The organism is Streptacidiphilus jeojiense, assembly GCF_000719095.1.
Taxonomy (GTDB): domain Bacteria; phylum Actinomycetota; class Actinomycetes; order Streptomycetales; family Streptomycetaceae; genus Streptacidiphilus; species Streptacidiphilus jeojiensis.
In genome coordinates this window covers 113666-168466 of sequence record NZ_JOEH01000017.1, presented here as the reverse complement: position 1 = coordinate 168466, position 54801 = coordinate 113666, and the positions used below count along the sequence as shown (strand labels likewise).

At 71.7% G+C, this 54801-nt stretch carries 62 protein-coding genes and 1 riboswitch (2 of these 63 only partly in view); of the genes, 26 read left to right on the top strand and 36 right to left on the bottom strand.

Annotated elements, in window-relative coordinates:
* Both IF29_RS43815 and IF29_RS0123375 read right to left on the bottom strand, forming a co-directional pair.
* Positions 1-415 carry the start of an ATP-binding SpoIIE family protein phosphatase gene (locus IF29_RS43815; protein ID WP_380523805.1) on the bottom strand. Its footprint begins 1535 nt before the window's first position, so 415 of the gene's 1950 nt are visible here — the first part of the coding sequence; the start codon lies at positions 413-415; the stop codon falls past the left edge of the window.
* Positions 416-746: 331 nt separating this feature from the next.
* Positions 747-2123, bottom strand: coding sequence for an NAD(P)/FAD-dependent oxidoreductase (locus tag IF29_RS0123375; RefSeq protein ID WP_051725789.1), 1377 nt, complete (start codon positions 2121-2123; stop codon positions 747-749).
* A gap of 608 nt (positions 2124-2731) precedes the next feature.
* Between IF29_RS0123375 and IF29_RS0123370 the strand changes: the two genes are divergently transcribed.
* Together IF29_RS0123370 and IF29_RS48590 are read left to right on the top strand one after the other, a co-directional pair.
* Entirely contained in the window at positions 2732-3433 is a 702-nt protein-coding gene (locus IF29_RS0123370; protein WP_037596219.1) for a TetR/AcrR family transcriptional regulator, read from the top strand.
* A gap of 246 nt (positions 3434-3679) precedes the next feature.
* A complete protein-coding gene (locus IF29_RS48590; RefSeq protein ID WP_051725788.1) occupies positions 3680-5644 on the top strand; it encodes a sigma-70 family RNA polymerase sigma factor in 1965 nt (654 codons plus the stop codon).
* Between the two features lie 44 nt (positions 5645-5688).
* Here the strand turns inward: IF29_RS48590 and IF29_RS0123360 are convergent, their stop codons facing one another.
* The 3 genes from IF29_RS0123360 to IF29_RS0123350 are packed head-to-tail and all read right to left on the bottom strand — an operon-like array spanning position 5689 to position 9399.
* Positions 5689-6384 (bottom strand): DsbA family oxidoreductase, encoded by a 696-nt coding sequence (locus tag IF29_RS0123360; RefSeq protein WP_030258266.1) that lies wholly within the window; start codon positions 6382-6384, stop codon positions 5689-5691.
* 22 nt (positions 6385-6406) lie between these two features.
* The gene (locus IF29_RS0123355) at positions 6407-7039 is read right to left on the bottom strand and encodes a universal stress protein (protein ID WP_051725786.1); all 633 of its coding nucleotides are present in this window, start codon (positions 7037-7039) and stop codon (positions 6407-6409) included.
* A gap of 35 nt (positions 7040-7074) precedes the next feature.
* The gene (locus IF29_RS0123350; protein WP_030258262.1) at positions 7075-9399 is read right to left on the bottom strand and encodes an asparagine synthase-related protein; all 2325 of its coding nucleotides are present in this window, start codon (positions 9397-9399) and stop codon (positions 7075-7077) included.
* Between the two features lie 700 nt (positions 9400-10099).
* Between IF29_RS0123350 and IF29_RS0123345 the strand changes: the two genes are divergently transcribed.
* The 6 genes from IF29_RS0123345 (at position 10100) to IF29_RS0123320 (ending at position 17916) form a co-directional block, all read left to right on the top strand.
* Positions 10100-11581 (top strand): NsdA family TPR-like regulatory protein, encoded by a 1482-nt coding sequence (locus tag IF29_RS0123345; RefSeq protein WP_030258261.1) that lies wholly within the window; start codon positions 10100-10102, stop codon positions 11579-11581.
* A gap of 190 nt (positions 11582-11771) precedes the next feature.
* Positions 11772-12989: an L-2-hydroxyglutarate oxidase gene (lhgO, locus tag IF29_RS0123340; RefSeq protein WP_030258259.1), complete on the top strand. Its 1218-nt coding sequence runs from the start codon at positions 11772-11774 to the stop codon at positions 12987-12989.
* Positions 12990-13056: 67 nt separating this feature from the next.
* Positions 13057-13827, top strand: a complete 771-nt coding sequence (gene trmB / locus IF29_RS0123335) for a tRNA (guanosine(46)-N7)-methyltransferase TrmB (RefSeq protein WP_380523813.1) — start codon at positions 13057-13059, stop codon at positions 13825-13827.
* A 78-nt stretch (positions 13828-13905) separates the two neighbouring features.
* Positions 13906-15678 (top strand): PrsW family intramembrane metalloprotease, encoded by a 1773-nt coding sequence (locus IF29_RS0123330; RefSeq protein ID WP_051725784.1) that lies wholly within the window; start codon positions 13906-13908, stop codon positions 15676-15678.
* A gap of 156 nt (positions 15679-15834) precedes the next feature.
* Positions 15835-17520 (top strand): hypothetical protein, encoded by a 1686-nt coding sequence (locus tag IF29_RS0123325; protein WP_051725782.1) that lies wholly within the window; start codon positions 15835-15837, stop codon positions 17518-17520.
* A gap of 93 nt (positions 17521-17613) precedes the next feature.
* Positions 17614-17916: a hypothetical protein gene (locus IF29_RS0123320; RefSeq protein ID WP_030258251.1), complete on the top strand. Its 303-nt coding sequence runs from the start codon at positions 17614-17616 to the stop codon at positions 17914-17916.
* A gap of 150 nt (positions 17917-18066) precedes the next feature.
* Here IF29_RS0123320 and IF29_RS0123315 read toward each other — a convergent pair whose 3' ends face one another.
* The 4 genes from IF29_RS0123315 to IF29_RS0123300 all read right to left on the bottom strand — a co-directional run bounded on the left by IF29_RS0123315 (position 18067) and on the right by IF29_RS0123300 (position 22583).
* Positions 18067-19017, bottom strand: a complete 951-nt coding sequence (locus IF29_RS0123315; RefSeq protein WP_030258247.1) for a M23 family metallopeptidase — start codon at positions 19015-19017, stop codon at positions 18067-18069.
* 12 nt (positions 19018-19029) lie between these two features.
* Positions 19030-19177, bottom strand: a riboswitch (cyclic di-AMP (ydaO/yuaA leader).
* 219 nt (positions 19178-19396) lie between these two features.
* Complete coding sequence (locus IF29_RS43810; RefSeq protein WP_198037537.1) at positions 19397-20008, bottom strand: thioredoxin family protein; 612 nt, start codon at positions 20006-20008, stop codon at positions 19397-19399.
* Between the two features lie 153 nt (positions 20009-20161).
* Positions 20162-21094, bottom strand: coding sequence for an undecaprenyl-diphosphate phosphatase (locus tag IF29_RS0123305; RefSeq protein ID WP_030258241.1), 933 nt, complete (start codon positions 21092-21094; stop codon positions 20162-20164).
* A 157-nt stretch (positions 21095-21251) separates the two neighbouring features.
* Positions 21252-22583, bottom strand: coding sequence for an MFS transporter (locus IF29_RS0123300; protein WP_051725776.1), 1332 nt, complete (start codon positions 22581-22583; stop codon positions 21252-21254).
* A gap of 130 nt (positions 22584-22713) precedes the next feature.
* Between IF29_RS0123300 and IF29_RS0123295 the strand changes: the two genes are divergently transcribed.
* Positions 22714-23283, top strand: a complete 570-nt coding sequence (locus IF29_RS0123295) for a MarR family winged helix-turn-helix transcriptional regulator (protein WP_051725774.1) — start codon at positions 22714-22716, stop codon at positions 23281-23283.
* A gap of 89 nt (positions 23284-23372) precedes the next feature.
* On the opposite strand, the gene IF29_RS0123290 is transcribed toward IF29_RS0123295, so the two are convergent.
* Positions 23373-24341, bottom strand: a complete 969-nt coding sequence (locus tag IF29_RS0123290) for an ABC transporter substrate-binding protein (protein ID WP_030258234.1) — start codon at positions 24339-24341, stop codon at positions 23373-23375.
* A 385-nt stretch (positions 24342-24726) separates the two neighbouring features.
* Here IF29_RS0123290 and IF29_RS47860 point away from each other — a divergent pair, with 385 nt between their 5' ends.
* From IF29_RS47860 to IF29_RS0123270, 4 genes are all read left to right on the top strand, one after another.
* On the top strand, positions 24727-27402 hold the full coding sequence (locus IF29_RS47860) for a HAMP domain-containing sensor histidine kinase (RefSeq protein ID WP_063757578.1): 2676 nt from the start codon (positions 24727-24729) through the stop codon (positions 27400-27402).
* Positions 27399-27854, top strand: coding sequence for a roadblock/LC7 domain-containing protein (locus tag IF29_RS0123280; RefSeq protein ID WP_030258230.1), 456 nt, complete (start codon positions 27399-27401; stop codon positions 27852-27854). The genes IF29_RS47860 and IF29_RS0123280 overlap by 4 nt, the downstream gene beginning before the upstream one ends.
* Before the next feature lie 170 nt (positions 27855-28024).
* Positions 28025-28495, top strand: coding sequence for a DUF742 domain-containing protein (locus tag IF29_RS0123275; protein WP_030258227.1), 471 nt, complete (start codon positions 28025-28027; stop codon positions 28493-28495).
* Between the two features lie 52 nt (positions 28496-28547).
* Positions 28548-29075 carry a GTP-binding protein gene (locus IF29_RS0123270; RefSeq protein ID WP_232242408.1) on the top strand — a complete coding sequence of 176 codons (528 nt, stop codon included), beginning with the start codon at positions 28548-28550 and terminating at the stop codon, positions 29073-29075.
* Between the two features lie 138 nt (positions 29076-29213).
* On the opposite strand, the gene IF29_RS0123265 is transcribed toward IF29_RS0123270, so the two are convergent.
* From IF29_RS0123265 to IF29_RS0123255, 3 genes are read right to left on the bottom strand one after another with little or no spacing between them, the layout of a single operon-like run.
* Entirely contained in the window at positions 29214-29885 is a 672-nt protein-coding gene (locus IF29_RS0123265) for an ABC transporter permease (RefSeq protein WP_030258224.1), read from the bottom strand.
* Entirely contained in the window at positions 29882-30520 is a 639-nt protein-coding gene (locus tag IF29_RS0123260) for an ABC transporter permease (protein ID WP_030258222.1), read from the bottom strand. The genes IF29_RS0123265 and IF29_RS0123260 overlap by 4 nt, the downstream gene beginning before the upstream one ends.
* The gene (locus IF29_RS0123255) at positions 30520-31668 is read right to left on the bottom strand and encodes an ABC transporter ATP-binding protein (protein WP_030258221.1); all 1149 of its coding nucleotides are present in this window, start codon (positions 31666-31668) and stop codon (positions 30520-30522) included. Before IF29_RS0123255 ends, IF29_RS0123260 begins: the two co-directional genes overlap by 1 nt.
* 578 nt (positions 31669-32246) lie before the next feature.
* On the opposite strand from IF29_RS0123255, the gene IF29_RS0123250 reads away from it, so the two are divergent.
* Positions 32247-33866 carry an LCP family protein gene (locus tag IF29_RS0123250; protein WP_232242392.1) on the top strand — a complete coding sequence of 540 codons (1620 nt, stop codon included), beginning with the start codon at positions 32247-32249 and terminating at the stop codon, positions 33864-33866.
* Between the two features lie 101 nt (positions 33867-33967).
* On the opposite strand, the gene IF29_RS0123245 is transcribed toward IF29_RS0123250, so the two are convergent.
* The 17 genes from IF29_RS0123245 to IF29_RS0123165 all read right to left on the bottom strand — a co-directional run bounded on the left by IF29_RS0123245 (position 33968) and on the right by IF29_RS0123165 (position 45743).
* Positions 33968-34537, bottom strand: a complete 570-nt coding sequence (locus tag IF29_RS0123245) for a Clp protease N-terminal domain-containing protein (protein WP_030258216.1) — start codon at positions 34535-34537, stop codon at positions 33968-33970.
* Between the two features lie 2 nt (positions 34538-34539).
* Complete coding sequence (locus IF29_RS0123240) at positions 34540-34779, bottom strand: helix-turn-helix domain-containing protein (protein ID WP_037596263.1); 240 nt, start codon at positions 34777-34779, stop codon at positions 34540-34542.
* A 76-nt stretch (positions 34780-34855) separates the two neighbouring features.
* Positions 34856-35521: a LysE family translocator gene (locus IF29_RS0123235; RefSeq protein WP_030258211.1), complete on the bottom strand. Its 666-nt coding sequence runs from the start codon at positions 35519-35521 to the stop codon at positions 34856-34858.
* A gap of 39 nt (positions 35522-35560) precedes the next feature.
* Positions 35561-36490 carry a phosphotriesterase family protein gene (locus IF29_RS0123230; protein WP_051725797.1) on the bottom strand — a complete coding sequence of 310 codons (930 nt, stop codon included), beginning with the start codon at positions 36488-36490 and terminating at the stop codon, positions 35561-35563.
* Between the two features lie 2 nt (positions 36491-36492).
* Positions 36493-36921, bottom strand: coding sequence for a carboxymuconolactone decarboxylase family protein (locus tag IF29_RS0123225; RefSeq protein WP_084714811.1), 429 nt, complete (start codon positions 36919-36921; stop codon positions 36493-36495).
* Positions 36918-37526, bottom strand: coding sequence for a DUF4865 family protein (locus IF29_RS0123220; RefSeq protein WP_030258203.1), 609 nt, complete (start codon positions 37524-37526; stop codon positions 36918-36920). Before IF29_RS0123220 ends, IF29_RS0123225 begins: the two co-directional genes overlap by 4 nt.
* A gap of 42 nt (positions 37527-37568) precedes the next feature.
* Positions 37569-38135 carry a TetR/AcrR family transcriptional regulator gene (locus tag IF29_RS0123215; protein ID WP_030258200.1) on the bottom strand — a complete coding sequence of 189 codons (567 nt, stop codon included), beginning with the start codon at positions 38133-38135 and terminating at the stop codon, positions 37569-37571.
* Between the two features lie 163 nt (positions 38136-38298).
* Positions 38299-39066, bottom strand: a complete 768-nt coding sequence (locus IF29_RS0123210; protein ID WP_030258197.1) for an anti-sigma factor — start codon at positions 39064-39066, stop codon at positions 38299-38301.
* On the bottom strand, positions 39063-39650 hold the full coding sequence (locus IF29_RS0123205; protein ID WP_030258196.1) for a sigma-70 family RNA polymerase sigma factor: 588 nt from the start codon (positions 39648-39650) through the stop codon (positions 39063-39065). Before IF29_RS0123205 ends, IF29_RS0123210 begins: the two co-directional genes overlap by 4 nt.
* 125 nt (positions 39651-39775) lie before the next feature.
* Positions 39776-40447: a fasciclin domain-containing protein gene (locus IF29_RS0123200; protein ID WP_232242390.1), complete on the bottom strand. Its 672-nt coding sequence runs from the start codon at positions 40445-40447 to the stop codon at positions 39776-39778.
* An 81-nt stretch (positions 40448-40528) separates the two neighbouring features.
* Positions 40529-42169: a molybdopterin-dependent oxidoreductase gene (locus IF29_RS0123195; RefSeq protein ID WP_084714809.1), complete on the bottom strand. Its 1641-nt coding sequence runs from the start codon at positions 42167-42169 to the stop codon at positions 40529-40531.
* Positions 42120-42680: a hypothetical protein gene (locus IF29_RS46220; protein WP_198037536.1), complete on the bottom strand. Its 561-nt coding sequence runs from the start codon at positions 42678-42680 to the stop codon at positions 42120-42122. Before IF29_RS46220 ends, IF29_RS0123195 begins: the two co-directional genes overlap by 50 nt.
* Before the next feature lie 32 nt (positions 42681-42712).
* Entirely contained in the window at positions 42713-43813 is a 1101-nt protein-coding gene (locus IF29_RS0123185) for a molybdopterin-dependent oxidoreductase (protein WP_030258189.1), read from the bottom strand.
* Positions 43814-44035: 222 nt separating this feature from the next.
* The gene (locus IF29_RS0123180) at positions 44036-44362 is read right to left on the bottom strand and encodes an STAS domain-containing protein (RefSeq protein WP_063757577.1); all 327 of its coding nucleotides are present in this window, start codon (positions 44360-44362) and stop codon (positions 44036-44038) included.
* 144 nt (positions 44363-44506) lie between these two features.
* Positions 44507-44704 (bottom strand): hypothetical protein, encoded by a 198-nt coding sequence (locus IF29_RS46215; protein WP_157623891.1) that lies wholly within the window; start codon positions 44702-44704, stop codon positions 44507-44509.
* A 55-nt stretch (positions 44705-44759) separates the two neighbouring features.
* Positions 44760-45131, bottom strand: a complete 372-nt coding sequence (locus IF29_RS0123170; RefSeq protein ID WP_030258185.1) for a VOC family protein — start codon at positions 45129-45131, stop codon at positions 44760-44762.
* 36 nt (positions 45132-45167) lie between these two features.
* Entirely contained in the window at positions 45168-45743 is a 576-nt protein-coding gene (locus IF29_RS0123165; protein ID WP_157623890.1) for a hypothetical protein, read from the bottom strand.
* Between the two features lie 125 nt (positions 45744-45868).
* Here IF29_RS0123165 and IF29_RS0123160 point away from each other — a divergent pair, with 125 nt between their 5' ends.
* Entirely contained in the window at positions 45869-46189 is a 321-nt protein-coding gene (locus tag IF29_RS0123160) for a hypothetical protein (protein ID WP_157623889.1), read from the top strand.
* 60 nt (positions 46190-46249) lie between these two features.
* Here the strand turns inward: IF29_RS0123160 and IF29_RS0123155 are convergent, their stop codons facing one another.
* Complete coding sequence (locus IF29_RS0123155; protein ID WP_030258180.1) at positions 46250-46696, bottom strand: lamin tail domain-containing protein; 447 nt, start codon at positions 46694-46696, stop codon at positions 46250-46252.
* A 289-nt stretch (positions 46697-46985) separates the two neighbouring features.
* Between IF29_RS0123155 and IF29_RS0123150 the strand changes: the two genes are divergently transcribed.
* Entirely contained in the window at positions 46986-47318 is a 333-nt protein-coding gene (locus tag IF29_RS0123150; protein WP_157623888.1) for a hypothetical protein, read from the top strand.
* 55 nt (positions 47319-47373) lie between these two features.
* Here the strand turns inward: IF29_RS0123150 and IF29_RS0123145 are convergent, their stop codons facing one another.
* The 4 genes from IF29_RS0123145 to IF29_RS0123130 all read right to left on the bottom strand — a co-directional run bounded on the left by IF29_RS0123145 (position 47374) and on the right by IF29_RS0123130 (position 48942).
* Positions 47374-47628 carry a hypothetical protein gene (locus IF29_RS0123145; RefSeq protein WP_030258175.1) on the bottom strand — a complete coding sequence of 85 codons (255 nt, stop codon included), beginning with the start codon at positions 47626-47628 and terminating at the stop codon, positions 47374-47376.
* Positions 47629-47774: 146 nt separating this feature from the next.
* Positions 47775-48014, bottom strand: coding sequence for a hypothetical protein (locus tag IF29_RS0123140; RefSeq protein WP_030258173.1), 240 nt, complete (start codon positions 48012-48014; stop codon positions 47775-47777).
* A gap of 207 nt (positions 48015-48221) precedes the next feature.
* A complete protein-coding gene (locus IF29_RS0123135; RefSeq protein WP_030258170.1) occupies positions 48222-48659 on the bottom strand; it encodes a DUF732 domain-containing protein in 438 nt (145 codons plus the stop codon).
* 28 nt (positions 48660-48687) lie between these two features.
* Complete coding sequence (locus IF29_RS0123130; protein ID WP_157623887.1) at positions 48688-48942, bottom strand: hypothetical protein; 255 nt, start codon at positions 48940-48942, stop codon at positions 48688-48690.
* A 110-nt stretch (positions 48943-49052) separates the two neighbouring features.
* Between IF29_RS0123130 and IF29_RS46210 the strand changes: the two genes are divergently transcribed.
* The 4 genes from IF29_RS46210 (at position 49053) to IF29_RS0123100 (ending at position 51310) form a co-directional block, all read left to right on the top strand.
* Complete coding sequence (locus IF29_RS46210) at positions 49053-49538, top strand: hypothetical protein (protein WP_157623886.1); 486 nt, start codon at positions 49053-49055, stop codon at positions 49536-49538.
* Between the two features lie 413 nt (positions 49539-49951).
* Positions 49952-50431 (top strand): hypothetical protein, encoded by a 480-nt coding sequence (locus IF29_RS0123115; RefSeq protein ID WP_051725766.1) that lies wholly within the window; start codon positions 49952-49954, stop codon positions 50429-50431.
* Positions 50432-50599: 168 nt separating this feature from the next.
* Positions 50600-50830 carry a hypothetical protein gene (locus tag IF29_RS46205; RefSeq protein ID WP_157623885.1) on the top strand — a complete coding sequence of 77 codons (231 nt, stop codon included), beginning with the start codon at positions 50600-50602 and terminating at the stop codon, positions 50828-50830.
* A gap of 210 nt (positions 50831-51040) precedes the next feature.
* Positions 51041-51310, top strand: a complete 270-nt coding sequence (locus IF29_RS0123100) for a hypothetical protein (protein ID WP_051725764.1) — start codon at positions 51041-51043, stop codon at positions 51308-51310.
* A 670-nt stretch (positions 51311-51980) separates the two neighbouring features.
* Here the strand turns inward: IF29_RS0123100 and IF29_RS0123095 are convergent.
* Positions 51981-52337, bottom strand: a complete 357-nt coding sequence (locus IF29_RS0123095) for a hypothetical protein (RefSeq protein WP_157623884.1) — start codon at positions 52335-52337, stop codon at positions 51981-51983.
* 177 nt (positions 52338-52514) lie between these two features.
* Between IF29_RS0123095 and IF29_RS0123090 the strand changes: the two genes are divergently transcribed.
* The 6 genes from IF29_RS0123090 to IF29_RS0123065 form a co-directional block, all read left to right on the top strand.
* A complete protein-coding gene (locus IF29_RS0123090) occupies positions 52515-52715 on the top strand; it encodes a hypothetical protein (protein ID WP_030258152.1) in 201 nt (66 codons plus the stop codon).
* A 1-nt stretch (position 52716) separates the two neighbouring features.
* Entirely contained in the window at positions 52717-53244 is a 528-nt protein-coding gene (locus tag IF29_RS0123085; RefSeq protein ID WP_030258148.1) for a DUF6879 family protein, read from the top strand.
* Positions 53241-54083 (top strand): helix-turn-helix domain-containing protein, encoded by an 843-nt coding sequence (locus tag IF29_RS0123080; RefSeq protein ID WP_030258145.1) that lies wholly within the window; start codon positions 53241-53243, stop codon positions 54081-54083. The genes IF29_RS0123085 and IF29_RS0123080 overlap by 4 nt, the downstream gene beginning before the upstream one ends.
* 87 nt (positions 54084-54170) lie before the next feature.
* On the top strand, positions 54171-54410 hold the full coding sequence (locus IF29_RS0123075; RefSeq protein ID WP_157623883.1) for a hypothetical protein: 240 nt from the start codon (positions 54171-54173) through the stop codon (positions 54408-54410).
* Positions 54407-54649 carry a hypothetical protein gene (locus IF29_RS0123070; protein ID WP_030258141.1) on the top strand — a complete coding sequence of 81 codons (243 nt, stop codon included), beginning with the start codon at positions 54407-54409 and terminating at the stop codon, positions 54647-54649. The genes IF29_RS0123075 and IF29_RS0123070 overlap by 4 nt, the downstream gene beginning before the upstream one ends.
* Positions 54650-54677: 28 nt before the next feature.
* A protein-coding gene (locus tag IF29_RS0123065; protein WP_030258139.1) for a hypothetical protein crosses the window boundary here: on the top strand, positions 54678-54801 show its 5' portion. Its footprint extends 68 nt past the window's final position; only the first 124 of its 192 coding nucleotides appear in the window; the start codon lies at positions 54678-54680; the stop codon falls past the right edge of the window.

The window sequence follows — 54801 nt, the reverse complement described above, 5'->3', positions numbered from 1 at the left end:
CCAGCTCGGGCATCACCTGGTGGGCCGGGACTCCGGTGGGCCGATGACCGAAGACATCGGTGTAAGCACGGTTGAGGTAGCCGATGCGGTGACCCGGGCCGTAGCTGACCGCCACCAGGGCCGGCAGGTGAGCCAGCACGTCGTGGACGGTGGGCTGGTCGTAACTGCTGTCGGAGGCCGCTCGGGGGGCGGTGACTCCGGCGGTGCTGCCGGCACTCCCCCCGGCCGCGCCGGCCACGGCACCCGTCCCGGTCCCGGTCCCGGTATCGAACATCCCACCGCCCGCACCAGTCCCCTTCGCGGGCGCGGGCAGCGAGGCACGGACGTCCGCGCCGCCGGCGAGATCCCCGACGGGCCCGTGGTCGAGCTCCTCGTCCTTGAAGTCGCTGAAGGCGTTCGGCTGCTCGACGGGCACGTCACCGGGTTGCGTCTTCTGGGTCCGGGGCGACAGTGCGGACCGTCGCTGTACTCCAGGGAGCCGGGAGCTCCAGCGCGTGAGGTTCACGGGACCCTTCTGTCCGAGTGAGGGAGAGCTGGCTGTCCGGCGGTGGGGGCACGGGACGTCCGGACCAGTGTGGCCGATGTCCCGCGCAAGCAACATCAGGGACGGTCACTCTCAGGAGATACCCATCCTGTGCATCGTGGGGAGGCCTCCCCTGCTTCCTCCCCATCCACCTGACGTCTCTTCACAGCGGAGAGCCCCGATCCGCCCGTCAGTCCTCGGTCACTCCTCCGTCAGCCCTCCGTCAATCCTGGTCGAGTTCCATCAAGGTCTCGAAGCCGGCCCGCGGCTGCTCCAGTGCGCCCATCGACACGATCTCGCGTTTCAGCAGTCCGGCCAGGGTCCAGTCGGCCAGTACCCGGGCCTTGCGGTCCAGCGTCGGCATCCGCCGCAGGTGCACCGCGCGGTGCAGGAGCCAGGCGGTACGGCCGTGCAGCGCGCGGCCGCGCAGCTGGGCCACGCCCTTGTGCAGGCCCAGTGAGGTGAGCGAGCCCTTGGACTCGTAGCGGTACTCCACGGCCCGCTCGCCGCGCAGCTGCGCCACCACGTTGTCGGCCAGCACCCTGGCCTGCCGTACCGCGTGCTGGGCGGTGGCCGCGCAGCACTCCCCGGGCCTGGTCAGGTCCGGTACCGCCGCACCGTCGCCGGCCGCCCAGACGTCCGTGGTGCCGAGTACCCGCAGGGTGGCGTCGCAGCGCAGCCGTCCCTGCGCGTCGCAGGCCAGTCCGGTCTCCCTGAGCACCGGATGGGCCCGGACCCCGGCCGTCCAGACCAGGGTGCGGGCGGCGAACTGGCTGCCGTCGGAGAGCGCGACGACGCCGTCGTGCACCGATTCGAGCCGGGTGCCGACCCTGACCTCGATATTGCGTCCGCGCAGTTCGGCGGTGGTGCGCAGGCCGACGTCGGGCTCGGTCTCGGGGAGGATGCGGTCGCCCGCCTCCACCAGCACCCAGTGCAGGTCGTCGGGTTGGATGCCGGGGTAGTGGCGGGCGGCGTAGCGGGCCATGTCCTCCAGCTCGGCGATGGCGCCGGTGCCGGCGTAGCCGCCGCCGACGAAGACGAAGGTCAGCGCTGCCTCGCGGAGTGCGGCGTCCCGGGTGGAGGAGGCCAGGTCGAGCTGGGTGAGCACGTGGTTGCGCAGCGACACGGCCTCCTGGACGCTGCCGAAACCGATGCCGTGCTCGGCCAGCCCCGGGACCGGCAGGATCCGTGGCACCGCTCCCGGGGCCAGGACCAGCAGGTCGTAGTCGAGTTGGAGGTCCCGCTCGGTCTGCTGCTGCACCGGTGGCGGGACGGTCACGGTGGCCCGGTGGGTCGCCGGGCTGAGGGCGCTGAGCCGTCCGAGCACCACCTGCACCCGCGGCAGTATCCGGCGGAGCGGGACGACCACATGGCGGGGATCGACGGCGCCCGCGGCCGCCTCGGCCAGCAGCGGTTGGTACGTCATGTACGACTTCGGGTCGACGAGGGTCAGTTCGGCCTCGTCCGGGCGCAGCCGCTGCTGCAGCCGCAGTGCGGCGTACAGGCCGACATGGCCGCCGCCGACGAGCAGGATCCGGACCGGGGTGGGGGCGGATACCGGGGTGGGGGTAGACGCGGATGGAGGTGGTGGGGTGGTCACCGGCGTCACTCAGTCTCGACTCGTAGTTTCCGGCCGCTGGTGACTGGCCACCTGCGGCCGCCCGACAGTTGTTGCAACAGGACCGCCGCGACAGCGGACCGTCGCGGCACCGGCATCGGGGTCGCTCCCCGCGTGGTTGGAGTACCGGTCCATTCCGCACCCTCGACGGCGTCTTGTACATAGCCCGTACCTGAACTGGTGGGGCCGGTGCGGCGAACGACATGAGGAGAACGGCCGTAAATGTCCGCTCGATCATCCACGTTTCGACGCAGATGTCCTACGCCCTGACGCAGATTCTCGGTGCTCCGGGGTGCGCCGCGCGCACCCGAGTCTTGGGAAGGCCCCTGTTCGGCCTGATCTGCTCTCAACTATGGTCGGGGTGTCTGCGAATCCGTACTCGGTTCGCTACATCGTGTGCGCGTTGGGGGGCACCGCATCGGACGTGGTGCCCACGGGGGAGGACGAAAGTCATGGTTCAGCGGGAACATGCGCTTCCGCATGTGGGGGAACGGTCCATACCGGATCCGCGAAACGGGCGTCCGACGGCGTCCCTGTCGGCATCGGCATCGGTCTCAGGAACGCCGTCAGGTTCGCCTTCCGGGGCGACGGTGACCGGCTCGGGTTCCACTGGTGGTGGCGGCGGTGGCGGCCGGCTGCGGGTCGACGCACGGCGCAATCTGGAGAGCGTGCTGCGCGCTGCGCGCGAGGTGTTCGGCGAACTCGGCTACGGGGCGCCGATGGAGGAGGTCGCCCGGCGTGCCGGGGTCGGCGTCGGCACCGTCTACCGGCGCTTCCCGAGCAAGGAGGTCCTGGTCAGGAGGATCGCCTCGGAGGAGGTGGCCTGGCTGACCGCGCAGGCCTGGGAGTCGCTGAACGGCGACCCGCAGCCCTGGGACGCACTGGCCGGCTATCTCTCCCGGGCCGTGGCCACGGGCGCCGGACGGCTGCTGCCGCCGGAGGCCTTCCGCTACGCGGAGCGGATGGACCAGGTCCCGGCGCAGCGGACGGCGGGTCAGGTGCCCCCGCTCGAGATCGCGGCCCCGCCGCCCCCGCCGGGTGACGGCGCCGGCGACGCGGATCCGGCCCGACTGCTGGAGCTGCTCGGACAGTTGGTCGAACGGGCCAGGAGCGCGGGCGAGTTGCGCAGCGGGGTGCGGGTCACCGATGTGGTGCTGGTGCTGACCGCCTCGGTGCCGTCGTACACCGAGCCCAGCGGGGACGGCGCCGGCGTCGACGGGTCACCGGTGGCGCAGGGGTCCTCGGCCCGACTGCTCCGGATCCTGCTGGACGGCCTGCGGTCCGACGGCTGACGGGTAGTCGGCTGATGGATGGTCGGCTGACGGAAGGTCGGCTGACGGAAGGTCGGCTGACGGGTGGTCGGTGCACGAATGACAGGTCGCGACAGGCCGGATCGGGCGGTCACCTTAGTGCGCCGCTTCGACAGTCGCTCAGGTTTTCAGTTTTCCGCTCCCCGGACGGGTGGTCGGGTGCTGAAGACCGGACCTGCACCGGCTCGGCATGGGAATCTTTGACCGTGGAACGACACGGGGACTGCCATGCGCGCTGACGGCCAGGACGAGTCGGGGGAGGGTTCCGGCATCGGCTCCAGCGAACCACTGGAGCCCTCGCCCCAGGTTCCGGCCCAGGGCGGCCGGCACCGCGCCGACGACGCCGAGCCCGGGGCCGCCGCGGTCCCGGGGCCGGCCACGGTGCCGCCCCCGGGCGGACCGGTCGACGAGGAGCCGCTGCCCGTCTCCGACGCCGAACTCACCGCTGCGGTACGGGCTGGCGACGACGCGGCCTACGAGGAGCTGTACCGGCGGCACGCCGACGCGGTGCGCCGCTACGCCCGCACCTGCTGCCGGGACACCTTCACCGCCGAGGACCTGGCCGGCGAGGTGTTCGCCCGCACGCTGCAGGCGTTGCGCGCCGGCAAGGGCCCCGAGATCGCCGTCCGCGCCTATCTGCTGACCGCGGTCCGCAACATCGCCGCGGGCTGGAGCCGCAGCGACCGGCGCGAGCAGCTGGTGGACGACTTCACCCTGTTCGCCGCCACCTCGGCGGCCGTCGCCGACGTCAGCGTCGTCGACCCCGGCGCGGACGCCTGGGCCATGGCCGGGATCGACCACTCACTGGTGGTACGGGCGTTCAGCAGGCTGGAGCCGGACGACCAGATGGTGCTCTGGCACACCGCCGTCGAACGCGAACCACCGCGGCAGGTCGCCGAGTTGATGGGCAAGAGCGCCAACGCCACGGCGGTTCAGGCGAGCCGCGCCCGGGACCGGCTCGCCACCGAGTTCCTGCAGGCGCACATCTCCGACACCCAGGAGACCGCCTGCGAGGACTACGCACGGAGGCTGGGCGCGTTCGCGCGCGGCTCGCTGGGGAAGCGGGCGGCCGGTGACGTGCGCGGGCACATGAAGGAGTGCGACCGCTGCTCGGCCGCCTACCTGGAGCTGGTGGACCTCAACCACAGCCTCCGCGAGCTGCTGCCGACCGGCGCGCTGGTGTGGTGGGTCAGCTCGGGCTACTTCACCGCGCTCGCTGCGGGCGCGGCCGGGGCCGCCGGGGTCGCGGCCGGGGTCGGCACCGGGGCGACCGCCGGTGCGGGAGCGACCGCCGGTGCCGGAGCGACTGCGGGTGCGGCCGGCGCAGCCGGTGCGGGTGCCGGGGGCAGCGGGGGTGCCGCCGGCGGGGCCGCGGCCGAGGGGCTGGGGGTGCCCGCCAAGGCCGGGATCGCGGCACTGGTGACGGTGGTGGCGGTGGCCGGGGTGGTGTTCGCGCTCACCGGCAACGACACCAAGCCCAAGCCGCCGCAGGCGGCCAAGCCCTCGGCGGTGAAGGTGGTCCCCAGGCCACCGGCCCTGCCCGCGCCCCGTCCGAAGCCGACCCCGTCCCCGGCGGTCGTCGCGCCGCCGGTGCCGCCGGTGCCGAAACCCACGCCGAAGCCGGCGGCCCGTCCGACGCCGCGTCCGGTTCCGGTGGTGAAGCTGTCACCGAAGCCCCGGCCGACGCCGAAGCCGACCCCCAAGCCGTCGCCGCGGCCCACCCCGACCCCGACTCCCCCGGTGGTCGCCCCCGCGGACTACTACGTGGACGCCCTCCCCTACGGCGGGATCGGCGCCGCCGACGGTCCCAGCGTGGCCCCCGACGCGTCCAGCTGGCTCTGGCAGCGCAGCAACGGGGTTCGGGTCGGCGGCACGTCGTACAGCCGTGGGATCACCGTGCACTCGCCGTCGTCGGTGACCATCGACCTCAACCGCAGTTGCACCGAGTTCTCGGCCGACGCCGGGATCGACGACATGACGCTGGGGCTGGGCGCGGTGCGCTTCTCGGTGCTGGACGCGACCACGGGACGTCAGTTGTGGAGCTCCGGAGTGGTCCGGGGCGGTCAGCCGGCGGTCCCGGTCGGCGTGCCGCTGCGCGGCGTCACCGCGATCCGGCTGGTCACCGAGCCGGCCGCCTGGTCGATCATCGCCAATGTCGCCGACTGGGCGGACGCGCGGTTCACCTGCCACTGAGGCACCCGCGCCCGCCCGGCCGGGCGGATCGGACGGCAGTCGGTTCAGACGGCGCAGCTGTCGTCGTCGCAGCTCCCGGCAGCCCCGGCTCCGTCACTCGCCGTCGCCGTGCTCGCGGTGGTGGCGGCGGCCTGCTCCAGGGCGCGCAGGAAGGTGGAGGTCTCCTGGGCACCCTGGACCGCCCACTTCTCGTCGATGACGAAGGTGGGGACGGAGCTGATGCCGAGGGCGCGGGCGTGCTCGATCTCATCCCGGACCTCCTCGCTCCCCTCGCCGGAGGCGAGGAAGCCGGCCACCCGGTCCCGGTCCAGCCCGGCCGCCACGGCGACCGCCGTCAGCGCGGTGTGGTCGCCGACGTCGACGCCGTCGCTGAAGTGGGCCGCGAGCAGCTTCTCCTTGAGGGCGTGCTGCACCGGGAGGCCGTACTCGGTGGCGGCGAGCCACAGCAGCCGGTGCCCGTCGAAGGTGTTGACGTGCAGGGCCGCGTCGAAGTCGTAGCTGATGCCGTCGGCAGCGCCGAGGGCGGCGACCCGGTCGTCCATGGCCCGCGACTGTGGCCCGTAGCGCTCGGCGAGCCAGGCCCGGTGCGGGGTGGCCTCGGCCGGGGCGTCGGGGACCAGCTGGTAGGGGCGGTAGACCACCTCGACGGGCTGGTTGAAGGCGCTGAGGGCGCGCTCGAAGCGGCGCTTGCCGATGTAGCACCAGGGGCAGGCTATGTCGCTGTAGATCTCGATCTTCATGGCTTCCCTCTTGTCTGCGTCGTCAGGAGTCGGAACCGGTATCGGTCTGCCCGTATTCCTCGGCCGTCTCCCCGGGGACCAGGAGCACCGGGCAGGCGGAGTGGTGGATCACGGCCGTGGCGACGGAGCCCAGCAGCAGCCGTTCGAAGCCCCCGTTGCCGCGGGCTCCCACGACCAGGGTGCGCTGCCCCGCGGTGGCCCTGAGCAGGGTTTCGACCGCGTCGCCGAGGACGACGTGCACGGTCACGGACGGCATCGGCGGGTGGTTGGCGCGGACCGCGGCGAGGGCGCGCAGGGCGACCTGGCCCATACTCTCCAGCAGCCGGTCGACGCTGTCCTCGGCGAGGTCGGCCATCCCCGGCGGGTAGCCGGCCGGGGCCGGGTCGACGGCGGCGAGGACGTACAGCGGCAGGTCGTGGGCGACGGCTTCGGTGAAGGCACGGTCCAGGGCCCACAGCGAGCCGTCCGAGCCGTCGAGTCCGACCAGGATGCCGGGCGGACCGGACGGCAGCTCGTGGACCACCGGTACGGCGCCGGTGGCCGGGGCCGCGGCGGTGCGGTGGTGCACCGGGCCGGGCGCCCCGGCGTGCAGGGTGACGGCCCGGATCGGGCCGGTGCGGGCGGGGCCGCTACGGGTCGGGCTGGTGCGGGGCATGTCCTTCATGCTTGCGCCTGGGCGGCGGGGCGGGGCTACGGCACGCCGATCGGGTCCAGGCCGCCGATGGCCCGGCGTTCGGCCAGCGGCATCCCGGTCCAGCAGGAGCCCTGACGGGCGTGCAGGCGGCGCAGCCAGAGCTCGGTGGAGACGACCGCAGCCAGTCCGTCCAGCGGCACCGGCCGGTCCCGGGCGGCGTTGTGCAGCGCCTTGCGGAAGGCCCGGGCGTCGAGCAGGCCGAGGTCGGCGAGCAGCGGGGCGGCGAAGATCCGGTCCAGGGCGTGCAGCGCCCGGCGCAGGCCCTCGCGGACGCTGTCGGCGGCGGAGTAGGGGTCCGGCGGCGTGCTGCCCCAGTCGGGTACCGACTCGGCCCCCGCCCCGGCGAGCACGCTGCGCAGGATGGCGTGCCGGGAGCCGGGCTGGACCCGCGCCGAGGGCGGCACCAGGCCGCAGGCGCGGACCACCTGGTTGTCCAGGTACGGAGCGTGCAACCGCTGTCCGTGCGCCTCCTCGGCGAGTTGGGTGAGCACCCGGAACTCGCCGGCCTGACGGTGCAGTGCCAGGCGTGCACGACGTGCGCCGGGGCGCTCGTCGGGGGCGGTGCGCCGGGTGGCCAGCCGCAGCCGCACCGAGACCGCGGAGAGGGCGTCGTCGGTCAGCCAGCGGGCCGCCGGGCCGGGGTCGCACCAGCTGAGGGACTGGATGGAGGCGGCCCCCGCCGTTCCTGGGAGCGCGATATGACGGGACATCAGCTGGGCGGCGGCGTCCTCCAGACCGTCCGCGTAGCTGGTGCGGGCCAGCCGGCGGGCCGCGCGCAGCACCCCGACCGGGGTGCCGAAGGCCCCGTGCACCGGGTGGTCGGTGCTGTCGGCCCGGGCCAGCGCGGTGATCGGCCGCAGCAGCGGCAGCCTGCGGTGTTCCAGCAGCAGGTCGGCCAGCCGGGCCGGATGGCCGTCCAGGACCTGGCGGCCGCCGTGGCCGCCCAGGTGGTCGGTGCCGGCCTCGACCAGCCGGCGGCGGTTGCGTGCGCCGGCGACCAGGGCGGCACCGGGTTCGTCGGTCAGCGGCCCGGCCAGGTCGGGGTCGAGCAGGTCCGCGTAGGGGAGCGCCTCGGGACCGCCGGCGATCAGCAGGTGCTCCAGCCGGGGGTGGTCGCCGGCCAGGGATCTGATCCGGACCAGCTCCGCGGTGCGGGCCGGGTCCGAGCCGGGGTCGGCCGAGGCGTCGTCGGTGTAGGTGACCGCGAGCAGCGGGGCGTCCGCGGTGGCCGCCGTGGCGCCGCCCCTGGCCCAGGAGCCGCGCACGGCGCCGCTGCGGGCCGGGGTGGGCAGCGTGGTCGGCGGACCGTGGTGCAGGGTGCGGTAGCTGCGCGGGTCGCCCCAGCGCTCGTCGACGCTGCGGCGGGTCGCCGGGACCGGCTCCTGCTCCTGGCCCGCGGGGACCGCGAGGCGTCCGGCGGCCGCGGCCCGGAGCGACTCGGACAGCGGCGGCACCGGGCGCCGGGCGCCGGGAGTGGGTATGGCGGCGGCCAGCAGGGTGACCACGGTGGAGGCGCTGCCGCCGGAGAGGTCGGTGCTGACCCGGGGCGGCCGGTCGGAGTCGCCGCGGACCCGGCAGCGGACGGCCTCCAGCAGGCTGCGGGTGACCTCCCCGGTGGCCGCGGCCTCGGTGATCTCGGTGCTGCCGCCGACGGCGGGCAGCTGCGGCTCGTACCCCTGCAGCTGCGGGCGGCCGGAGCGGATGCTGAGCGCGCGCGCCGGCGGTACCCGCCGCACGCCGGCGAACGGGCTGCCGCCGTCCACCGCCTCCGGGGCGTCCGGGACGGCCAGTCGGGCGGCCAGGTACAGCGGGTCCACCGGTGCGCCGACCAGGTCGGCCAGCGGCAGCGCCGCGGTGGCGTAGGCGGTGCCGCCGCACCACTGGGTGTGGAACAGCGGGCGGACCCCGGCCAGGTCACCGATCAGCGTGGTCCTGGTGCCCTGCTGGAGCACCACCACGTAGCTGCCGGGCCAGGCGGTGAGATGGCGCAGCGCGCCCCCGCTGGCGGTCAGCAGCGCGGTGCGCAGCGCCGCGTCCCCGGCGCCGCAGTGGCCGACGACCGCGAGCCGGGCCACCGCGCCGTCGGCGGCGGCCGGGTCGTCGGGGTCCTCGGGCAGGTCGGGGAAGCCGGTGCGGACCGTGTCGTCCGGGCGCAGCTGCCGGTGCACCGCGATGGTGCGGATCTCCTCGGGGCGCCAGTCGCCCACAGCCCAGAGCGGATCGGGGCCGCCCCAGAGCAACTGCCCGCCGAGCGGGCGCAGTCCGCGCAGGCCGGGGTCGGTCACGGCGGACGCGCCGTTCCACCCCACCAACCACCGCATCGACGCCTCGCCTCCGTGGGCCCCGGACGGACGGCAGCGGACCTGCTGTCGTACCGTCAGCAACCGTTCAGAGACATGGTGCCATCAGGACGGCTCGACTTCGCCGGGCTGGACGCGATCGATTGTGGCCGTGAGCGGAAAAAGGGCGCGGAGAATCCCGTCGGAACGCGGACAGCGACGGCCGAAGCCCGGACGTCTGCCGACCGATTGCGGTCAGTTCCGGGCATTCGGGGCGGCTCCCCGGGATGCCCCGGGACGGTGCCGTGGACAGGGGTCGACGGGAACCGCATCCGGGCCGCTCCCTCCCCGACCCGGACGCGGCCTGTTCCCCGTGCCCGTTCCCCCGGTTCCGCTCGGGGGGTGTCCGCACACCCCCCGAGTCGGCCGGCCACCGCGCGGGGAGTGCGGCGGCGTCCCCCGACCTGCCCTCCTCGACCGCAGGCCGACCCACACCGGCCATCGAAGCCCGGTCGACCGGGGCCGGGGAGGGGGCACGGGAGGGCGCACGGCCACACTCGGCGGGTGCATGGCGCCCTCGCTGCGGCGCAGCGGCGGACCCGGCCCGGGCGCGGCTGCGACCGCGCGGCAGTCCCAAGGGGGGAGAGCGGTATCCCGCCATACGGAACGGAACCTCTTAACCGTGGGAACGCGGGGAACTACTCTGGGTAGAACGCTGACCGGCGGGGAGGTGGCACAGGGCATGACCACCACAGGGCGAGGGCCCAACGACAAGCTCGGCACGCTCCTGGCGCTCGCCGGCATCAGCAACGCCGGGCTCGCCCGCCGGGTCAACGACCTGGGCGCGCAACGGGGTCTGACCTTCCGTTATGACAAGACCTCGGTGGCGCGCTGGGTCGGCAAGGGCATGGTGCCGCAGGGCGCGGTGCCGCAGTTGATCGCCTCCGCGATCGGCGGAAAGCTGGGACGCACCGTCCCACTGGACGAGATCGGCCTGGGCAGCACCGATCCGGCGCCGGAGATCGGCCTCGCCTTCCCCCGCGAGGTGCCCGAGGCGGTACGGCACGTGACGGCCCTGTGGGGTCTCGACTCCGGTCCACCGCAGGGGAGTTCGGGAACCTCCGGCGGCGTCCGGCGGGGCTGGTGGGACAACCTGGCGGGCACCTTCTCGGTGACCGCGTACGCCACCCCGGTCTCGCGCTGGCTGATCACCCCGGTCGACGGCTCGGTCGCCAGGGACGCCTCGGCGCTGGAACTCTCCGACGAGGCGCTGCGGGTGCGGGCGGTGGTGGGCGACGGACACTCGTACCGGGTCGGCCATGCGGACGCGGCCAAGCTGCGGCAGGCGGCCGAGGAGGCCCGGCGCTGGGACTCCCGCTACGGCGGCGGGGACTGGCGCTCGTCCATGGTCCCCGAGTGCCTGCGGCAGGACGCGGCACCGCTGCTGCTCGGCTCCTACAGCGACGAGGTGGGCCGGGCGCTGTTCGGCGCGACCGCCGAACTCACCAGGCTGGCCGGGTGGATGGCCTTCGACACCGGCCAGCACGAGGCCGCCCAGCGCTACTACATCCAGGCGCTGCGACTGGCCAGGGCGGCGGCGGACGTGCCCTTCGGCGGCTATGTTCTGGCGTCGATGAGCCTGCAGGCCACCTACCGGGGCGCGGCCGAGGAGGGGGTGGACCTCGCCCAAGCCGCCATCGAACGCAACCGCGGCCTGGCCACCACCAGGACCATGAGCTTCTTCCACCTGGTGGAGGCCCGCGCGCACGCCCGCGCGGGCAGCGCGCACGCCTGCGCGGCGGCGCTCAGCGCGGCGGAGGCCTGGCTGGAGCGGTCCCGTCCCGGCGACGACGACCCGGCCTGGATCGACTTCTTCTCCCACGACCGCCTCGCCGCGGACGCCGCCGAGTGCTACCGGGACCTGGGGGTCCCGCTGAAGGTGCGTCAGTTCACTGCGCAGGCGCTGGCGCGCCCGACCGAGGAGTACGTGCGCTCGCACGGCCTGCGGCTGGTGGTCTCGGCGCTGGCCGAGCTGGACGACGGCGATCTGGACGCGGCGGTGGCGGCGGGGACCAGGGCGGTGGAGGTGGCCGGGCGGATCTCCTCGCAGCGGACCAGGGAGTACGTCCAGGAGATGCTGAAGCGGCTGGAGCACTTCAAGACCGAGCGGGCGGCGGTCGAACTCGCGGAGCGGGCTCGGTTGGTGCTGGCAGCCCCGGCGTGAGGTCCGGCTGGAGGGTGCGGCGTGTGCATGGTTTGTCGCGCAGTTCCCCGCGCCCCTAGGGGGCTGCAACTGGGCCAGTTGCACTTGCTAGGGGCGCGGGGAACTGCGCGACCAGCCAGCTACGGTCCGCAGCCGAAAATCCCCCCGGAGGCCACCGCACCCTCCCGCACTGTCGTACCCACGTGGGAGTATGCCCCGCGTGGACACGACCTGTGGGTACGACTGCGACGTGGTGGTGATCGGCGGCGGGATCGTCGGTCTGTCGACGGCGTATGCGATCAGCCTGGCCGCACCGGGGACCTCGGTGATCGTGCTGGAGAAGGAGCCCGCCGTGGCCGGGCACCAGACCGGGCACAACAGCGGCGTGGTGCACAGCGGCCTCTACTACAAGCCCGGCAGCCTCAAGGCCCGCTTCGCCGTCGAGGGCGCCCGGGAGATGGCGGACTTCTGCCGGGAGCACGGGCTGCCCTACCGGTCCACCGGGAAGCTCGTGGTCGCCACCGGCAGCGAGGAGCTGCCCCGGCTGCACGCGCTGGCGCAGCGTGGTCGCGAGCACGGCCTCAGCGTGCGCGAGCTCGGCGCGGCCGGCATCGCCGAGTTCGAACCGCAGGTCAGCGGGGTGGCCGCGCTGCACATCGGGGACACCGGGATCTGCGACTACCCGGCGGTCGCGCGGGCGTACGCCAAGCTCTCCGGCGCGCAGGTGCGCACCGGCGGCGCTGTCGTCTCGATCGCGCGCCGGGCGGACGGGGTCACCGTCGGCACCACCCTCGCCGAGGTGCGGGCCCGGGTGCTGGTCAACTGCGCCGGGCTGCACAGCGACCGGATCGCCAGGATGGCCGGGGACGAGCCCGGGGTGCGGATCATCCCGTTCCGCGGCGAGTACTTCGAGCTGTCCGACCGGGCCGCGCAGCTGGTGCACGGACTGGTGTACCCGGTCCCCGACCCGGCCTTCCCCTTCCTCGGCGTCCACCTCACCCGCGACCTGCACGGCGGCGTGCATGTCGGCCCCAACGCGGTGCCGGCCACGGCCAGGGAGGGCTACAGCTGGAGCCGGGTCAGTCCGCGCGAGTTCGCCGGGACGCTGGCCTGGCCCGGTGCCTGGCGGCTGGCCGCCAAGCACTGGCGGGCCGAGGCGGTGGAGGTACGGCGCTCGCTGTCGCACCGCGCCTTCACCCGGGACGTCCAGCGGCTGCTCCCGGCCATCGCCGGCGCCGACCTGATCCCGGCCCCGGCCGGGGTGCGCGCCCAGGCGGTCGGCCGCGACGGCACCCTGCTCGACGACTTCGCCTTCGCCGAGGCCCCGCGCACCGTCCATGTGCTCAACGCGCCCTCCCCCGCGGCCACCGCCTCGCTCCCGATCGGCCGCGAGATCGCCGGCCGGGCGCTGGCGCAGCTGGCCGGCTGAGCGCCGGTCGACCGCCGGTCGAACGCCGGCCGGGCCCGATGGCCGCGCCGTTAGACTGGACCCCACTGTGACCAGCCATCCCGCATCCCCCGCTGCCCTCCCCGACGACGTCGTCCCGACCCAGCTCGGTGCGCCGGTCCCCGACGACCTGCACCGCGAGCGGCGGATCCGCAGCTTCCACCCGCGCAAGGGGCGGATGAGCGACGCCCAGCGCGCGGCGCTGGCCAGGCTGTGGGAGCGCTACGGCCTCCGGGTGGACGGCAGGAGCCGGATCGACCTGGGCGAGCTGTTCGGGGATCCGGAGCTCCCGGTGCTGCTGGAGATCGGCTTCGGGATGGGCGACGCCACCGCGACCATGGCCGCCGCCGATCCCGGCACCGGCATTCTCGCGGTGGACGTGCACACCCCGGGCCACGGGAACCTGCTGCGCCGGATCGAGTCCGACGGCCTGGCCAACGTCCGGCTGGCCGAGGGCGACGCGGTGGTCCTGCTCCGCGACCAGCTGGCGCCGGCCTCGCTGGCCGGGCTGCGGATCTACTTCCCCGACCCCTGGCCCAAGGCCCGGCACCACAAGCGGCGGCTGCTGCAGCCCGAGTTCCTGGAGCTGGCGCTGTCCAGGCTGCGCAGCGGTGCGACCGTGCACTGCGCCACCGACTGGGAGCCGTACGCCGAGCAGATGCTGGAGGTGCTGAGCGCCTCGCCCGAGCTGGAGAACCCGTACGCCGGGAGTGACGGGGGGTACGCACCGCGACCCGAGTGGCGCCCGGTGACGAAGTTCGAGCGGCAGGGCCTGGACAAGGGCCATGTCGTGCACGATCTGGTCTTCCGCCGCCGCTGAGGGAGTGCCCGGGGGAGTGTCCGAGGGAGTACCGGCAACGCCTTACGGGAGGCTTATCCGCCCCGCTAAGGTCGTACGGTGAGCAGCCCGCAGCCGGAACCGACCGCGACCGCCGACACAGCCGCGCCCCGGCCCCCGTTCGCGGAGGCCGCCTCCGTGCTGCAGCCCCCGACCGCCCAACCCCAGGCCGCCCAACCCCAGGCCGCCGCGCAGACCCCGCCGGTGCCGCAGGCGGAGGGGCAGCCGCAGTTCCAGCTGACCGGCAGCTTCCGCTACAAGGCGCGCCGCAATCCGTTCGACAGCAAGGCGCTGCGGCTCACCGCGCTGATCGTGCTGCTGGCGCTCTGCGGGGTGGCCATCCTGGCCCTGGTGCAGCGGCAGACCGGCACCTCCGGGCTGCTGATCGGGGTGTGCCTGGCCGTGCTGCCGGTGCCGCTGGTGCTGGGGGCGTTCTACTGGCTGGACCGGCTGGAGCCCAAGCCGCTGCGCAATCTGCTGTTCTGCTTCGCCTGGGGCTCCTGCGCCGCGACGCTGGTCGCCATCCTGGCCAACACCTGGGCGACCTCGCTGCTGATCAGTCATCAGATCGGCAGCGGCGAGACGCTGGGCGCCAGCCTGGTGGCACCGCTGGTGGAGGAGTCGGCCAAGGGCTCCGCGATCCTGCTGCTGTTCCTGTTCCGCCGCCGCGACTTCGGCGGCATCGTCGACGGCGTGGTCTACGCGGGGTTCACCGCGACCGGCTTCGCCTTCACCGAGAACATCCTCTACATCGGACGCTCGGTGCTGGACGGCGACAAGGACGGCGCCGGCTTCGCCCAGACCGTGGTCACCTTCATCCTGCGCGAGGTGATGTCGCCGTTCGCGCACCCGCTGTTCACCTCGATGACCGGGGTGGGCTTCGGGCTGGCCGCGGTGTCCCGCAAGCGCTGGGCGAAGGTGTCGGCGCCGATCGGCGGCTGGGTCTGCGCGATGTTCATGCACGGGACCTGGAACGGCTCCTCGGTGCTGGGCCCGCTGGGCTTCATCGGCGTGTACTTCCTGTTCATGGTGCCGGTGTTCTGCCTGATGGTCTGGCTGGTGGTGTGGTCGCGCCGGAACGAACTGCGGGCGCTGGAGCGGCAGCTGCCGGTGTACGCGGCGGCGGGCTGGATCGCGCAGCAGGTGCCGCTGGTGCTGTCGACGATGCGGACCCGGAAGCAGGCCCGGGAGCTGGCGAAGTTCACCCAGGGTCCGGTCGGCGACAAGGCGATGCGGGAGTACGTGGGCTTCGCCACGGCGCTGGCGTTCCTGCGGCAGCGCGCCGAGCGCGGGCTGGCCGGGCCGGACTTCGTGGAGCGCGAGCAGGAGCTGCTGCACCACCTGTGGGAGCGCAGGGAGCGGGTCGCGGAGATATTCACCCGGGTCGGCGCGCAGGAGTGGTACCGCCGCAATCCGCAGGCCAGGGGCTTCGGCGGGTTCCCGGGTGCGCCGGGGATGCCCCCCGGGGTGTTCGGGGTGCCGCGCGCGTTCGGCGCGCCCGGCGGCTACCCCGCGCCCGGCTACGCGGCGGCCCCGGCGCCGGCCGCCTACCTGCCGGCCCAGCCGGGCCCCGGCTACGGCGGGTACGCGCCGCACGTACCGGGCGCCGGCTACGGCTACCCAGGGCCGGCGCAGCCGCAGCCCTGGCCGCAGCCCCCGGCCTACGGCTACGGCTACCCGCAGCCGCGCCCCTACCCGCAGCCGTATCCCCAGCCGTACCCGCAGCCCTACCCCCAGGCCCAGCCCCCGGCCCAGCAGCAACCGCAGCCGACCCCGCAACCGCAGTCCGCGCAGGTCACCGATGCCCCCACCACCGTGGAGCCCCCCGGCTGACCCTGCCGTCCACCGGCGCGCACACACGGCGCGCGCACCATTCGTTCACGCCCTTGGCTGATCGCACCGGAACCATCGGGGGTCCCTCCCGCGTTGGACCTTCTGACCCCGCATGCAGCGTGCGGAGACGCCGACACAGCGTCAGGAGGCCCGCGGATGACAGATGGCATCTACCGCATGGCCGTGACCAGTGGCCACAGCCACCGCGACACGGTCACCCTCGCGGGACAGCAGGTCAGACACTGGCTGAAGGCCCAGCACTATGAGGACCCCGGCGCCGAGGACGGCCGCCACCGGGTCGGGGCGCAGGCCGTGCTCGACTGCGCCCTGAAGGACCGGGTCAGAGGCGCCAGCGGCGCCAAGGAGTCGGTCGCGCGCTGGCGACTACGCGAGTTCACGCCCCAGGGAATCTGGCAGACCTCACTGACGATCAGCACCCCTCCCACCGGCGGCACCTGGGTGCGCCTGGACGCCGAACAGCTGCCGGTACGCGGCGCCTCGGCGACCAAGGCCCCGGTCCCCGCCCTGGCCCGAGGCCTGCTCGACGTGCTCGGCGCGGCCGAGGGCGAGCACCAGGGCGCGGCCCGGGTGCACGGCATGCCCACCGTCATCGAACGCGGCGACGTCGACGAGGTGCTGGACGAGCTCTGCGACCCGGACCGCCGGATGCCGATCGTGGTCGCCAGCACTCCCCCGCGCACGGACTTCGACGACTGGCTGGCCGAGACCGTGGACCCGCTGCTGCGCGGCTGCGCCGGCCTCGCCGTGCTCTACGCGCTGGCCCCCGGTGCCGAGCGGGACTTCAACCGGGCCCTGGAGCACCACCGGGTGTACGGCGGCGCGGTGCGCACCTACCTCCCCGGCCTGGACCCGGCCTGGGCGCCCGAGGCCCAGCGGCACCGGGTGATGGGCCGGCACACCCTGGACACCGACCTGCGCCGCGCCTCCGGCCTGCTGGCCTGGCTGCCGCGCCGGCTCGCGGTGCAGTCCCCGCTGCCGGAGGCCCTGGCCGGGCTGCCGCCGCTGCGGGCCCAGAACCTGCGCGGCGGGTCGGCCCCCTGGTCCGAGGAGAGCGCGGACATCGCCGCGATCGACGGCGTCCAGCCCGGCAGCCTGCTGGTGGACCACCACGAGGAGGAGGTCCACGAGGAGCGGGCCCGCGCCGAGGAGCTCCAGGAGGTGCGCCGCTGGCTGCGCGACGCCGAGGAGCGCGAGTCGCAGCTGGCCGCCGAGTACGACGAGCAGTACAGCGAGCTGCGCGAGGCCCGCACCCAGGTCAGGTCGCTGCGCGGGCGGCTGGCCGAGGCGGACGGCGGCGAGGGCGCGAACCGCGCCGAGCCGGCCACCACCCGGGTCGACCCGGTCTCCTTCGCCGAGCTGGTCGAGCGGATCGACGAGTTCCCGCTGCTCTCCTTCACCGGCGACCCCCGGCTGACCCGCGAGCTGGACGACCAGACCGACCACCCCACCTGGGTCAGGATGGCCTGGGACGCGCTGCTCGCGCTGCAGGACTACGCCGAGGCGGCGGTGCACGGCGAGTCCGGCGGCGACTTCCGCCGCTGGTGCGAGAACACCCCGGTCGACTGCCATGTCTTCCCGCCGCGCAAGGTGATCCGCGACGAGTCGCGCACGGTGCGCACCAACACCAAGTGGAAGGGCGAGCGCGAGCTCCCGGTCCCGGTCGAGGTCAACCCGGCCGGCAAGGTCTTCATGGGCGCCCACCTGCGGATAGGCGGTGGCGGTACCGCGCCCCGGCTGCACTACTTCGACGACTGCTCGGGGACCGGGAAGATCTACATCGGCTACATGGGCCTGCACCTGCGGAACACCAGGACCAACTGAGCCCCCGGCCCGGCCCGGGCGCGCCACCGGGCCCGGGTTAGGGTCGGAGCAGCAGTGGTTCCGGCGTTCGGATCTCAGGAAGGTCGTACGGAGATGGCACGCATTCCCTCGTCCCTGGTCGCGGCGGGCGGGCTCGTCGGCGGTTACGGGATCGCCCGGGCGACCAAGCGGCGGGAGCTGGGCGGGGTGGCCCTGCTCGCGGCCGGCGCGGTCGCGGCGACGCAGTGGAAGCGGACGGCCGGCCCGGCCACCGCGGTGGCGCTGAGCGGCCTGTACATCGCCGCGTTCGCGGGCTCGCACCCGCTGGCGAAGAAGCTGGGCGCCTGGCCGTCGGTGGCCGCCGTGTCCTCCGGCGTCGCGCTGGCCTCCTGGGCGGCCGTGGACCGACGCGCCTGACGGGTCGCCGGCGGCAGCGGTCGGACTCGGAGTCGGGGCCGGGGCCGGACAGGCCGACGGTCCCAGTGTCGGGGGGTGTCACCGGGACCGTCGGAGTTCAGGGGGTGCCGCTCGGGATCACGCGTCGGACCAGCGGCAGTGCCGGGACCCTCAGAGCGCCAGGCCGTGCTGGGACAGCCAGGCCGCCGGGTCGACCGGCTCGCCGCCGCTCGGACGCACCTCCAGGTGCAGGTGCGGGGCGTTGACGTTGCTGCCGGTCGCGCCGACCCGGCCGATGGGCTGACCGGCCGTCACCGTGCCGGAGCCGACGCCGATCACCGAGAGGTGGCAGTACCAGACCTCGGTGCCGTCGGCCAGCGTCTCCACCACGCGGTAGCCGTACGCCCCGGCCCAGCCGGCCGAGGTGATGGTGCCGCCGCCGACCGCGACCACCGGGGTGCCGGTCGGGGCGGTGAAGTCCTGTCCGGTGTGCAGCTGGGACCAGAGCGAGTCGGACTGGCCGAAGCCGGATCCGGCGACCGCCGAGGCGATCGGGGCGACCAGGGCGCCGACCCCGGCCCGAGCCGTGGTCTGCTGCGCCGTCACGGTCTGTGCGGCCACGTTCTGCGCCGCTGCCGCCTGCGTCGCAACTGCCTGCCGGGCCGCCGCCGTTGCCTGGGCCGCGGCCTGCTGGGCGGCCAGCTCGGCCGCACGGGCCTGTTCGGCAGCTTCCTGCGCCGCCGTCTCGCGGGCCGCCGCCTCCCTGGCCGCAGCCTGGCGCGCCGCGGCCTCGGCCGCCGCCTGGCGCCGGGCCGTGTCCTCGGCGGTCGCCCGCTGCTGCGCGGCCTGGGTGCGGATCCGGTCGGCCAGGGCCGTACCCGGGTCGGCCGCGGGCCTGGTGAGGGTCGCCGTGGTGCCGTGGGCCTGCTCCTGGGCGACCAGGGTGCTGCCCCCGGTCTCGCGTACGGCCGCCGATGCGGAGGGGGCCGCGAGCGCGACGGCTCCGGTGGCACCGACCGCGGCCATGGCCGCGAAGCCCAGCACCGCCGAGGGGGCGGTCCGCTGCGGCGGGATCGGCTGCACGGGTGCCACGGGTGCCCAGGTGGGCGAGTTCGACGCCACGTTCGGCGTGCTCCTTTCCTTCCATCTCGCCGACCGGGTTAGCTGACGGGTTCGGAGAGGAAGGTCTCCTACGGCCAGGTGCGGCCGATTCACCCCGGGGTACTGAACCTCAGTACCGAATGGTTCCCCGGTTCCAGACAGGATTAGGCGATCGCGTGCGATGCCGTCCGAGCAACGGCAGACCTTCGCACTGCGTTATTGAACGGTAATCCTAGTGACGGTTGATGCCAAGCAATCCAGGGGGTGCAGTTGAGTGCTCACGGAGCGGAGTCGAGTTTTGTCCGGTTCTGCCCCGCAGTGACTGTTCCTGAGTATGCATCAGCCCGACTCTTCTCACCTTCCCTGCGGCTTCCCGGCAGCTTCCCCGCAGCCCCGGTGCTCACCGGGACGGCAGGTAGAGCCAGTCGACCAGGGTTCCGGCGAAGCCGTCGGCGTCCAGGTCGCGCGCATTGGCGAACGCCGACGGGTCGCCGGTGTCCCGCTTGGTGCCGTCCGGGCCGAGCAGCACCAGGGCGGGGATCCCGCTCTGCGCCAACGAGACGTAGCGGGCCGCCAGTTGGGTGTTCAGGTCGTAGTGCCCGACGTCCACGGTCACCAGGTGGTAGTTGCGGGCCAGGATGCGGTTCACCCCGGGGGTGTCCACCAGCGCGGACAGCGCCTGGCAGTCCTCGCACCAGGAGGAGCCGAAGTCGAGCAGCACCGGTCGGCCGTCCGCCCCGGACGCCGCGACGGCCGCGGCCACCGCGGCGTTGGCGTCCGCCGAGGGGTCGTAGCTGTCCGGAACCGGGGCGAGGCTCACCGAGGGCAGCGGGACGAACGGATGGGCGTAACCCACCTGGCCCGCGCCGTGGGCGGCTCCGGGGGCGGCGGCGTCGCCCGGCGCCCCGCGGTGGCCGGGCGCCTGCCCGGACACCGTCATGCAGCCACCGAGCAGCAGCAGGGCTCCCAGCGCACCGGCGATCACGGCAACCCGTCGCCGAAACCCGCGCACGGCACTCCCTCCCTCGCTCCACCCCCACCGTCGCCGGTGGAGGATCTCCACGATCATGGGATCAGAGCAACGGAGCTTCCCGGGTGCAGCAACGCGGAGGGAGTGCCTCGATCACCCGTACGAGGGACTCCCCCGAACGGGCCTGCGCAGGGCTCAGCCGAGGGTGAGGTAGGCGAGGCTGCCGAGTCCGGCGACCGTGCAGTAGATCGCGAACGGCGTCAGCGTCCGGGTCTCGAAGTACTTGGTCAGGAAGCGCACCGCGACGTACCCGGCGACGAACGCCGCCACCGCTCCGGCCAGCACCTGACCGCGGATGCCGTCGCCCTGGTGACCCATCAGTGAGGGAACCTTGAGCAGCGCGGCCGCCCCGATCACCGGGGTCGCCAGCAGGAAGGCGAAGCGGGCCGAGTCCTCGTGCCGCAGGCCCTTGAAGATGCCGGCACTTATGGTCACCCCGGAACGGCTGATGCCCGGCAGCAGCGCCAGGATCTGGGCGCCGCCGACGATCAGCGCCGAGCCCCAGCGCAGCTTGGTGATCCTGCGGTCGGAGAGGACGTCGGGGTCCACCTCCTCGGCGTCCGGGCCCGCCTCGACCGGGGCCGGGTCGCCGGCCCTGCGCCGTCCGGTCCCGCCGCGCTTGAGCCGCTCGGCGATGAACAGCACCAGACCGTTGAGGGTCAGGAAGATCGCCGCCGGGATCGGCTTGCCCAGGTGCTCGCGGAACACCTTGTCGAGCGCGAGTCCGGCGATGCCGACCGGGATGGTCGCCACGATCAGCAGCCAGGCCAGCTTCTGGTCCACGGTCTCGATCCGCCGCTCGCGGATCGAGCTGACGAAGCCGGAGATCACCCGGACCCAGTCCCGCCAGAAGAACACCACCAGCGCCAGCGCGGTGGCCAGGTGCAGACCGATCAGCACGTTGAGGTACGGGGAGTCGGCGGCGGCGACATTGAGGTCGCGCTTCCAGGAGCCGCCGATCAGGGCGGGCACCAGGATGCTGTGGCCGAGACTGGAGACCGGGAAGAGCTCCGTGACGCCCTGGAGCAGGCCGACGCCGATCGCTTCTGGATAGGTGAGGACGGACATCGGCGACCTTCGGCACAGGGGATCGACAGTGGCAGTCAGAAAGTACTACAGCGATGTAGACCCTCCACCACCGCACGCCCCTTGTTCACCGCTCGGCCCCCGAGCGTTCACCCGGGACAGGCCGCCGAAGCCGTCACGCCCCGAAGCCGACTAGCCGTCAGGCCGCCGGGCGCAGCTCGCCCGCCAGCCGCGGCTCGACCGAGGTGGTGACCACCCTGGTCCGCCGCACGGCGTTGTCCTGCGCGGCGGTCAGCTGTGTCCGCAGCCGCAGCGCCAGCGCCACGATCAGCACCGTGGAACCCGCCATCACCGCGATGTACGCGGCCGGCAGACCGGCACCGACCAGCAGCACCCCGGCCGCCGGGCCCATCGCGATGGCCACCTGCTTGACCAGCGCGAACGCCGCGTTGTAGCTGCCCAGCAGATGCGCCGGGGCCAGGTCGGCGATGATCGGCCCGAGGGTGGGCGCGAGCAGCGCCTCGCCGACGCCGAACAGCATGTAGACGGAGAGCATCGCGGCGGTCGCCACCATGCCCCCGGACACCAGCCCGGCCACGGCGGCCGCCGCCCAGGCGCCCAGCCAGACCACACCGGTGGCCGCGATGGCGGTGCTGCGGCGGCGACGCGCGGTGATCCGCACGACGATCATCTGCAGCACCACGATGGCCAGGGTGTTCACACCCAGGGCCAGGCCCAGGACGGACGGCGAGGTGCCGACGACGTCGGTGGCGTACGCGGCCACACCGGACTCAAACTGGCCGTAGCAGGTGAAGAAGATCAGCCCGGCGAGCAGGCAGATCCGCACCATGGCCTTGTCCGCCAGCAGGGTCCGCAGATCCGACTTCGGCTCCGCGACCCGTCCGCCGGCGGTCGGCGCCGCGGCCGGCACGGCGGCGGGCGCCGCAGCCGGCATCCGGATGGTGCCGGTGACCGCGGCGAGCACCAGGAACATGACCGCCTCGACGCTGAACAGCAGGGTCAGGCTGGCCGGCCGGCTGACGTCCACGATCTGGCCGCCGATCAGCGCGCCGATCCCCATCCCCAGGTTGACCAGGGTGAACTGCAGCGCGAAGGCATGCGCCCTGGTCTCCTGGGTGGAGCAGCGGACGATCATCGTCGCCAGCGCCGGCTGCACCGCGGCTACCCCGGCACCGAAGAGGAACGCGGACATCAGGATGTGCCCGCTGCCCGAGGCGTGGCCGAAGGCCAGCGCCCCGGCGGCGGCCGTCACCGCTCCGGCGACCAGCACCGGACGGGCCCCGTAGCGGTCGATGCCGCGCCCGGCGAGGGGCAGCGCGACCAGGGCGGCCAGCGCGAACAGGGTGAACACCAGCCATGCGGTCATCGAGCCGAGCCCGCGGACCGTGCTCACGTAGACGAACATGTAGGGGACGGTGAAACCGCTGCCGAACGCGCTGAGCGCGTTGCCGATCTGCACCCGGCGCAGCGTGCCGCCCGCCGTCCCGTACTGCTGGTTCTTCTGTCGCATTGCGCGCGTCATGCTGCACCACCCTTCACGGTCGTCCCAAGTTTCTCCTCGAAGAGTACACTACTAAAGTCTTCGGTGAGAAATGCTACAGGAGCGAACCCTTTAGCCCCGTTATGAGAGACTGGAAGGCATGACAACCGACGCCCCGGCACCGCAGGACGAGGTGGCCGGCGAGCTGCGGATCGACGAGCAGGTCGCCGCCTACCAGCGCGAGTTCCCGCTGGTCGACCCCCAGGTCGAGACGATCGTCTCGACGCTGAGCCGGCTGGCCCGGCGGATGTCGGTCGCCTACGGGCGGCAGCTCAACGAGCTGGGCATCAGCTCGGCCGACTGGGAGGTGCTGAAGGCACTGATCGTGGCCGGCAGCCCGTACCGGCTGGGGCCCGGCGAGCTGGCCAAACGGCTCGGTCTCACCCCGGCGGCGATGACCCACCGGATCGACCGGATGGCCGCCGCCGAGCTGGTCACCCGCACCCGCGACGAGAGCAACCGGGTCCGGGTGATCATCGAACTGACCCGGACCGGCCGGGAGAAGTGGCTGGAGTCGATGCGGATGGCGGCGGTGTTCGAGGAGGAGCTGCTGCAGGACGCCTCCCCCGAGGAGCGCGCGGTGCTCTCCGGACAGCTGGGCCGGATGCTGCGCCGGGTCGAGGAGCACCAGCCGGACGCGCTGGGCCGCTGCGACGACCTGGACGACTGACGCGCCGAGGGCCGCCCACCGTGATCCACGGTGGACGGCCCTCGGCGCGGAGAGCGCCGGCTCAGCAGTGACAGCTCGGCAGCGGCAGCTCAGGAGCTGAGGCCGACCGACTTCAGCCAGGCGTCGGCCACCGCCAGCGGGTCCGCGCCCTTGGCGCCGACCTTGGAGTCCAGGTCCATCAGCGTCGCCGTGTCCAGCTTCGCCGACACCGCGTTGAGCGCGTCCACCGCGGTCTGCGGCAGGGTCTTCTGAGCCACCGGGATGACGTTCTGGAAGCCGAAGAGGCTCTTGTCGTCCTTGAGGGTGATCCACTTCTCGGTGGCGATGGTGCTGTCGGTGGTGAAGATGTCGCCGACCTGGATGTCGTTCTTCTTCAGCGCCGCCTCGGTGAGCGTGCCGCCGGCGTCCAGCGCCTTGAAGCTCTTGAAGGTGATGCCGTAGACCGACTTCAGACCGACCAGGCCCTGCTGCCGGGTCTGGAACTCAGGGGCGGCACCGGCCACCAGCTGGCCCGCGATGCTCTTCAGGTCCGAGATGGTGGAGGAGGCGGTCAGGTTGTACTTGGCCGCGGTCGCCGCGTTGACCGTGAGCGAGTCCTTGTCCTCGGCCGCGGCCGGGGTGAGGATCTGCAGGTTGGAGGCGATCTTGGCGGTCAGCTGGGTGTCGGTGTCCTCCGCGCTGGTCGGGACCGCCTTCGGGTCCAGGTAGGCCAGCAGCGAGCCGTTGTACTCCGGCATCAGGGTGACCGTGTTGTTCTTCAGCAGGCCGTAACTGACCTCGCGGCTACCGATGTTGGGCTTGTAGGTGACGGTCAGGCCCTTGGCCTTGAGCGCCTCGCCGTAGATGTCGGCCAGGATGGTGCTCTCGGCGAAGTTGTTGGAGCCCACGATGATCGGCCCGCTCGCGGCGCCGGAGCCGGTGGCGGCGGCCTGGGTCGGCGCCAGCGGGTTCGACGAGCCGGAGGAGGACGACCCGCAGGCCGCGAGGGACACAGCGGCAGCAGAGGCGACGAGGACGGCGGCTATACGGGTGCGGCCGCGGGTTGTGGAAGTAGTCACTGGTCCATTCCAATGGTGGGGGAGGCTTGAGGCGCAGGGGACGTGCGGGGCAGAAGGTATAGCTCACGGACGATCAAATCTGCTTGTATGAGCGGTAGTCAACCGAAGTCCGTCCTGCGGTTGGGGCCCCGCTACCCGGTCGCACACAGGTGGTGCAGGTGAGGCAGGTGCGACCGGACGATACTGGAACGCAGAGCTGCAGTTGCGGAAGGTTTTTGATCACTTCGTAGCGCAATGTTCACAACTCCCCTGTCACGGGGATCCCCGCAACCGGTAGTCTCCGCACGGTCACTTATTCGACGAGAGCGTTCCGGTTCCCGCCGACCACCCGTCAGGGCAGGGGCGTGCCAACTGCCAGGCACCGGAGCCGATCGAGGAGATTCGGTTGTCCCTCCAGGACGCGCACCCGGCCCCACCGGCCGCCCCGGACGAACCGCTCGCCCCGGGCGAACCGGTCATACCTGGCACCCCGGAAGACGCAGGCTCCCCGGAGACGCCCGGGGAGACGACCGGCACCCCGGAACCGCTGGAGACCGGCCTGCGCGCCCGACTGGGCCGCCAACTCGACCGGATCCCCTTCCGTCACAAGCTCAACGTGCTGGTCACCGTGCCGGTCGTGGTGATCTCGATCCTGTTCGCCGTGGTCGTGAACAGCGAGATCAGCACCGCCCAGGCCACCGCCAGCCAGGCCGACCTGGTCCGTAACAGCTACCAGGTCGCGCTGCTGGTGGACGACGTGCAGACCGAGCAGCAGCAGGCGCTGCTGCTCTGGGCGCACTACGACCGGCAGGACGCCAAGGACAAGGCGCCCTCCAACGCCGCCTTCCGCGCCGCCCAGGCGGCCACCACCGCCCAGGCCGCGATGGTCCGCCAGGCCTTCGGCTCCTCCATGCCGGCCGCCGAGAGCATCGCGCTGGCGGAGCTCAACGGCCTGCCCCGGGACCAGATCGCGGTCGGCACCCTGGCCGCCCCCAACATCGACCAGGCCTACAGCCCCACCGCCGACGACCTGATCGACGGCCTCGGCCTCACCACCGACCACGGCGGCAACGTCCGGACCACCCAGAGCCTGGACGCGCTGCTGCGGGCCGACACCGCCCACGCCGTCTACGAGACCAGCGTGCTGTCCACCCAGACCGGCGACTCCAACGCCCTGGTCGAGTTCCTCGCCGCGGTCGGCGCCCAGGAGCAGTACACCTACCAGGTCACCCGGTTCGGGCAGTTGGCCACGCCGGCCCAGGTCACCGAACTCGGCGGGATGGACTACAACACCAACCAGGCCTACATCAAGACGCAGCTGTCGCTGCTCGAGGTCTCCCCCGGCGACCTGTCCTCGGTCTCCGACAAGGCGTCGATGCAGGCCGCCGCGGCGCAGGTGGACGAGACCCTGCCGAAGATCGTCGGCGAGTCGCAGATCCGGCTGGCCATCACCCAGAAGCTCACCCAGGAGATCGCGGCCGGCGCCGACAGCGCCTCCAGCTCCGCCTGGCTGAGGGCGATCCTGCTGCTGGCGCTGGCGCTGCTGATCTTCGTCACCTGGCTCACCCTGTCCGTGCTGATCCGGCACTCGGTGGTGCGGCCGGTCCAGCGCCTCACCAACGCCGCCCGCAAGGTCGCCGCGATCTCGGAGAAGGAGCTCGCCCGGGTCGCCGACGACGACGCCGCGGACGAGAGCCCGGCCCGGCTGGAGGCCGTCCCGGTGCTGGCCCAGGACGAACTCGGGGCCCTGGCCGAGGCGTTCAACCAGGTCCAGGTCACCGCCGCCGGACTGCTGGAGCGCCAGGTCACCAGCCGCCGCAACATCGCCGAGATGTTCGGCAACATCGGCCGCCGGGTCAGCAACCTGACCAACCGTCAACTCGCGCTGATCGACGCGGTGGAGCGCGGCGAGACCGACCCGGAGCTGCTGGAGCAGCTGTACCGGATCGACCACATCGCAGTCCGCATGCAGCGCAACGCCGACAGCCTGATGCTGCTGGCCGGCATCCGCGAGTCCGAACTGGACGGCCGGCCGGCACCGGTCAGCCATGTCATCCGCGCCTCGCTGGGCCAGATCGAGGGCTACCAGCGGGTGGTGCTGCGCGCCGAGTCGGACCCGACGGTCGCCCCGGACATCGTCGGCGACCTGGTGCTGATGCTCGCCGAACTGCTGGAGAACGCGGTGTCGTTCTCGCCCGCGCACAGCAGCGTCGAGGTGACCGTGCGGACCCCCGGCGGGCACGCCGCGATCGAGATCGTCGACCACGGTCTGGGCATGGGCTCGGAGCGGCTGGCCGAGGAGAACGCCCGGCTGGTCCGGCGCGAGCGCCTGGACCTGGTGCCGACCCGGGTGCTCGGCCTCTTCGTGGTCGGCAACCTGGCCCGGCGCTGGGGGATCACGGTCACCCTGTCGCGGACCCCCGGCGGCGGTGTCAGCAGCCTGGTCCTGGTGCCGGCCGCGCTGCTCAGGGCGACCCCGGCGGCGCCGGCCGCGCCCGCACCCGCCGTACCGGCCGCGCTGACCGCCCCGGCGGCCCCGGCCCCGGCGCCCGCCGCGCTGCCGCCGGCCCCGCCGGTGGCTCCGGCCGCCCCGGCTCCGGTCCCGGCCGCCCCCTCGGGGTGGCCCGCGGGCGGACCCGCAGCGGTCCCGGCCGCCACGGCCGCACCGGACGGCGGGCTACCCCGCCGGACGCCGCGCCGCGCCCCGGACGAGCCGGTCCACGCGCAGGCCGGCGCCGTCGAGCCGCAGGCAGGCGAGGCGGCCCGGCCCGGGCCCGAGGGCGGCACGCTGCGCCGCCGGGTCCGCGGCGCCACCCTGAACCAGGCCCGACCGGCCCAGCCGCCCGCCGCAGCCGCCTTCGCCCCGCCGCAGCTGGACGCCGAGGCCGTGCGCGACTCGCTGGAGGAGTTCGAGGCAGCGGTCGACCGCGCCGAGCGCGACGCCACGCTGACCGGACTGCGCGTCGGCGACACCCAACAAGGCAGTACCCAACCGGACGCCGCACCAACGGACTTGCTACAACAGAACGCTGCGCCAAACGTCGCCGCACCGCAGGAACTTCCGGAAGGAGTGGGACCGTGACCACGCCCACAGACGACCCCGCCGCCCTGGCTTCCGCCGCCGCCGACTTCACCTGGCTGCTGAACCGTTTCGCCACGGAGACCGCAGGCGTGGTTGACGCCATCGCCGTGTCCTCGGACGGACTGCTGATCGCCGTGTCCAGACTCAGGGACCCGGCCGACTCGGAACGGCTCGCCGCCATCGTGTCGGGCATCACCAGCCTCGCCGCGGGCGCCTCGGGCAACTACGGTCTGGGCGCCCTCAACAAGGTGATCATCGACCTGGAGGGCGGCCACCTGCTGGTCTCCTCCATAGGCAACGGTTCGGTGCTGGGCGTGGTGGCCTCCAAGGAGGCCAAGCTCGGCAACATCGCCTACGAGATGACGCTGTTCGCCAACCGGGCCGGCGCCGCGCTGAGCCCGCAGCTGATCATCGAGCTGAAGAACGGCGTGGGTGCCTCCTCGGCCAGTTGATCGACTTTGACTGTGCTCGAACAACCTAACCAATATACTTACTGCTTACTGTGACTGACGAAGCATCAAGACGCCGGGACGAGCGAGAGAGGACCAGCATGGTGGGCAGCGCGGCAACCACCGAGGGCCCGTACGGCTCCCCGCAGGTACGCCCACTGCGCCCGTACGTGATGGCGGACGACCCGCCTCCCCCGCCCCTGCCCGCCGCTCCGGCTCCCGAGCCGGAGCCGGAGCCCGCTCCGGTCACCGCGCCCGAGAGCACCCGCAGCAGCCTCGCCGTCCGCCCATTCCTGCTCACCACGGGTCGTGTCGCCGGGGCCGCCGAACTGCCCCTGGAGACCCAGGTCGTGGCCACGTCGGACGGGCTGGCCGCGCTTCCGGGCCTCACCTTCGAGCAGCACGCGATCGTCGCGGCCTGCCGGGTCCCGCTGTCCCTCGCCGAGCTCGCCGCCCGGCTACGGCTCCACCTCAACGTCGTCCGGGTGATCGCCGGCGACCTGCGCACCGCCCGGCACCTGGCCGTCTACGTACCCCAGGCCAGCACCGCCCAAGACGTTTCCGTACTGCGAAGGGTTATCGATGGTCTCCGCGCCGTCCCCGACTCCCGAGGACTTCCACGTGACAGCGACCGCCCTGCCTGAGTCAGACCACCTCGGCACCGCCGTCTCCAACCGCCCCCCGCTCCCCGTCAAGATGGTCATCGCGGGTGGGTTCGGCGTGGGCAAGACCACCACCGTCGCCGCGATATCCGAGATCGAGCCGCTGACCACCGAGGCCAGCATCACCGAGGTCGCGGCCGGGGTCGACGACCTGACGCACACCCCGCACAAGACCACGACCACGGTCGCCATGGACTTCGGCTGCATCACCCTGGACCCCACCCTGAAGCTCTACCTCTTCGGCACGCCCGGACAGGACCGCTTCGGCTTCATGTGGGACGACCTGGTGGAGGGCGCGCTGGGCGGTCTGGTGATCGTGGACACCCGGCGGCTGGACGACTGCTTCGCCGCCGTCGACTACTTCGAGAACAAGGGCCTGCCGTTCGCCGTGGGCGTCAACGTCTTCGACGGCAGCCTGGGCCACGACCTGGACGAGGTGCGCTGGGCCCTGGACATCGGCGAGAGCGTCCCGCTGGTCCTCTTCGACGCCCGCGAGCGCGGGTCCGTCCGCGACGCTCTTCTCGTCGTCCTGGAGCTGGCCCTGGCCCGCGCGGAACGCTAACGCTGTGGGGGTGGCTGGTCGCGCAGTTCCCCGCGCCCCTGGATAGTGCAACTGAACCACGGCGGGCATGTTGCAGCCCCCTAGGGGCGCGGGGAACTGCGCGACCAGCCAGCTACGGTCCGCAGTCAGCCGAAAAGCTTACCGCTGCTGCCTGCGCACCCCAGGAGACACGAGCACCCGCCCGGCCACCCAGAACACCCCCAGCGTCACTACCGCCAGCGCAGCGACCAGCACAGCCCCGCCGACCACCTTGTTGTAGTCCACCTGGTAGAGCCCGTCGACGATGTACCGCCCCAGCCCGCCGAAGGACACGTACGCCGCGATCGTCGCCGTCGACACGATCTGCACAGCGGAAGAGCGGATCCCGCTCAGGATCAGCGGCAGCGCCACCGGCAGCTCCACCTGGAACATCACCCGCAGCGGCCCCATCCCCATGCCCCGGGCCGCGTCCACCAGCGAGCGGTCCACCGAGCGGATCGCCTCGTACGTGGTGACCAGCATCGGCGGCACCGCCAGGGCCACCAGCGGGACCATCACCGGGGTCAGGCCCAGCCCCATCAGCACCGTGAGCAGCACCAGCAGACCGAAGCTGGGCAGCGCCCGGGCCGCGGTGGCGACCAGCGCCAGCGCATTGCCGCCGCGCCCGGTGTGACCGGTGACCAGCCCGAGCGGCAGGCCGATCACCCCGGCGATGCCGAGCGCCATCAGCGTGTACTGGACGTGCTCCCACAGCCGGGTCGGTATGCCGTCCGCCCCGCTCCAGTTGGCGTTGTCACTGAAGAAGACATTGGCGTAGTGGAACAGGTTCACCGCACCGCCCAGGGAGTGAGGAGCCGGCGCAGCAGCACCAGCAGGCCGTCGATGAGGATCGCCAGGACGGCGGTGGTGAGCACGGAGTTCCAGGCCAGGATCGGGCGGTGGTAGTGCAGGGCGTCCGACAGCAGGTTGCCCAGGCCGCCCTCGTTGCCGATCAGCGCGCCGACGCTGACCAGGCTGATGCTGGAGACGGTGGCGACCCGCAGCCCGGCGAAGATCGCCGGGACCGCGATCGGCAGCTCCACCTGGATGTAGCGGCGGATCGGTCCGAAGCCCATCGCGGTGGCCGCGGCGTGGGTCTCCTCGGGCACCGAGCGGACCCCGTCCACGATCGCGGGGATCAGCACGACCAGGCTGTAGATGGTCAGCGGGATCTCGACGGTGGTGGTGCTGAGGCCGGTCCAGTTGATCAGCAGCACGATGAAGGCCAGCGACGGCAGCGCGTAGAGCACGGTGGTGATGCCGAGCATGGGCGGGTAGAGCCAGCGGAACCGGGCGCAGAGCTGGGCCAGCGGCAGCGCGATCAGCAGTCCGAACAGGACCGGGACCAGCGCCTCCTCAAGGTGCAGCCCGATCAGGCCCCACCAGCTGGCCTGCAGGTCGCTCGGGATGTCGAAGAAGCCGCCCATCACGCATCCACGGGAGCTGCGTCGGCGACTCCGGAGGCCGACCCGGTGGCCTGCTGCTCCAGGTGCGCGGTCCTGATCGCGGCGGCGATGGTCTCCTGCGCGGCGACACCGACGGCGCGGCCGTTCTCGTCGACCGCGACCGCCCAGCCGGTCGGGGAGAGCACCGCCGAGTCCAGCGCGGCGCGGAGCGAGTCGCGTCCGGCCGTGAAGGAGTGGCCGAAGGGGATCAGCGCCTCGCTGCCGGCGGCCCGCTGCTTGGCGTCGGCCCAACCGAGGGGACGGCCCTCGGTGTCGGTGACAAGAAGGTAAGGAGTCTGTGGGACTGTGCGGGCCGCCAACTGCTCGGCCGTGCTGTCGACCGCGACGATCGGCACGGTGTTCAGTTCGAGTCCCGCGGCGGTGAAGAAGGACAGCCTGCGGATGCCGCGGTCCAGGCCGAGGAAGTCCTCGACGAAGCCGTCGGCCGGCGCCGACAGCAGCTCGGCCGGCGGCGCGTACTGGGCCAGCTTCCCGCCCTCGCGGAGCACCGCGACCATGTCGCCGATCTTGATGGCCTCGTCGATGTCATGCGTGACGAAGACGATGGTCTTGCCCAACTCGCCCTGAATGCGTATCAGTTCGTCCTGCAGACCCTTGCGGACGATGGGGTCGACGGCGGAGAAGGGCTCGTCCATCAGCATCACCGGCGGATCGGCGGCGAGCGCGCGGGCCACGCCGACGCGCTGCTGCTGGCCCCCGGACAGCTGGTAGGGGTAGCGCTTGGCCAGCGAGCGGTCCAGGCCGACCCGCTCCATCAGCTCCAGCGCGCGGGTCCTGGCCTCCCGGCGGTCCCAGCCGAGCAGCCGGGGGACGGTGGCGATGTTCTCCACGATGGTGCGGTGCGGGAACAGCCCGGCGTGCTGGATGACGTAACCCATGGTGCGGCGCAGCGAGTTGACCGGCTGTTCGCGGATGTCGGCGCCGTCGAGGGTGATCCGTCCCTCGGTCGGTTCGATCATGCGGTTGATCATGCGCAGCGTGGTGGTCTTGCCACAGCCGGACGGTCCGACCAGAACGGTGATGGAACCGTCCGGTATCTCCAGGGTGAGTCGGTCCACGGCCGTAGTGCCGTCCGGGTAACGCTTCGTCACAGCGTCGATCAGTATCAAAGCGGTACATAACCCTTCGGGGCACGCAATAAACAGCGGGGTTCCATTTTCCTGGCCCGAACACATGCCCGTCAACGTTCAAAATCAGGGGCCCCGACGGTGCGTGGACGTCTCTTACGCCCCTCCACTCCCAACGGCCGGGTGCGGATGGCAGAGTGGATCCCCACGTGATCCCGCTCACCCCACGGTGCTCCCCCGCGATCGTCCGATCACCGGACGTGACGGCGGCCGTCACTCACAGCCGCTCGTTACCCCGCAGAAACGATTCGCAGGGTTGTCCTTATGTCGTACTCACAAACACTTGCTAAATTGCCCAGCCGTGGAACCGGAACCCAGGAGCGGACAGTCCTACCTCCTGTGCCCCCATGCCCCCGATACAGAGCACGCGCGTTCGACGAGTAGCAAAAGTTTCGACCGGTAGCCTTCGGGCTCACCTGACCAAGGATGTGACCATGAGCGACGCCAGTACCGGTGGCCGGGCCGCTGCCCGCCGTGGTGGCGGAAGTCCATCCCAGGGCAGAGGTGCGGCACCCGGAGGTCCCGGCGCAGCGGGTCCGCCCCCCGGCGGTCGCGCGGCGATGCGCAAGGCAGCGAAGAAGGGCCAGAAGAAGAGTCCGATCAAGATCATAGCCATCAGCACGGCCGGCGTCATGGTCGTCGCGGCGGCGGGCGGCGTCTACGCGTACGAGAAGCTCAACGGCAACATCAAGAGCGACGCGCTCTTCGCCGGAACCTCGGGCAACGCGGGCACCGAGAAGGTCGACGCCTTCGGCCGCAGCCCCATCAACATGCTGGTGATCGGCTCCGACATCCGCGCCAACGCCGCCGACTGCAAGCTCGGCGGCGACTGCGCCGGCGGTAGCAGCGGCGGCGACGGCAACGCCGACGTCGAGATGGTGGTCCACATCTCCGCGGACCGCAGCAACGCGACGGTGATGAGCGTCCCGCGCGACCTGATGACCAACCTGCCCGCCTGCAAGGACGACAAGACCGGCGCCAGCACCAGCGGCGGCTACGGAATGATCAACAGCGCCCTGCAGTACGGGCCCGGCTGCAGCGTCGCCGCCATCCACCAGCTGACCGGCATCCCCATAGACCACTTCGCCATGGTCGACTTCAGCGGCGTGGTCGCCATGTCGGACGCGGTGGGCGGTGTGAAGGTCTGCGTCAGCAACAACGTCTACGACCCGCAGTCGCACCTCAAGCTGGCGAAGGGCACCCACACCCTCAAGGGCGTGGCCGCGCTGGAGTTCGTCCGCACCCGGCACGGCTTCGGGAACGGCGGCGACATCGGCCGGACCGCGGCGCAGCACATCTTCCTGACCGCGATGATCAACCAGATGAAGAGCGCCGGCACCCTCACCAGCCCGACCAAGCTGTGGAACCTGGCCAACGCCGCCACCAAGGCGCTCACCGTGGACACCTCGCTGGACAGCATCCCCAAGCTGACCGGCCTGGCCGAGGACCTCAACAAGGTCCCCACCGACCGCATCACCTTCACCACCATGCAGACCGGGGCCGACCCGACCAACATCAACCGCCTGGTGATCGCCCCCGGCGCACAGACCCTGTTCTCCACCATCGCCAACGACCAGTCGCTGACCACCGCCAGCGGCGCCAAGTCCAGCGCCGCCGCAGCCACCGCCAAGGCCGCGCCCTCGACGGCCGCCGCGAGCGCCTCCAAGGCGCCCGCCGCCACCAAGTCGGCGCTGGCTCCCTCGGAGATCGCCGTCCATGTGGCGAACGGCACCACCACCCTCACCGGTCGCGCCTCCGAACTGCAGAAGGTGCTGATCGCGGACGGCTACGCGTCCAACACCGACATCGAGTCGCCGCCGTCCACCAACATCAAGACCACCACGCTCACCTACGGCCCCGGCCGCGCGGCCGACGCCCAGGAGGTCGCCAGCAGCCTCGGCCTGCCGAGCAGCGCGCTCAAGCAGGGCACCGCCAGCGGCATACACCTGCTCATCGGCACCGACTGGCCGACCGGCAACACCTACCCCGGCGGCAAGGCCTCCGCCCCGCCGGCCAACACCAAGGTCGCGCTGAGCAACGCCAACGTGCAGACCGGCAACCAGACCGGCTCCTGCGCCCAGGTGGGCACCCAGGACACGGTCAGCCTCCCCGGCTACGGCGGGATGACCCCGATACGGGCCTACGCCCTCAGCCCCAACGTCAAGGACTCCGCGCCGTGACCTGAGCGCCGTGACGCGAGCGCCGCGACCTGACCTGACCGTGCGACGAGGGAGGGCCGACCCGTTTCGGGTCGGCCCTCCTTGCTGCGCTGCGCGGCCGGTCAGGCCGCGTCCGCGCCGAGGCTCCGCTCGGTCTCACGCTCGACCTCGGCCAGGTCCAGGCCGTGGTCCCTGAGCACGCCCACTGCCAACCCGCCGCCCTCGCGCACCATTCCGAGCAGCAGATGGCCGGTGCCGATGCTGCTGTCCCCCCGGCCCTGCGCGGCCCGCACCGCCAGCTCCAGGACCTTCCTGGCCCGGGTGGTGAAGGTGCCCCGGCCCTGGGTCCTGGTCCGCCCCCGGCCCGCGGCCCCGCCCGGGTTGGCGAGGGCACCGACCCCGAAGGCGGCCTCGACCCGGGCGGTGACCATGTCCAGGTCGATCCCGATCGTCTCCAGTGCCGCACCGTCGATCGTCGCGCCGGACTCCCCCAGCAGCCGCTGCACCGCCGCCCTGGCCGTCTCCAGGTCGAGGCCGTGCCGCACCAGCAGGGCGGCCGCCGGTTCCGCCGGCTGCCGGAGCAGGGCGAGCAGCAGGTGCTCGGTGCCCACGTGGCCGTGGTGCAGCGCGCGCATCTCCAACTGCGTCTCGGTGACCACCCGGCGCGCGGGCGCGGTGAATCGTTCGAGCATGGCTACTCGTCACCTCTTCCAAAGAATCCCGGCCCGCGCCGGGCGTGCTTCTTGTGCACGGCCTGCCTGCTGACGCCGAGACAGGAGGCGATGTCCTGCCACGACCAACCCTGCGCCCGGGCATTGCCGACCTGCAGGTCCTCGAGCCGCTCGGCGAGGTCGCGCAGAGCGCGGACCGCTCTGAGCCCCACCGCGGGGTCGCGGCTGCCCGCGTCGTCCGCGAGCTGTCTGGTCTCACTCATGCTGTCAATGTACGTTGACACTCGCCGGGCGTCAACCATCATTGACACGCCCGGCTGCCCGGCTGCTCCAGCCGTCTCAGTCGCCCAGCGCCAGCCGCAGCCCGAACCCGACCACGACGACCCCGGTGACCCGGTCCAGCACCCGCCGCGCGACCGGCCGCCGCAGCCAGTTCCGCAGCACCCCGGCGAAGGCCACCAGCACCACCGACCAGGTCAGCCCCTCCGCCACGTGCACGCAGGTCAGCAGCGCGCCCATGGCCAGATGCGGCGCCCCGGCCGGGATGAACTGCGGAAGCACCGCCACGTAGAACACGCCCACCTTGGGGTTGAGCAGATTCGTCAGCGCCCCGCGCCGCAGCCCCACCAGCACCCGGCCCCCGGCACCCGCCGCGTCGCCCGCTGCCGCCGCCACATCCGCGTCCGTGTCCGCCGCCGCCTCGCCGCTCCGTCGCCGCAGCGTCCCCCACAGCATCCGGCCGCCCATCCACAGCAGGTAGCCGGCGCCCGCCACCCGCAGTGCCTCGTACGCCGTGTGCGACGCCGTCAGCAGCGCGCTCACCCCGAGCGAACTCAACATCCCCCAGGCCAGCGTCCCGGCCTGGATCCCCAGCACAACCCCCCACGCCTCAGGCCGGCTCCGCAGCGCGGCGGTTCGCAGTATCAGTGCCGTATCGAGCCCGGGCGTCAGCGTCAGCAAGCCGACGACCAGGGCGAACGACCAGATTGCCGTCATGGTGTCCATGCCCGCTCACCCTACGTGCCGACATCGGTGCCCTGTCCCTCAGGCCCAGGCGAACGCCCGCGCCGGGTTCACGGTGTACAGCCGGTCCGCGTTCTCCTCCCCCAGCTCGCGACGCAGCCGGGGACGGAGGGTGTGCAGCAGGTAGGGGATACCGGGGCCCCCGCCGGTGGCGGCGCGGGCGCCGGCGGTGGTGGTGTCGCCGCCGATCAGGAGCTGATCCGCGTGGCCCGCGTCGACCAGCGCGGCCAGAGCGTCCAGCAGCCTCCAGTCCGTGGCGTGGTTGGCCTCTGACGGACCGTCGAAGCAGAGGTAGGCTCCGCGCTCCGCCGCCTCCCGGTGCAGGCGCAGGTCGGGGAGGCGGTTGAGGTGGCCGAGGACGACCCGTTCCGCCGGTACCGCCAGGTCGTCGTAGAGCAGGGCGAGGACCTCGGCGGCGGCCGAGCCGTGCTCCAGGTGCACCCCGATCGGCGCGCCCGTGGCGTGGTGCGCCTCCGCCGCAGCGGCCATGACCGTACGGGCATGCGGGTCCAGCCGGTGGAAGCCGCCGGCCACCTTGATCAGGCCGGCCCGGGCCGGCAGCACCTCGTTGCCGGCCGACGCCCGGAGCCCCTCGGTCAGTTCGGCGGTGAACAGCGCGGCCGGGGCGAGCCCGGTGGAACCCGGATCCGCGAGGTCGAACCCCGGGCCGTAGTGCCGGGCCTGGTGCAGCCCGGTTGCCGCGACGATGTTCACCCCGGTCACCCGGGAGACCTCCGCCAGCAGCTCCGCCCTGCGGCCCAGGCCGTAGGGCGTCCACTGGACGAGGGTGCCTCCGCCCTGCGCGTGGAACGCCAGGGCCTCGGCCTGTGCCGCCTCCATGTCGTCCAGTTCCTGACCGGGCAGCAGGGCGCTGGCCAGGAAGAGGTGGTCGTGGGCGTCGACGATGCCCAACTCCGCCGGCGGGACGTCCCCGAGGACCGTGCGGACCATGGTCACGGCGTCGTCCGGGGCTCGTCCAGCACCGCTGTGGCCACCCGGAGACCGGCCAGCGCCTTCGGCACACCCACATAGGGGGCCAGGTGCACCAGCACTTCGACGACCTCCTCCGGGCTCATCCCGACCCGCAGGCTCGCCCTTACGTGCTGGGCGAGTTGGGGCTCGACACCACCCATCGCGGTGAGTGCGGCGAGGTTGGCGATCTGCCGGTCGCGCAGCGCCAGCCCCTCGCGCTGGTAGGTGCCGCCGAAGAGCGCGGTGACGATCCAGTCGGGGAAGCCCGGGGCGTGGACGTCCAGGGCGGCGAGGGTGCCGAGTTGGGCCTCGGCGTCCTGGAGCTCCCCGAGCAGCCGGTAGCCGGCCTCGCGGTCCAGGGGTGCCTCGGTGAGCGGGTTCATCGGGCTCAGGGGGTTCGGCGGGTTCATCGGGTCGCTCCTGCTGTCCGATCGGCGAGGGTCAGCTCCGCCAGCCCCGGAGCCGAGAGGTGCAGTACCTGGTAGCGGTCGCCCGGCAGGTCGGCGGGCGCGGTGTCCGCCCACAGGCTGAAGTGGACCAGCTCCCAGTGGTGCGGGTCGAGCGCGACGGCGGCGCTGTGCAGGCCGGGGGTGCCCGCGAGCGCGGACAGTTCGGCCGCCGCCCGCGCCATCGACCCGGCCGGGTCGGCGCCGTCCGGCACCGTGCCGGTGCGGCGGACCGCCGTGCGCGGCGGACCTCCGGCCGGCTCCGGTCCGGCCGTGGCCGCGGCCCCGATCCAGTGGCGGACGGTCGGGCGGCCGAAATCCGCGACGATCCCGCCGAAGCCGGAGCCGCCCCAGAGGAAGCGGCCGAGGCCGGCCGTGCCGTTCCAGAGGTAGAACGGGGCGTACTCGTTGACGGGGGAACCCTCGCGGCCGCGCTCGCGGATCAGGTAGGCCTTGAGGCCGAGGTCGGGGAAGTCGTCCAGCAGCGAGCCCTTGGCCGCGACCCTGCGGCGGATGACGTCCATGTCGTAGTCGGCGGGGAGGGTGATCGTGTACTGCATGGCGTGCACGGTTTGGGCCCTTCCAGGCGGGTGCTCGGTCGGCCGGTGGCGTCAGCGCAGTTCGCGGGCGGCGAGCAGGGCGATCGCACCCTCGGTCGCCCGCCGGAACGGCTCGACCGAGTCCGCCGCCCGGGCCAGCACATAGCCGCCCTGGAGTACCGCGACGACGGTGGCGGCGGTGTCGGCGGGATCGAGTTCGGGGTCCAGTTGCCCCAGCGCCTGGCCCTCGGTGAGGACGGCGGTGAGCCGCCGCATCAGGTGCTCGAAGGTGTCGGCGACGGGCTGACGCAGCGTCGGATCGGCGACCACCTCGGGGTCCTGGGTGAGCCGGCCGATCGGGCAGCCGCGCAGCACGTCCCGTTCGCGGCGCAGGTAGGCGGCGACCCGCTCAACCGCCGTGCCGGGGCCGGAGAACTGCTCCTCGGCCAGCGCCTGCCGCTCGTCGGCGCTGCGGCGGATCGCGGCCAGCGCGAGGTCGGGCTTGCCCTTGAAGTGGTGGTACATGCTGCCCTGGCCGGCCGCGGCGCGCTGCTGGATCGCCTTGGGGCTGGTCCCGACGTAGCCGCGCTCCCAGAGGAGCTCCTGGGTGCTCTCGATCAGACGTTCAGGGGTGCTCATGAGACCTACCGTACATACTAGTAGGTACAGTCCGCAAGACCGCTCCCACCTGCATGGACATGCGTGTGGGCGGTCAGGTCCGAGGACCCGACCGCCCACACTCCCCCCAGCCGACGTCGGACAGGCACCGTCGCGGCGATCCCAGCGCCGCGACGGCGCACCGTCACGTCGTCGGCAGTCCCACCAGCACCACCGGCGTGGTCGTGGGCTGCGGCGACCCGCCCGCGGGCTCCACAGTCACCCCGACCCCGGCGGCACCGCTCGGAGTTCCGGTCAGCATCGTTGCGCCGTCCACGGCCCGCTCGGGCAGCAGCCCGGCCGGGACCATGTGGCCGCCCTTGCTGTACCAGAGCTCATAGACCTTGCCGGACGGCAGTTCGGCCAGCCCCTGGAAGACGAAGGCGGTCTGCTGCAACAGCTGCGAGCTGACGACCGTACTGCTGCCGCCGCCCTTCACCGCTGCGCCGTGGAAGCTGGCGTCCGGCGCCGAGAACAGCGCGCTCAGCGCGGCCGCCTGCGACTGGGCCTGCGCGGTGGCCTGCCGCTGCCGCTGCTCCTGCTGATGCGCGTCGATCGCGAACCCGCCCGCGACCAGCGCCAGCACCAGGCAGGCGGCCAGGGCGAGTTGCGGCAGCCGACGCTGGATCAACCGCCGGCGCAGCGGCCAGAAGGACCGCCCACCCGCGTTCTCGACCAGCGGCGGCAGCTGCCTCACCTCGGGCAGCGCCGCCATGACCCGGGCCCGGAACTCGGCCGAGGGCGTCACAGCCGCGGCGAGCGCCAACCGCGCCGCCGTCTCCTGGAGCTCCCGCACCTCCTGGTCACAGGCCTCGCAGGCGGACAGGTGGCGGGCGAACTCCTCGGACTCCCGGTCGGAGAGCGCATGGAGAGCGAAGGCGCCGGTGAGCGTGTGCAGATCGGCACTGGTCACGAGGTCACCCCCAGGCAGTCGCGGAGCCGGATGAGTCCGTCCCGGAGTCGGGTCTTGATGGTCCCCAGTGCGATACCGAGCAGGTCGGCGGTCTCCTGGTAGGTACAGCCACGGTAGTAGGCGAGCATCACGGACTCCCGTTGCAACTCCGTGAGCGACCCGAGGCAGCGCCGTACCTGCTCACGTTCCAGCCGGCGTTCGACCTGCTCGCTGACCTCGTCGAAGGCCGGCGAGTGGTCCCGGGCGGCCGCGCGCTGCTCCCGGTCGCTCGACGCCTGGGCCGAGCGCACCCGGTCCACCGCGCGGCGGTGCGCCATGGTCATGATCCAGGCCATCGCGCTGCCCCGGTCGGGATCGAAGCGGGCGGCGCACCGCCACACCTCGATCAACACCTCCTGCGCCACCTCCTCGGACTGCGCAGGATCCCGGAGCAGTCGGCGCACCAGGCCGAGCACGGGCCCGGCGACAGCCGAGTAGACGGTCTCGAAGGCCTGTTGGTCGCCCCTGGAGACACGGTCGAGCAGCGTCTCCAGGGAACCTGGGCCGGGAGCCGCGGGCTCGTCGCCGCGGGCTGCCACGTGCATCGGTACCTCCGGTGGGATCAGCGGTCGCCCTTGGTTCGTCGCCACCGCAGGGACGGATTGGTCCGTTCATGCGGAAGTTCGGATGATCATTCGAATGCTCCCGCCGACCGCCCCAACACCGGGCATCAGGACGGCGGCATCAGCACCGTGTCGATGATCTCGACATTCGCGTTCGCCGTCCTGACATTGCCGCATACGACCTTCGCCGTGCCGTTCACCGTGTAGGACGTGCCGCTGCCCGCGGTGGTCAGCGACTGCTTCTCCAGCGTGGGGTAGCTGCCGCTGCCGAGCTGGGCCGGAGTGAGCTTCTGACCCACCACGTGGTACGTCAGGATCTTGGTGAGCATCGCCTTGTCCGCGAGCACCTTGTCCAGGGTGGCCTTGGGCAGTTTCGCGAAGGCGGCGTTGTCGGGCGCGAAGACGGTGATGTTCTGCGCGCTGTTCAGGGTGTCCACCAGACCCGCCGCCTTGACGGCCGTCACCAGCGTGGACAGCGCCGGGTTGTTGGACGCGGCCGTCGCCACCGGGGCCTGGGCCATGCCGTCGAAGCTGCCGGCGCCGGTCGCCGGGACCGTGGCGCAGGCCGAACCGAACGGCGCGTCGGCCATCGCCGTCCCGGAGGCACCGCCGGACGCCGCCGCGGAGGACGTCGAGGACGTGGCCCCGCCGTTGGCCGAGCCGGTGCCGCTGGAGCCACTGGAACAGGCGGCGGCGCCGAGGGCGAGAGCACCTGCAGCAACGGAAGCGGCGGCGATACGGGTGGTGCGGGTGGCACGGAAGGTGCGCATGGTGGTCATGGAAGGCTCCTTTGTCTCATCTGTTATTCGAAGCAGCATTTGTCATGGATTGCCTTGTACAGAAGGATTTTTGGGGTTTCGTCAGCCAACGCTGACGACCACCGAGTGCCAGCCGGTCGCGCCGTTCGGAACCGTTCCGACACGCTGGTCGGTCTGCGTGTATCCGGTGCGGTCGGTCGCCCGCACCTCGAGGGTGTGCGAGCCCGGGGTGGCCGGCCATCGCCAGACCCACTGCCGCCAGGTGTCCGTGGTGTCCTCGGCCGCGAGGTCGGCGGTGTGCCAGGGGCCGCCGTCCACCCGTACCTCGACCCGGTCGACGCCCCGGTGCTGCGCCCAGGCGACCCCGGCCACCGCCACAGCCCCCTCGGCCGCGCCGATCTGCGCGAACGGCTTGGGGGTGTCGATCCTGGACTCGGTCTTGATCGGGGCCTGCGGCGACCAGCCGCGGCGCACCCAGTAGGCGTCGTAGTCCGAGAAGCTGGTCAGCTCCAGATCCCTGAGCCACTTGCAGGCCGACACGTAGCCGTACAGGCCGGGGACCAGCATCCGCACTGGGAAGCCGTGCGCGAAGGGCAGCGGCTCGCCGTTCATCCCCAGGGCCAGCATGGCGTCCCGGCCGTCCATGACGGTCTCCACCGGACTGCCGATCATCATGTCGTCCACCGACCGGGCCAGGAGCTGGTCCGCCGGTCCGCCCCGGGAGGGCGGCCGGACCCCGGCCTCACGCAGCAAGGGCGCCAGCGGGACGCCGATCCAGCGGGCATTGCCCAGGTAAGGGCCGCCGACCTCGTTGGATACGCAGGTCAGGGTGATGTCACGCTCGATCAGGTCGCGGGCGAGCAGATCGTGGTAGCCGAGGTTCAACTCCTTGCTGACGCCCTTCCCGTGGATCCGCAGCCGCCAGGAGTCGGCGTTCACCCGGGGCACCACCAGTGCGGTGTCGACCCGGTAGAAGGACGGGTTGGGCGTGGTGAAGGCGCTGAGCCCGGGCACCTTGAGGTCGACCCCGCGCGGCAGGGCCGCAGCCCGGGACGAAGGCACCGGAAGGGCCACGGCGGCGCGCTCGGCGACGGCCCTGTCCCCGCCGGCGGCGTTGAGGCCGCGCCCGAGTGCCCCCAGTCCCGCCGAGGCCGCCGAAGCGGCGAGCGCCAGCAGGACGAAGCCGCGTCGGTCGAAAGCCCCTTCGGGCGCGACTCCTTCCGCCTCCTGCGCCCCGTCCGGCCCGGCGGACCCGGCGGGCGTCAACCGCCCCGCCAGCAGGTACAGCACCGCCGCCCCGGCCACCGCACCCACCGCGGAGGGCAGCCAGTCGAGACTGCCCGCGTCCGGACGCGAGGCGGCGGCAACGGCGCCGAGCAACCCGAAGAGGAGCACCCCCGCGGCCCCGAGTCGGCGCCACCGCACCGCGACCGCACCGATGGCCATCGCGAAGACGGCGAGCAGCGCCAGGATGCCCAGTTGCAGCATCAGCTTGTCGTTGGTCCCGAAGTGCCGGACCGCGAACTCCTTCACGGCCCCCGGCGTCCGGTCGATGACCGCGCCGCCCACCGCCGTGACCGGACCCGCCTGCTGTCGCACCGGGACCGAAGCCAGTTCCGCGACCGCCAACGCGGTGAAGCCCGCCACCAAACCGCTCAGCGCGCCGAGCCCGACCCGGAGCAGCCGGGCGGCGCTATGCCAGGTTTGTTGGCTTCTGTCGCGGTTCTCGGTCACGCCTCGCATTCGGACCTGTCGGCCTCCCGGATTGGCCACCGGACCGATCCCCTCCGGATCGGCCGGGTCCTGGTCGACCGGCTCCGGATGGGCCCCTGCCCACTCGACCGCGCCGCCACTGCACCACGACGGCCACCGCCGTCCCGGCGGCCACCGCGGCGAGCAGCAGCAGCCAGTTCCGCAGGTACGGGAGCGGCAGCAGGGTCGGGTTGCCGTTGTGGTCGTGCTCCCGGACCACCGCGGGCAGCCCCACCGCGGCGAGTGCGGCAGACGTCATCAGCCCTGCCGTGACGGCGCCCCGCACCCGGTCCGGCACCACCCGGCCCAGCAGCAGCCCGACCACCAGCACCAGCGGGATCCACACCCCGTCGTGCAGCAGGATCCCGCCCGCCGCCCAGACCAGCACCTGCAGCCGGTGCCCGCTGAGGTACGGCTCGTCCAGCAGGCCCTGGACCCCGAACACCAGCAGGGAGACCCCCGCCACCAGCAGCGCCAGCCGCACCCGTGTCGCCCGGCTCACCCGTGTCGTCCGGCTCACCCGTGTCGCCCGGCTCATCCGAGCACCTCCAGTCGGGACACCCACTTGGTCTGCAGCACGCCCGGCCGGTTCGGCGCGATGATCCGCGCCGGGTACCCGTGGTCGGGCGCCAGCACCTCGCCGTTGACCCGCAGGGCGAGCAGGGTCAGCGGGTCCCGGGCGTAGGACGCCTCCATCTCGGTCGTCGCATAGCCGCCGTAGCGTTCCAGCGACACCACCCGCAGCCGGGCCCCGGCCCGGGCCCCGGCCCGGTCCAGCAGGTCGCGCACCCGCACCCCGGTCCAGTGCGCCGAGGCGCTCCACCCCTCGACGCAGGAGATCGGCAGCAGCGCCGTGTACTGGGGCAGCGCCTCCAGCTCGGCCAGCGTCAGCGTGTACGGGGCCGGGCCGGCCACGGTCAGCCGCCAGCCGGCCGCCCTGACCCCGGCGGTCCCGGCGGCGGCCGCGGTCCGGTTGACCGGCAGGCCCTGCGGCCCGATGTCGGGACGGCGCGGCGCCAGCAGGTCCAGCCGCCGCAGCCAGGGCACCGACTGGCCGGCGGTGACCGCGGTGACCGTCGCCACCGAAACTGCCACCCCGGTCAGGAACGCCCGCCGCCCGGGCACCGGGGCTGCCCTGACCCTGCGCCAGTTCGCGCTGATCTCCGGGTACTTGGCGGCGATGTGGAGCAGCAGCCCGCCCACCGCGATCCAGGCCAGCCAGAAGTGGGTCTGCCGGAACGGGAACGGCCAGGGGTACCACTGCAGCGTGTTCAGCAGCCCGGTGAAGACCTCCAGCAGCGCCGCCCCGAGCAGCAGGACGATGCCCAGCCGCTCCAGCGCGTGCAGCACGCTGCGCACCGGCGGCCAGGCGAACAGCCGGGGATACACCGTCCACAGCTTCGCGCCGAGCAGCGGGATCGCCGCGATGCCGCTGATGACGTGCAGCCCCTGGGTGATCCGGTAGCCGTCGACCGGCCGGCTGGGCAGGTGGTCGCGCAGCCATCCGGGCGGGTCCTGCAGCCCGTGGCTGATCAGGCCGGTCAGGAAGCAGATCACGAAGGCGGCGCCGAGCCACCGTCCGATCACCACGGCGGTGCGCGGTTCGTGCAGCCGGGAACGGAATGCGGACTGCAACCGCGCCGGATGCAGCCCGGGTGGAACCTTGGCGAGAACTGATCTCTGCAGAGTCTGTCTGGACACCTCTCCATGAGACCGCCACGGATCATCGAATCACGTGAACCGCCTGCTTACGGAAGTCCTACGGAGCCGTCGCCGTGCCCGTCAGCCGGCCTGCCGGTCCGCCCGTCCGCGTCCGTCCGCCCGTCCGCGTCCGTCCCCGTCCGTCCGCTGGCCCGCTCACCCGGCGACCCCGAGCACCCGTCCGAGCCCGGTCGCCGCGAGCAGCCGCTCCAGCCGTGCGCCCACCCGTACGAGCCGGAGCGACACACCCTTCTCCGCCGCCCGGTTCCTGGCGTTGAGCAGCGCACTCAGCCCGCTGCTGTCGCAGAACGCGACCAGCGCGACGTCGAGCTCGATCGAGCGCACCAGCGGGTCCACCAGCACCTGCCGCACCACCGGCGCCAGCAGCGGGGACACGGCCAGGTCCAGATCGCCCTCCAACAGGATCTCCACGACGGGACCACCGTCCAGAACCACCACGGCGGTACTCGATCCAGTGCCCATGGCCGCCAGCTCTCCCTGTGTCACACACATGCCGGGCCATCAAGGTAGTTGAAGACAAGACCAGTTGGGCACAACTTCTCCATAATTCACAGGCGGCAATCGCAACAGCACCGGAGCGGCCACCACCGCCGACGGCGCAGCCGCCTACCGCCGGCCGTCGTACGCGGCCAGGTCCAGCCACTCCCAGTCCGTCTCGCCGGGGATGGTCCGCCCGCGCCCGCGCCACTCGGCGACCAGGGCCGCGTACACGGGCTCGTCCGGATCCGCCACGACCCGCCGCGAACGACGGCGCCGCCCGGCGGGCGCGGGAACGGGGGGAGTGGCGGCCAGAGCAGTGTCCATGCCCGAATAAACGATTCAGCACAGCATCGGGACACGCATCCCGCCGAGACAACCGTCAGCCTCGAAGAAGGCAGAAGGGGTGGCCCGCCGGGTCCGCGAAGATCCTCCAACCACGGGGGTCGGCACGGAGCAACGTGGCCCCGAGGGCATTGACCTGCTCCTGGGCGCGCTCGAGGTCGGGAACATCCAGATCCAGATGGAACTGCTGCGGGCGAGCGGCATCGGGCCACCGCGGGGCGTGGTAGTCCTCCACCCGCTGGAACGCGAACACCAGGCCGAACCCCGTGTGCAGAGTCGAGAAGTCGTCACTGACCGCCCACCTGGGATCCGGCTGATCGACCACCCCACCGAGGAGCGCCTCGTAGAACCGGGCCAGTTCGAGGACATCCGGACAGTCCAGAACCACGCACTGCAACGTACCGATCACGGATGTTCCTCCAACCAGGGCTCAGCCGGATCTGACCTAATTCGGGTGGGAGGGGTCGTAGTAGAAGGCCACGGCGGAGGACCCCTGCTCCAGACGGCCTCCCGCGGTGGTGCACCAGGGGGTCGAGAACTGCTCCCAACCCGAGTACATGCCGGAGTGGGCGTTCCGGACGAAGCTGGTGGAGATCTCCAGAGTGCGGGTCTGGCCCGGGTTGAAGAACCCGAGGCCCAGTTGGGCGGTGGTCCAGACCGGGTCGAAGTTCTTCCCGCCGGGGTGCCAGGTGAAGTGGATCTGGTGCCAGCCGCCCTTGTCGACACGCCACCACACGGTGGGCGGAACGGTGCGCCATTTGCCTCCGGCGTCGATGGTGAGGCTGTACTGGGCCCATCGCCGGATGGTGTCCCGGTTCTTGATCGGCGTCCAGACGTCCAGCTTCTGGCCGGCACGGTGGGCATCGGGCACCACGCCGAAGTGGCCGGCAGCCTGGAGACTGCCGTCCCAGCACGCCTGCCTGTAGGCGTGTGCCGTGGCCGCATCGGCGGCAGTGGGCGTGACCGCGAAGGCCGCTGCGACAGCAACGGCCATCGCAGCGGAGCGCGCGATCCTGAACATGGTCCCCCTTGTGTGACTGCTGTGCGGAAGTCAGTGGATCCTAGCGACGCGCCAACCGGCCCTCACCCCAGGGGTCGCAGGCACTACGGTGGCCGGGCGAGATCGGCCATGGGGTTGGGGGCGGAGTGGACAACTGGCCTGACGGACCGGCAGACCCGGAGGCGGCCCGGGAGCGCTACCTGCGAGATCTGCGGGACAACCGACGCCTGCTGCGTGAGGTATTTCGGGCCGACATGCCGGCGGCGCATGTGGGCGCGGGGGCGGTCGTCCTGGTCTCCGTGGTGACGGGGTGCTACGCGGGGCCGTGGTCCGGCGCACTGGTGGCGCTGGGCTTCGTGGCGCTCTTCACCCTGACACTGACGGTGCTCCGGCTGCGCGGACGCCACGGTCGGGATGCCGTACGCAGGGCCTACCTGTTCACCTTCGGCTGGGGCAACTGGCTGTAGGAGTCCACGAGCAGAGCGGCCCCGCCAGGATGGCCGGTGCGGGGCCGCAGGTGGGTCGGGTCAGCAGTTGACCCAGGCGGCCTTGGCGTTGTTGTAGGCGCAGGTGTCCTGCACGGCACCGCTGGCGCGCTTGAGGGTGGCCTTGTCCTTGTCGTTGTTCCAGATGTAGTTGCCGGAGCCCCAGTAGCGGTTGGTGGCGGTGTTGGTGCCGTGTCCGGTGTGGATCGTCACGGACTTGCCCTTGGCCAGGGAGAAGCTGGCGAAGGTGTACTTGTGGTTGGAGGCGTCGACCAGAACCCAGCCCTTGAGGTTGACTGCGGCCCCGGTCGTGTTGGTTATCACGACGTACTCGGCGTTCAGCGACGCATTGCTGCGGGTGTCGCTGCCGGGGCTGTTGTAGTAGATCTTCGTGAGGTGCACGGATCCGGCGGCCTGCGCCGGCACGATCGTGAGCACGGCGGCTGCCGCGGCGAGGGCAGTGGCGGTGAGTGCTGCGGCACGGTTCATGGGGTGGCCTTCGATCGGAACGGGCGCGGACCCGTCGCATCCAGTGTTGCGCCGTGGCCTGCCCCCGGCGAACCGGGCTGTGATCATCGGCGTACGGGCAGCCTTGCAGGTCCGGTCAGGCCCGGGGCATGTGTTGCGGAACGGTGACCTGGAGGTTCGCCGACAGGCGCTTGGAGAACTCGCCCGGCAGTGCCGGGTCGCATCGCCTTGAGCCGCGCGCACCGTGGTCCCTGCAGCCGGAATGGCAGAACTCAGCTGCAAAGCACCGCACTTGCCGCACACTGGCGGGATGGCTGCACCCAAGAAACCGCCGCGCCCGCCGAACGCCGTGGGCCTTCGCATGCGCCTGGACACGTCGGAGTTGCACACCACCGGCTTCAGCCCGGTGCGCACCCCCATCAACGGCGCGCGCCTCCACATCCTGGACGCGTCCGGGCAGTACCTTCCGCTGCCCCGGCCCAAGGGACGCAGAGGGAAGAAGCACGACGGAGACATCACACTGATCCTGGGCGGAAGCAACGGGAAGGTCGCCACCATCCCGGTCAGGGCGGCCCTGGCCGAGGCGACGATCCGATGGGCGGAGGCGTTCACCGCCTGGAACGCCGAGGCCGGTTCCGCCTAGCGAGGGGTGGAAGACGTCGTACGCGGCGACCAGTGTTGACATCGATCACCCCAGGTCAGGATCGTTTCGGGTGTCTGCGCCAGTACAGGCCCACGGCCCCCTCGATGAGCATCAGCACGACGCCGAGCCACACCGCAAAGCGGAACGCCAACCAGTCGACGACGACGACCGCGCCCACCGAGCCGACAGCGACACCCAGGACGACCAGCGCGATCACCACACCGCCCAGGAACTTCTTGGCACCGCTCTTGATGCTCCTGCCCTTCAGCGCCTCGGTCGCGCTGTAGCCCTGCCCCTGATCATCAGTCATAAGCCCCTCCTCAAGGGGATCAAGACTATGCAGCTACCCCGAGCCGACAACAGACCCCCTCATGCTCATGGCAGGCGACCACACACAGCGGGCCAGGGAGGCGGGCAGGGAGAGTTGAACTCCCGACCAGGTCGAGGTGGCTGTGGCTACTGGTGCCGGCCGCGCCGCGCCAGACGCTTCGCCTGCCTGGCCTCGAACCGCATCCCCGGAAACCGGATCAGCAAGCACTCGACGCAGATGCCCGCAACTGCGTACACCCCGGCCATCCACAGCGACGCCGTCCAGGAATGGCCGCCGATGAAGTGCCACACCGGATACAACACCAGCCCGAGAGCCGCCTCGCGGCGGATCCGGAGCAGGACCGATCTGATCTCTCCCCGATTCACGCCCGCAACGTAGCTGCACAACCTGTGCAGTCACACCCCCAGCGATCAAGGAAAGGCAAACGTGATCGCCAAAGCCGCCCGAACCCGCCGAGCACCTACTGTCCTGCTCCGCTTCCCGAACTGTCGGGCGTCCCACCGATGTACGGCCATCGGGACCGCGGCGGTCAAAGGCAAGACACATCCGATGCCTTCGTGCACGCGCGTGGGTCAGCTCGGGTACGGACCAGCGTTCAGTACGGCCGTCTCCCAGTCCTGAACCGCTTTGGTCTTCGCGCACAGCGTTCTGCCACCAGCCGCGTAGCCGATGATGGTCGATCCGTCTCCGCGCGACCAGCCCTCGTGCTCCAGAATCGTCAGCACCTCGGCAGGCGTGTGGCTTGTGAGCGCCGTGCAGACCTCACGGCCAACCGCAATCAGCTTCGCATCACTGATCCGCTGGGGCGAGAACTCGGGAACATCCGTCATGCCGCGGAACAGACTCAGGTACATGGCAATAGCCGTCGAGCTCGTCGCGATGGGGGTGCTCGGCATCGCCTGCGGCGTGGACGAGGCGCTGCCGCAGCTGGTGACGGTCCCGAGGACACCGAGGACCGCAGCCACGATGACGACGGACGCTCTGGCCCTCATCTGCAAGCGCGTTGACATGCCACGAACTGCAGTGCCGGACAACTACTCACCCCAACCGCTGCATACGGCGCTCGGCCTTCTTGGCCTCGGCCTTGGCCCGTAGCGCGACAGCCTTTTCGGACGGCCCGTACGCCCACCACACGTACCCGGCGTACGCGACGCCGACCAGCGTGTACACCGTGAACCCGGGTGTGATGCCCCAGTGCCAGCCCGGCTTGGCCATGTCGGGGACGGTCAACAGGAGGTTGATGCCGACCCAGACAGCGAGAACGATCAGGGCCCTTCTGATGCGCAGTGACATACGCGAACTGTAGGGGCTGATGATCAGCCAGAACAGCGAGAGCAATCACGCTGATCAGGCAAAACCCAGCAAACAGTAACAACACGCGACTCGCGGAGAGTGTGACGTCCATGGCAACCCGCCTGCAGCGCGTCTCGACCAGAACCTCGAAGAAGATCACCGTCACCGTCACCGCCCGCTGTCTCGTGGGTGCGGAAGTGAGCCAGGACCGCCAGGGTGGTGTTCGCGCCGAGAAGGCAGGTGAACCTACCAGCGGAAATCCAAGGTCGGCCCGGCGCGTACGGCGCGCCGGCCTGCGTGTAGGCTCACCGCTTCCAGCGCTACCGAACGGCGCGAACGAACGCCACGAGGCAGCCATGATCAACCGCGTCCCCGAATGGTTGAGACGCTTCGGCCCCCGCTTCGCCTGGATTATCGCCGTTCGCACCGTCTACACGGCGACCCAGAGCAACAACTCGGCTGTCTGTACCGTCGGCATCATCGGCGCGGTTCTGGTCGTCGGCCTCCTGCTCTTCGACCTCTGGGAGCAGTACCACCCGCGTCCGAAGCGCCGCCGGTCACGCGAACACGAGGCCTCCGAGCAGACCGACATCTGACCTCGTGCCCCTATCGGCGGAACTGATCAGGCCATGGCCGCCCGGTCGTCCGCCGGGATCCGGGCCAGCACGGGCTGACCTACACACGTGCCCGCGCCAGGAGATGTGGACCCGACGGTTCGGCACCGCGGCTTGCTTCCGATCGCGACCAGTCCACAGGGCACCACCACGGCTGGCCGGTCCGACCGGGAGACAGCACCGCCGGTGCGAGCCCGAGCGCCGGCGCCTCTGCCTAGCCCTCGGCCTCCACGACCGCCGCGGCCACCACCCCCTCCCCGTCGGCCTCCTCCTCCCTGAGCACCCAACAGCGGCAACAGCTGGCTGCCCAGGCAGACAGCGCGCGGAGCAGCACCCCGGCTGATCCCGCCCTCCGGACCAGCCGCATACTGGGGCGCCGTCTGAGAGGGGGAATCATGGTCGCCACGGTCAGTTTCGTGACCGTCGTGCTGTTCTTCATGGTCGCAACGAGCGCGTTCTCGGTGTATGCGGCGCGGCTCCACTGGATCGGTTCGAGCCGGGCCCCCCGCGTGGCTGCCTTCCGCTATTCGTCGGATCCCTCGGCCGTCAGGGGGCACGAGCGCGGCATCGTTCCCCTTGCTGGTTGGACGACGTGCATGACGCTGGGCCTTCTGCTCACCGCGCTCACTCACTTGGGCCGTGTCGCTATGGGCTTCATCTTCGGGTCGTTCCTGCTGCTGGCGATGTACTTCACGGTGGTGTGGTTCAACTGGCCGAAGTCCATCGTGCCGCCGGGCCGGCGCAGCGAGACCGGCTCGGTCATCGAACGGGTGCGCTGGCGCAGGGACATCCAGATCGGCCTCAAGGAGGCCGCCGAGCGCGATGCCCCCTCGATAGGGAAGGTTATCCACGGTCACGGCGGCGAAGTTACCTGACACGGCCGCCGCGGTGGCGGGTACGAGCAGGTGGCGGGCGTGCCAGCCGAGCAGGAGCAGGCCGAGGGTGACGAGCGTGGAGGGGCGCAGTGCGGGGCGAACATGCATGGCCGTTCCCTTCTGATCCGGGGGTGGTGGTGCCACGGCCGGTGGAGGATGATCTCCGGCGTGAAGAACTGGCTGGTGAGGCGTCGCTGGTGGCAAGAGCTGCTGATTCTGTGGCTGCTGTACGTCGCGGTTATGCCGGCGGTGTCCGTCGTCACCGTGTTCGTACTCGGCTGGAGTTGGACGGACGTGCTGACGGACAGTCCCTACAAATTCGGGATCCTCGCCTTTTCGGTAGCGGCCTTCTCCACGTGCGGTCGTCGGTGGGAGCGCCGCCGTTCGGCTGGCCGCTGACCGGTCGCCTGTGGCCACAAGCGGCTACTCTCGCGGCATGACGCCGGACTCTGACGCCGAGTACGACACAGCCCGGAGGCCCGTGCTGCGGTGAACGCGCAGTCCGCCCGCGACCGGGCCCGGCGCAAGGAGGACACCCAGCGCACCCGGGCGCAGAAGATCCTCGGCAGCGTCAGTTGAGCCCCCGGGTCAGGTCTGGCGGGACAACCTATGCGTGGGATCGGACTGAAGGCGATGAACCGGACTGAATTGAAGGCGATCCTGGAAGCGGAGGGCTTTCCGGTGCAGGCCTACAGTCTGGACGGTGGCCTGCCCGACGAGGCGTACTGCATCGGCCTGGACGGCGACGGGTGGGTGTACTACTACTCGGAACGGGGAGGCCGCTCCGGGCTGCTGTCGTTCCCGGATGAGGCCTCGGCGTGCACGTACCTGCTTGAACGACTGCGCCACGACATAGGCGGCCGGCCGCGACCGCAGTGATACGGGGCGGTGGACCAGCAAGGCCCTGCTCGGCTTCCGGGCTTGCGCGGCTCGGCGTCGCCTTGCCCGCGCCACCAGCCACAGCCACAGCCACAGCCACACGGTGAGACCAAGCAGCCCCGCGGCGAGCGTAAGCGCCATCGTCACCCACGGGGGCCAGCTTGGCACCGGCCTGCGCCCGGCCTACGGGGGTGTTGCCGAACGGTGACCGGGGGTTCGACTTCGCTGCCCTACCTCACGTGGTTGAGGAAGATTTTCGACCCGTCGTGGAACAGAATCGTGGCCCCATGCTCGATGGCGCCGGGCGGGGTCCGCTTCGAGTACGGATCGAGTTCCTGCGACCGCTCTTCTGCACCCCGCCCCGGCCTCCCGAGGGGCAGGCCGAGTTGTCCGAGGCGGGAACTGAGGATTGAGGCTGACGGCGGCTCATCAGGCTTACCGCGCCGGGTGCAGTCCCCAGATCGGACACTCCAGGTCGTGCGGCTCCCCTGCCCTCCGAGCCCGCGGCAGCGGGCGCACACGGGACGGTTGTCGCCGGTGGTGCCGGGCTGGAAGCCCCAGCCGTGGCAGTCGGGGTCGCGGTCAGGGGCGGGCAGGCGCACAGTGAACGAGGTCAGGGGCGAGCGGGTCACTGCCGCGGGTCGTGAAGCCCTTCGGCATCACCTGCTCGCTACTCGACAGCAACTGCCTCGCGCCAGGCGTTGAACGCTACGGCCCATGACAGGGTGCGTTCCGCGAAGTCGGCCTTCACTCTGTGCTGCTTCGTCTCGCCGCTCGGGGTTGAGATCACCACCGACACGATCCCTGTACGCTTCTTCGCGCCCAGAGCGAAGAGACCCACCGTCAAGGCCCGGGTCACCGTCACCCGCCGGCCTGTCTGATCGATGGTCTGCACTACGCAGTCGACGGCGGGGGCGGACCACTTCTGCCAGAGCTGGCCAATGACGAGATTGCCGTCCTTGAGCTTGATCTGCGAGCCGAATGGCGGCCGAGGCGGCTTGGGAGTCTGCATGGCTGGTGTGGTCATCCTGGAACTGTGACGCAAGTCACCATGCCCGCGTACGGAACGTGATGGTTCTGTAACGCTCCAGGAGTCGGTCGAACATCACGCAGGGCTGAGTGCGGCCTTCGCCATCGCCGTGATTCCCGCTACGGTGCGCAGCAGCCCGGTGGCTGATCCGGGATCGAGCGAAAGGTGATCACCATGAAGCTCACGTTCCTCGGCACCACGTCGAACGACGGCGAGTGCCCCACCCTGTACGAGACTGAGACCGGCGACTTCGTCGTGCAGGGCGACCGGCTCACCGACCCGGAAGCCCTGGAGCAGCTGCGCGACGTCAAGGACTCGGAGACCTTCGTCGTCATCCCCCGCGCGCTGCTAACGCGTTTCGCTCCGAGGGCGTGACGTGCCGCAGATCCTCCCCTTCGGCGACATCGTCCACCTGTTCCGCGAATTTGAGCACACTGCTTGGCGGCTGGAGGTCAGGCGCAGCTATGCGGCTGACCTCACCTCCGAGAAGTTCCTCCAGTTCCTGCGCACCGGATCCGTACCAGCCGAGCCTGGGAACGCCTGGCTGCTCAACACCCAGGAGCAGCTCGCCCTGGGCAAGCGATTCGAGCGCGTCCGAGTGGTGGACGACCCGATGACCGACAACCAGCGCTTCCTGCTCGCCAGCGCTGTCGAACGCCCAGAGGACATCCGGATCCTGAGCAGGGCCAAGGCCGAGGCGCTCCAGCTGCCCGAAGCAGACTTCTGGCTGCTCGACTCGAAGATCCTCGCCACGCTGCACTTCGACGGCGAGGACCGCACTATGGGTGTCGAGCTGAGCGAAGAACCGGATCAGGTCCTGCGAGCGTGCCAGATCAGGGACGCTGCATGGCACTACGCAATCCCTGCCAGGGAGTTCGCGGCAACGGTACCTTCACCTGTGTGAGCACCGATTTCCAGCAGGCCAGGGTCACCCTCGGCGCGCGGTTGCTTGAGCTGCGCGCCGAGGCTGGCCTCACTGGCCGGCAGCTCGCCGAACGGCTCGGGTGGACCCAGTCGAAGGTCTCGAAGCTGGAGACCGGCAAGCAGACCGCCACCGTGGAAGACCTGCGCGCCTGGGCTCAGGCTGTCGGTGAGCCTGGCAGCGGTGACGAACTGGTCGCCCGGCTGCGTGGCTTCGAAACCCGGTACCGGACCTGGCGTCGTCAGCTCGCCTCTGGTCATCGCCCCCGGCAGGAGCTCGGCGGTAGCGAGCTCGCCCGCAGCCAAACCGTGCGGTGCTTCGAACCCGCGATCGTCCCTGGTCTGATGCAGACCGCCGACTACGCCCGCCATGTGCTCACCCACAACGCTGAGTTCCGGGAGTCCGTACCGGATACCGAGGATGCCGTGCGCGCCCGCCTGAAGCGGCAGGAAGCCCTCTACGAGCGCGAACGACGCTTCCACTTCCTGATCTGGGAAGCCGCGCTGCACGTGGTCCTCTGCCCTCCCGAGGTGCTGATCCCGCAACTCGACCGCATCGGCGGCCTCATCGGCTTGGACAACGTCTCGGTGGGCATCCTCCCGCTACGCGCACCGATGCGACGCTCACCAGCCCACGGGTTCATGATCTATGACGAGCGGCTCGTCACGGTGGAGACGTTCAACACCGAGATGTGGTTGGACGACACAGCCGACATCCAGCTGTACGACAAGGCATGGTCATGGCTCTCTGACTCCGCGGTCTTCGGCCGTCAGGCACGACGCCTGATCTCCCTGGCGCAGGCCGCTCTTGAGGCTCCGTAAGAATCCTCGCGAAGCAGAGAACCTGCCTGGCGAATATCCGAGAATCAGCCCCCAAAGAGCGAATCGCTCGGCTCTACGGTGCTGGTCATGGCGGAAATCGCGGCTCTAGCGGTGCCGCAGCCTGAGGTTCGGCTGCTGCCCGTGGACGACAACACCCTGACCCGGCTGCATGCTCTGGCGTGCTTCTTCTGCGGCACCACCACCGGCCCGCTGGTCCCGGCCGGCCACGTCTACACCGGCGACGGGGACGGTGCCCGGTACGGATGGCCTGTCGTCGCCTGCCCCGAGCACGTCGCCGACCAGCCGCCGCAGGCGGACCGGCCATGACCGCGCCGCCGGAACCCGTCGCTCCGGACACGGTCGCCGTCAGGGTGCTGCCGCATCCCTGGGACCTGCACATCGACCAGTGCCGCGGCCTGCGCTGCGTCTGGTGCAAGACCACCCTCAGCGGAGACCGGATCCCGGTCGGCACGACCGAGAGCGTCCACCAGCACGGTGCGTACCGACGCGTGGTGACGTTCCGTCTCTTCTCCTGCCCGGACTGCCCGAAGGAACCCAAGCCATGACCGATCCACACCCCGATGGGGCCAGCTCATGAGCGAGCAGCCGAAGCCGGCCACCGCTGCTGGCACCTGCACCCTCTGCGAGAAGTGGACGGCCAAGGGCATCGTCATCGCAGAGATCCACGGCAACTCCGGTGCTGGCGGCGTCGTGGTGC

What these genes read in the sequence shown, in the direction of transcription:
- IF29_RS0123355 (WP_051725786.1), bottom strand. Translation starts at nt 7,039, where the DNA reads ATGCCCCGCACCAGCCCGACCCGTAGCGGCCCCGCCCGCACCGGCCCG.
- IF29_RS0123155 (WP_030258180.1), bottom strand. Translation starts at nt 46,696, where the DNA reads ATGAACCGTGCCGCAGCACTCACCGCCACTGCCCTCGCCGCGGCAGCC.
- IF29_RS0123090 (WP_030258152.1), top strand. Translation starts at nt 52,515, where the DNA reads ATGAAGCTCACGTTCCTCGGCACCACGTCGAACGACGGCGAGTGCCCC.
- IF29_RS0123345 (WP_030258261.1), top strand. Translation starts at nt 10,100, where the DNA reads ATGACCACCACAGGGCGAGGGCCCAACGACAAGCTCGGCACGCTCCTG.
- IF29_RS0123360 (WP_030258266.1), bottom strand. Translation starts at nt 6,384, where the DNA reads ATGAAGATCGAGATCTACAGCGACATAGCCTGCCCCTGGTGCTACATC.
- IF29_RS0123270 (WP_232242408.1), top strand. Translation starts at nt 28,548, where the DNA reads ATGGTCATCGCGGGTGGGTTCGGCGTGGGCAAGACCACCACCGTCGCC.
- IF29_RS0123350 (WP_030258262.1), bottom strand. Translation starts at nt 9,399, where the DNA reads ATGCGGTGGTTGGTGGGGTGGAACGGCGCGTCCGCCGTGACCGACCCC.
- IF29_RS0123250 (WP_232242392.1), top strand. Translation starts at nt 32,247, where the DNA reads ATGCGCAAGGCAGCGAAGAAGGGCCAGAAGAAGAGTCCGATCAAGATC.
- IF29_RS46215 (WP_157623891.1), bottom strand. Translation starts at nt 44,704, where the DNA reads ATGGACACTGCTCTGGCCGCCACTCCCCCCGTTCCCGCGCCCGCCGGG.
- IF29_RS48590 (WP_051725788.1), top strand. Translation starts at nt 3,680, where the DNA reads ATGCGCGCTGACGGCCAGGACGAGTCGGGGGAGGGTTCCGGCATCGGC.
- IF29_RS0123195 (WP_084714809.1), bottom strand. Translation starts at nt 42,169, where the DNA reads ATGCGAGGCGTGACCGAGAACCGCGACAGAAGCCAACAAACCTGGCAT.
- IF29_RS0123305 (WP_030258241.1), bottom strand. Translation starts at nt 21,094, where the DNA reads ATGTCCGTCCTCACCTATCCAGAAGCGATCGGCGTCGGCCTGCTCCAG.
- IF29_RS0123135 (WP_030258170.1), bottom strand. Translation starts at nt 48,659, where the DNA reads ATGTCAACGCGCTTGCAGATGAGGGCCAGAGCGTCCGTCGTCATCGTG.
- IF29_RS0123100 (WP_051725764.1), top strand. Translation starts at nt 51,041, where the DNA reads ATGCGTGGGATCGGACTGAAGGCGATGAACCGGACTGAATTGAAGGCG.
- IF29_RS0123205 (WP_030258196.1), bottom strand. Translation starts at nt 39,650, where the DNA reads ATGCACGTGGCAGCCCGCGGCGACGAGCCCGCGGCTCCCGGCCCAGGT.
- IF29_RS0123165 (WP_157623890.1), bottom strand. Translation starts at nt 45,743, where the DNA reads ATGTTCAGGATCGCGCGCTCCGCTGCGATGGCCGTTGCTGTCGCAGCG.
- IF29_RS0123325 (WP_051725782.1), top strand. Translation starts at nt 15,835, where the DNA reads ATGACAGATGGCATCTACCGCATGGCCGTGACCAGTGGCCACAGCCAC.
- IF29_RS0123235 (WP_030258211.1), bottom strand. Translation starts at nt 35,521, where the DNA reads ATGGACACCATGACGGCAATCTGGTCGTTCGCCCTGGTCGTCGGCTTG.
- IF29_RS0123245 (WP_030258216.1), bottom strand. Translation starts at nt 34,537, where the DNA reads ATGCTCGAACGATTCACCGCGCCCGCGCGCCGGGTGGTCACCGAGACG.
- IF29_RS0123240 (WP_037596263.1), bottom strand. Translation starts at nt 34,779, where the DNA reads ATGAGTGAGACCAGACAGCTCGCGGACGACGCGGGCAGCCGCGACCCC.
- IF29_RS0123320 (WP_030258251.1), top strand. Translation starts at nt 17,614, where the DNA reads ATGGCACGCATTCCCTCGTCCCTGGTCGCGGCGGGCGGGCTCGTCGGC.
- IF29_RS0123130 (WP_157623887.1), bottom strand. Translation starts at nt 48,942, where the DNA reads ATGTCACTGCGCATCAGAAGGGCCCTGATCGTTCTCGCTGTCTGGGTC.
- IF29_RS0123215 (WP_030258200.1), bottom strand. Translation starts at nt 38,135, where the DNA reads ATGAGCACCCCTGAACGTCTGATCGAGAGCACCCAGGAGCTCCTCTGG.
- IF29_RS0123295 (WP_051725774.1), top strand. Translation starts at nt 22,714, where the DNA reads ATGACAACCGACGCCCCGGCACCGCAGGACGAGGTGGCCGGCGAGCTG.
- IF29_RS0123300 (WP_051725776.1), bottom strand. Translation starts at nt 22,583, where the DNA reads ATGCGACAGAAGAACCAGCAGTACGGGACGGCGGGCGGCACGCTGCGC.
- IF29_RS0123150 (WP_157623888.1), top strand. Translation starts at nt 46,986, where the DNA reads ATGGCTGCACCCAAGAAACCGCCGCGCCCGCCGAACGCCGTGGGCCTT.
- IF29_RS46210 (WP_157623886.1), top strand. Translation starts at nt 49,053, where the DNA reads ATGGCAACCCGCCTGCAGCGCGTCTCGACCAGAACCTCGAAGAAGATC.
- IF29_RS0123230 (WP_051725797.1), bottom strand. Translation starts at nt 36,490, where the DNA reads ATGGTCCGCACGGTCCTCGGGGACGTCCCGCCGGCGGAGTTGGGCATC.
- lhgO (WP_030258259.1), top strand. Translation starts at nt 11,772, where the DNA reads ATGCCCCGCGTGGACACGACCTGTGGGTACGACTGCGACGTGGTGGTG.
- IF29_RS0123200 (WP_232242390.1), bottom strand. Translation starts at nt 40,447, where the DNA reads ATGACCACCATGCGCACCTTCCGTGCCACCCGCACCACCCGTATCGCC.
- IF29_RS0123095 (WP_157623884.1), bottom strand. Translation starts at nt 52,337, where the DNA reads ATGACCACACCAGCCATGCAGACTCCCAAGCCGCCTCGGCCGCCATTC.
- IF29_RS0123070 (WP_030258141.1), top strand. Translation starts at nt 54,407, where the DNA reads ATGACCGCGCCGCCGGAACCCGTCGCTCCGGACACGGTCGCCGTCAGG.
- IF29_RS0123260 (WP_030258222.1), bottom strand. Translation starts at nt 30,520, where the DNA reads ATGGGCGGCTTCTTCGACATCCCGAGCGACCTGCAGGCCAGCTGGTGG.
- IF29_RS0123145 (WP_030258175.1), bottom strand. Translation starts at nt 47,628, where the DNA reads ATGACTGATGATCAGGGGCAGGGCTACAGCGCGACCGAGGCGCTGAAG.
- IF29_RS0123115 (WP_051725766.1), top strand. Translation starts at nt 49,952, where the DNA reads ATGGTCGCCACGGTCAGTTTCGTGACCGTCGTGCTGTTCTTCATGGTC.
- IF29_RS0123275 (WP_030258227.1), top strand. Translation starts at nt 28,025, where the DNA reads ATGGCGGACGACCCGCCTCCCCCGCCCCTGCCCGCCGCTCCGGCTCCC.
- IF29_RS0123075 (WP_157623883.1), top strand. Translation starts at nt 54,171, where the DNA reads ATGGCGGAAATCGCGGCTCTAGCGGTGCCGCAGCCTGAGGTTCGGCTG.
- IF29_RS0123180 (WP_063757577.1), bottom strand. Translation starts at nt 44,362, where the DNA reads ATGGGCACTGGATCGAGTACCGCCGTGGTGGTTCTGGACGGTGGTCCC.
- IF29_RS0123225 (WP_084714811.1), bottom strand. Translation starts at nt 36,921, where the DNA reads ATGAACCCGCCGAACCCCCTGAGCCCGATGAACCCGCTCACCGAGGCA.